The following is a 48,444-nucleotide window of genomic DNA, read 5'->3' on the forward strand; positions in this document are numbered from 1 at the left end:
TGGCGGGCGCAAATTTGTGGCTGCTCAATCCGCAAGGTGTGCTGATGGGCGCGGGTTCCAGCGTCAATGTCAGTGGTTCTTTGCATATTGCCAGTGCTGATTATATTTTGCTGCCGGGTGGTATGCAGTATTCCGCCGATACGTCCAAAGTGTTTATCGCCGTGTCAGGCAATCCGTTGGCTGTAGGCGTTGATCCTGCGCACACTGCAGGTGGTGAAGTGAATTTGCTTGGAGCGCGCATGGATGTCGGTGCAGCGGAAAATTTGTCGCTGGTCGGTGGTCGGGTGCAAGTGGATGGCAGTTATTTGCAGGCATCGTCAGGTAAGGTGCAATTGTTGAGCATCGGCGAGTCTGGCGAAGTGCGTTACAGCGATAATGTATATCAGTCGATTGTCGCTGCGCCTGGAGTGGTGTCGGTGAGCGCGTCGGTGCTGGATGGTCAGGTGGTGACGGTGGCCGATCAGGCTCAACACCTGGCGTTGGCAGAATATCAATTTTCACCGACGCCACTGAGTCTGGCATCGGCAGCAACAGAATTAGCTGTGGGTTCGTGTCAGCCGCGTGGTTTTAGTGGAACACCGGTGGAATTTGAAGTGCGCGAGAAAGAAGACGATACGCACTACTTTATTCGTTACCCCACTCGTGGTGGTAAGGCCAGTGCCGATCGCTCACAGGAATGTGTTCAGCCATGAAAAAATTGATTTGTGGTTTGTTGCTGGTGTTGGCTGGCAGTTGGTGCACATTGGCGCAGTCAGCAGCCTTGGGTGTTTTCAGTGAAAAAAGTTACGCGACCGATAAACTGGAAGTGAAATTTATCGATGTGCAGGGCGGGCATATTTTCCCGCAAGCCTGGTTAAAAAAAGTAGTGTCCCAATACACCGGGCGTAAATTAACCGCCAAGGATATTGCCGAGTTGCAGTCGCGACTGACGCGGTATTATGTCGAGCAAGGTTATGCCACATCCGGGGTGATAGTGCCCGAGCAGGAAGTGACCGACGGGGTTTTGGTGTTGCAGGTGGTGCATGGTCGCATTACCCAGGTTGCGCAGAATCGTACCGAGCAATTGTCCTCATCCTATGTGCAGGAATATTTTCGTCCAGCGATGACTGTGCCGGTGAATGTGCAGGCGTTGAATGAATCGCTGGCGCTGTTGCAAGAACATGAATTGGTCGAACAGGCCAGCGCGAAACTAAAGCCAGGGTCGCGCCTGGGCGAGTCAACATTGCTGGTGGATGTGATTGAGCGCGACGGCGATTTTTACGGCGTGAATCTGGATAATTATCAGTCGCCCAGTATTGGTGCAGCGCACTTGGCGCTGACGGCAGGTCATCGCAATTTGTTGGGCGCGCGCGATCGATTGCAGGCTTCGGTCGGCGCGACTCAGGGCTTGAAAGATTTTTCGCTGAGCTATCGTTTGCCGGTGAGTTTGAGTGATGTCAGTCTGCAAGGCAGTGCACAGGGCAGTGAATATTCGCTGGTGGAAGAGCCTTTCGACGTGGTTGATTTGCAGAGTCGTAGTGCGCGCGCTCAGTTTGGTCTGTATTGGCCGCTCAAACGGGAATTGGCGCAACGCGGCGAGACTTTTTTAAATCTGGAATACACGCGGACCCAACAGCGTTGGTTTGATGTTTACACCGAAAACACCAATAGCAAATCGGCACAATGGGGCGTGAACTGGCAATGGCGATCGTCTGCCGATCGTGCGGCGTTGCAGTTGAAACTTGAGGGCGGCGTGGCAGCGGGCGATGCCGGTGGTGTTGCCACGGAGACGCAAAATTTCCGTTTGGCACAAGTTCAGGGCGTGTATTGGCATTCATTGACTGCTGCGCAGGCGCTGCAATGGCGGGTTAACACCCAGTTGGCTGATGAGTTTGTGCCATCCATCAAACGCTTTTCGTTAGGCGGCGCGACCAGTGTGCGCGGCTATCGGCAGAATCGGTTTGTGCGCGATTCCGGTGTCACCACTAATCTTGAATGGCATTGGTATCCCGGTGCAGGATGGACCTTGTATCCGTTTTTTGATTACGCCCTGGGAATGGAAAGTGACAATGGGCAGATGTCGTTGCCGAATCAGCAACTGTACAGCGCCGGTGTGGGCGTGCGTTGGCAGAAGGCTGGCTTTGACGCCAACCTGATGTGGGGCCAGGCCTTGCAGGATGTTGAATCCGTGGGTAGTGATCCTCAGGACAAAGGCATTTATCTGAGCCTGGGTTACCGCACGCCCTAGTTTGCGCGAGGACTGCCCGCCGATGGGGCTCCAATCATGACTCCCCTCCCGTTATTTGAACGCTGCTATCGCGCCGCCTTGGCGGCGGTCAATGGTCACGCTGCCGTGGCCGCCTATCTGCAAACACACCCGTTACCCCCTGTCCGAGTCGTGGCGCTGGGCAAGGCTGCGCAATCGATGATGTCGGGCGCAGCGGCGGTGCTGGGCGAAAATTTACGCGCGGGTCTGGTGATTACCGGTAGGGAATACTGGGACGAGGCGTTGAGTTTGCCCGAGCAGGTTGTGCGCGTTTGGGGGAATCATCCGGTGCCAGGAGAGGATTCGTTGGCGGCAGGCAGCGCATTAATTGAATTTGTTGCTCAGCCATCCGATATACCGCTGCTGTTTTTGTTGTCTGGCGGCACGTCCAGTCTGGCGGAAGTGTTGGTGGCAGGAGCCGATTTGGCGCTGCTTGCTGACTTGAATCGCTATTTGCTGGGGGCGGGTCTGGACATTGCGACCATGAACGCGGTGCGCCAGCATGTGTCGCAGATCAAAAATGGCCGGTTGCGTCAGCACTTGGCGGCACCCTCGTTTGCCGCGCTGTATATCTCGGATGTGCCGGGTGATGATCTGCGGGTGATTGGCTCGGGGCCGTTGCTGGGCGAGGGCGTGAGTCGATTGGACGACGTGCCGCTGGATGCGGTCTGGAAGCAGCGGCTGCAACGTCTCTCTGTGTCTGCGGTATCGCCTTGGCGTGGTGCGGAGCAGCATGTGCTGGTCGCCAGTCTGGGCACAGCGATTGCCGCCGTGAAAAAACAAGCGCAGGCACTGGGCGTTGATGTGCATGTCCACGAAGAGTTCATCCAGGGCGAAGTTGGGGCGTTGGCGAAGCGCTTGGCGAATACTGCGCAGCAGTTGTCGCAGGGGTTGCATGTCTGGGGCGGCGAACCGCAGGTGATTTTGCCGGCGAACCCTGGTCGAGGCGGCAGAAATCAGCAGTTGGTGTTGAGCACAGCGCGGGAATTGGCAGGGCGTGAACAGGTGTGGCTGTTTTGTGCAGCGACCGATGGTCGGGATGGGCATAGCGAAACGGCAGCAGCCTGGTGCAGTGGTGACACCTGGGCAGAGGCACTGCGCCGGGGATTGCGGCCCGAGGAGGCACTGGCTGGTGCCAACGCGGAGGCGTGTTTGCAACCGCTGGGATGCACTTTACCGGCGGTGGCTTCAGCGACCAATGTGATGGATTTAATCCTGTTCTATAAGGGCAACTTAAACATAGCCCTTTAGACTACAGGCATTCGGCATGGCCCGAGATACGCATTTTGGGAGAGGTCCTGTGGGAGACGAACGTCGCGTTTATGATCGCCAGTTGATCAACAGACAGTTGATTCTTGGTGCATTTGTGCTTGCGCACGCTGGGCGTCAAATCAAGTTTGAAGCGCTGGAAGATGTTTCAATTTCAGGGGTGGGAATCATTATCTCCGAGCGTTTAAACAATGGGGATGGTGTTGAATTGGGTTATCAGCACGAAGAAAAAACCATTACCGTGCGAGGTAAGGTCGTGTGGGTGGTAGATGATAGTCTAGGCTTTCGTACAGGAATCTATTTTGATCCAATCAACGTTCAGGACAATGTCACTTTTTTTATGAATATGCGGGAGTATGTAGAAGATTTCGCCAGATAGATTTTGCTCGCCAAAAGACTGCTCATCCCCCTTTTTTACCTTTCTCTCTCCAAGCTCTCTGCTTGAGTCAACGCTTGTCACCGTAGTGAACGGTAACGGTCCACTTAAAACTACACAAATAGAGTCATTCTAATTTGCTCGGCGTTGTTAAATACACGCTAAAGACTGGGTTTTTGCCACCGATAGAGGTTCAGTATTTTTGGGGTTTATTGTCCAGTGAACCGCTATTCGAGCCAGGATGGGGTAAAAATGACAGCCAAGCGGATGTCTATTTTGTCAGTGTTTGTGATATCGACTGCCGGATCGATATCACTGCTGTTTCCCGTCATCGCCGATAACCTTGCCCTGTTACTGGTAACCAATACGCTGGCAATTACGGCTGCCATGGTGGTGTATGCAAAAATCGGCAACGTGGGACAGGGTTCGTCAACGGTTCCCGTTGTAATGGCAGAGGCGGCAGACAGCAGTGCAGAAAAAAGTCAGGAAGTGGTCAAGGAATTCCTTGACCAGGTATTGCCCATACTGTGTCGCAATATTGAATCCGCACGCGATCTCACTGAAACATCTGTCAAGGATCTGTCTGAGTGCTTTTCAGTGATCCTGATGCGTATCAACCAGACGATGAGCGAATCCAGTGTTAAAAATTCGGGAGCAGATACGTTAACGGCGCTGCTGACATCCAGTCAGGACAGATTGGGAGTGGTGGTTGCTAATCTGGAAATGTTAACCAAAGCCAATGAACCCATTCTGGAAAAAGTAAGAACGTTGGTGGAGTACACCGATGAATTAAAAACAATGGCTGCCGAAGTGGGAGCTATTGCATCACAGACAAATTTGCTGGCGTTGAATGCCTCTATTGAGGCCGCCAGAGCAGGACAAGCGGGGCGTGGCTTTGCAGTGGTTGCCGGGGAAGTGCGTGAGTTGTCAATCATGTCCGGAAAAACCGGAAAACAGATTGGCGAGAAAGTTGAACGAATCAGTGAGTCAATTTCGTCAACGCTGGAAGTGGCGGAAAATTCAAACAGGGAAAAAGATAAGTTGGTTATTGGATCTGAAGGCGCTATTGAAATGGTTCTTGAGGAAATAAAAGAATCGTTTGATGCCATGAGTCAAACCAATGCCTTGCTGAAAGAGGAAAGCAAGGCAATGGCTAAAGATATATCAAATATTCTGGTTGATCTGCAGTTTCAGGATAGAACAAGTCAGGTTTTACGCCAGGTCATGGAAAGTATGGATTATGTTCGCGAAAGAGTTGTCAATAATGCTGACGCTATGAATAGCATCAGTGAAGAAGTGGAAAAAATTGCGAAAGGCTACACGACAGAAGAGCAGCGCAGAAATCACCATAGTTCGGTGGCAGTAAAGGCAGATTCTTCGAGTGATGGTGATATGGTGTTTTTTTAAAGAGAGGAAATGATATGGCAAAGATAATGGTTGTTGATGATTCGGATACTCTAAGGAAAGTAGTTAGTATGGCGCTAGTGTCGGCAGGTTATGAGGTTATCGAGGCATGCGATGGCAAGGATGCGTTGAGCAAGTTAACTGGTGAAAAAATTAATTTAATAATCAGTGATGTCAATATGCCTAACATGGATGGGATTACTTTTGTCAAGGAAGTGAAGAAGCTGGCTAACTACAAGTTTACCCCTATTATCATGCTGACTACCGAATCTGAGGAAGGTAAAAAACAGGAAGGTAAGGATGCGGGAGCAAAGGCTTGGGTGGTTAAACCATTCAAGCCAGATCAGATGTTGGACGCAGTGCAAAAACTAGTTTCTCCATAATCTCAGAGAATATTATGGCAATTATCATAGATCAAGAAATGACGATATATCATGCGGCGGATATATGGAAAATGATTATTGAGAGCATACGTCAGGTTAATAGTGGCGCTGTAAAAATGGATTTGTCGGCTGTGGGAGAAATGGATACCGCAGGGGCGCAATTGTTGTTGATGACAAAAAAGGTGTGCGAAGAAAATAGTTATAAATTTAGCATTGATGATGCCAGTGACCAGGTGTTGTCTAGTCTTATTTTGTTGGGATTAGAAGATTTGGTTAGTGACAGGTGAAGATCGTCAGTGCTGTATACGAGGTGAATTGAAATGAACATGGATGAAGCCAAAGAAGCATTTTCTGTTGAGTGTAGTGAATTGCTGGAAGAAATGGAGTCGGCACTGCTGTGTTTGGAGGCAAGTCCGGATGACGATAGTCAGATTAATGCCATATTTCGGGCGGCACATACCATTAAGGGAACGTCAGGGCTATTTGGTTATGATGATGTAGTTAAATTTACCCATGTTGTAGAAACATTTCTCGACAAGGTGCGCGACAAAAGAGTGGCTATTACCGATGATATTGTAGCTGTTCTGCTGAAGTGTCAGGATCATATGCGTCTGCTGGTTGATCATGTGGTTGCCAATGATAATGCCAGTCTGAGTAGTGAAAATCAGCAGTCAGGTGATGAGCTGAGTCAGCAGTTAACTATGCTGGGTAAGGGTTGTGCTGTTGACGAAAAAGAAAAAGAGGATGAAGTTGTTTTGCCGGTAAATTTGATAGAAATCAATGAAGGCGAAAAGGTGTCTTCGCTTTGCTGGCATATATCAATTCGCTTTGGAAGTAGTGTTTTGGTGAATGGAATGGATCCAATTTCATTCCTAAGATACTTGTCTCGTCTTGGTAAGGTGGTAAGCATATTTTCGGTGACGGATGCTATGCCGAAAACTGAGGAATTTAATCCAGAAAATTGCTGTTTGGGATTTGAAATTCTTCTGAAAGGTGAAACGAGTAAAAAAGAAATTGAGTCTGTATTTGAATTTGTAGTTGACGATTGTCAATTGCACATTGTTCCGCCGCAGGCTGTGTTGGCTCAATATGCTGATCTGATTAGGTCAATGCCAGAATCAGACTTGCGCATTGGAGAAATTCTGGTTGCCAGTGGTGCCTTGACAGAAAAAGAGCTGGAAAGAGCGCTGACGATGCAAAAAGAAAAGTCAGATATTGGTAGTCAGTCACCTAAAATTGGTGACGTTTTGTTGGATAACCAGGATATAGATCCGGTGATTCTGGATGCGGCAATAGAAAAACAAAAAAGTGCGAAAGAGAAAGCCAGTGTTGCAAATCGATCTATTAGGGTTGATGCCGGGAAGCTTGGTGAACAGATAAATTTGGTTGGTGAGTTAGTTATTGCCGGTGCCAGGGCAAGGCTGTTGGCGCGTGGAACCGGTGATGAAGCTTTGATTGAATCAATTTTAGTGATGGAACGATTGGTTGAGCAAATTAGGGATAGCGCTCTTAGGTTGAGGATGGTTCAGATTGGCGAGAGCTTTAAAAAGTTCCAGCGTATTGTCAGGGATGTTAGCAGTGAGTTGCACAAGGATATTCGTTTGGAAATTAGCGGTGAAGAAACCGAACTGGATAAAACTCTGGTAGAGAAAATAGGCGATCCTCTGATGCATCTTGTCAGGAACTCCATGGATCATGGGTTGGAAACGCCTGAGCAGCGTATTGCTGAGGGCAAGGATAAGCAAGGTGTTGTGTCGCTGAATGCTTACCATGACTCGGGAAGTATTGTTATCGAAGTGAAGGATGATGGGCGAGGGCTTTCAAAGGAAAAGATTGTAGCCAAGGCATTGGAAAAGGGCTTGATTACAACGGCAGATGGATTGAGTGAAAGTGATATTTATCAGTTGATATTCGCGCCAGGGTTCTCCACTGCCGAACAGGTGACAAATTTGTCGGGACGTGGCGTTGGAATGGATGTCGTCAAGAAAAATATCCAGGCGGTTAGAGGCACCGTGGACATTGATAGTATTCCAGGGAAAGGGACAACGGTATCAATCAGGTTGCCGCTGACGTTGGCGATCATTGATGGGTTTCTGGTTGATGTGGCTGGAACCTCGTACGTTATTCCGCTGGATACTGTGGTGGAGTGTATTGAATTAACCCAACAGCATGATGATGCGTTTGTTGATCATCAATTCATAAAACTCAGAGGAAGTTTGCTGCCTTATATTCGCTTGAGAGAAACGCTTGGCGGTAATAGGGATAGAAGCCGGAGAGAGAATATTGTTGTTGTTCAGTGTGGTGATCTCAGAGCCGGACTGGTTGTGGATGATCTGATGGGTGAGTTTCAGACTGTTATCAAGCCCATGGGTAAGGTATTTGAAAAATTGCGTGGCGTAAGCGGGGCGACAATATTGGGAAGTGGTGAGGTGGCGATGATTTTAGATGTTACCTCCATCATTAGTCGCGTAAAAGGAATTACGGATAGCTATATTGCGCCAGGTCTGGTTGCTTGATGTGAGCATTGTAATTACTAAGAGGTGCGACGGAATGCGGTTAAGGAACTGTTTTTATATTGGTTTGTTTATGATGTTTTTTCCAGTGATTTTGCTCGCGCAAACTGCGTCTCATGGCGGCAAAGGTAATAAAGCGCATTGGTCATATGATGGTCAAGAGCGGCCAGAAAACTGGGGTAGTTTGTCGGACGACTATCATTTGTGTGCCAAGGGTGAGAATCAGTCACCTGTCAATATTGTTGATGCTGCAGAGCATGAGCTAGATGAATTAAAGATGACGTACGATGACGGCGCATCATCGGTTGTCAATAACGGTCATACCATTCAGGTGAATGCATCTGGCGGTTCGTTAATGGTTGCGGGTAAAAAGTATCAGTTGTTGCAGTACCACTTCCATACTCCAAGCGAGCACAAGATAGACAGTAAATCCGCGCCGATGGAAGTTCACTTTGTACACAAATCCGAAGACGGCCAGTTGGCTGTTGTTGGTGTGATGATGCGCGAAGGACGAGATAGCAGTGGTTTGGATAGAGTTTGGCGAAATATTCCCCGTTCAGAAGGGAAAAGTGTAGGTGTTGAGGGGGATGGAATAATGCCGTCTCATTTGATGCCAAAAAATAAGGAATATTTTTTTTACAACGGATCGTTGACAACGCCTCCATGCAGTGAAGGAGTCAGATGGTTTGTTTTGAAAGATGGTATTGAAGTGTCAGCGTCACAAATTGATCGTTTTAAACAGTTGTTTGCCAAGAATTCTCGGCCAATACAGCCAGTCAATGAACGTCATGTACGTATGATGCAGTAAATTGAGGAATATATAATGAATACGTTTAGAAATTTCAAAGTCGCGACAAAAATGTTCATTGCTCTGGGAATACCATTGACTATGTTGATTTTGGTGGCAGCAGTGTCGGTGGTTAAGGTTTCGTCAATCGAGGATGAAATTCGGGCAGTTGCCGAAACTGATATGCCATTGATCAGCATGATCACCATGCTGAGTGAGAAGCAGTTGGAGGTGAATCTTAATCTTGCCAATGCACTTCGGCATGGTGAATTGATGGGTTCAAGTGAGCGCTCAGCCAGAGGGTTTGCTGAGGCCGAGAAAGCTCTCGAAGAAACCATGGATTCTATTGTTGATGACATGAAGAAGTTGGATGGTTTTATCGCTGATCGATCTTCATTAACACACTCCGATTCGATTGCTGCTGAGTTGAATCGCTTGAAGATTGAGCTTGGGAAAATTGAAAAAGACTTTGAAGAGGTTCATGTCGAGATTAATGGTGTTATTTCCTCCTTTCACAAGGGTGATATTGCCGGTGCGATGTCCAAAGCTGAGCGCGTAGAAAAAATGGATGCTGACATTGATGAGGCGATGAAGGCGATGCTCGCCGAGGTGGAAAAATTCACCGCTGAAGCGGTTGAAACGGCAGACAGGGATGCTGTGGCTGCGGTTAAGTCATCGATTATTTTGTCGCTGATTGCTGTGATTGTTTCTGTGACATTTGGCTGGTTTTTTGTTCAGGGAATCACAAAGCCAATGCGTGAAATGCAGCACCTGGCTGATCGTATGGCGCATGGCGATATCAGTGGTGATTTGCCAGACTTTGGCGGTGATGAAGTAGGAAAGACCGCTGCCTCCATTAATCAGTTTGTTGGCAAGCTACGCTCGACCCTGGAAGAAGTTATCGTGGCGGTGGGTAATATTGCCTCGGCGTCTGAGCAGTTGAGCTCGTCATCACAAACATTGGCCGAGGGTGCCAGTGAGCAGGCTGCCAGCGTTGAAGAAACCAGTGCATCACTGGAGCAAATGACTGCAACGATTGGCCAAAATACGGATAACGCCAAGGCTACGGAAGATATGGCCACCAAGGCGGCAAGACAGGCCGAAGAAGGCGGTGGTGCCGTTCGTGATACGGTCAAGGCAATGCATCAAGTTGCAGAGAAAATCGGCTTCATTGAAGACATTGCTTACAAAACCAATTTGCTGGCACTTAATGCCGCCATTGAAGCTGCTCGTGCCGGTGAGCATGGTAAAGGTTTTGCGGTTGTTGCCGACGAAGTGCGTAAACTGGCTGAACGCAGTCAGGTTTCTGCACAAGAAATCAGTGAGCTGGCGGGTGACAGCGTGAAAGTTGCCGAACGTGCCGGTGGCTTGCTGGAAGAGATTGTTCCCGGAATCAAGAAGACCGCAGATCTGGTGCAGGAAATTTCTGCTTCATCGGCGGAACAGGAAGCCGGCGTCAGTCAAGTAGCTACGGCTATGGAACAGCTTGATAAAGTGTCGCAACAAAGTGCCTCATCGTCTGAGGAGTTATCGGCGACAGCAGAAGAGTTAAGTGCGCAGGCTGAACAGTTGCGTGCTGCGGTGGACTTCTTCAAGTTGGGTGACCGCCAGCCTAAAGTAAAAACCAGAACTTCCTCCGGTGGCGGTGAGCGCAGTAAACCCCGTAATAACACAACGACCAAAGTAATTGAGGATGACTTTGAGCCTATCAAAGGAGTGGGCTGATGGTTCGCATGACGGTCAATGCCTCTGCTGAAGAAGATCGCGGTAAGTATTTGTCGTTCAGCATAGGCAAGGAAAACTTTGCGGTCGATATTTTAGGGGTTCGCGAGATCATTGAATTTTCCGAAGCGGTGGTGACGTCTGTTCCTTTGATGCCCACCGCCATTTTGGGAGTGATGAATCTGCGTGGCAAGGCAGTGCCGGTGGTTGATTTGGGGGCCCGTCTGACGGGTAATTCAGCCACCATATCTCGACGCAGTTGTATCGTGATTACCGAAGCGAGCAATGACCAGTTCAGCATGGAACTAGGGTTGTTGGTTGATTCGGTACGCGAGGTGATGGAAATTCATTCGAATCAATTGGAACCCACCCCCTCCTTTGGTGAAGGCATCAGCACGGAGTTTATTTCCGGCATGGGGCGGGTCGGTGAACGGTTTGTCATGTTGCTGAATATTGGGCGCGTGGTGAGCATGAAGGATTTGATGCAGCTTCGAGGCGAACATCTTAGTCCGGAAAAGGGGGTAGCATGACAGCCGTAGAACAGTTTGGGAATGTTTCGGATTCGTTGGCAGAGTCAGGCTCAGAGAAATATTTATCATTTGTTGCTGATCGTAAAAACTATGGCGTGGCGATTTGCCGCATCAAAGAAATCATTGAGCAGTGCTCAGTGACTCGAGTCCCCTTGTCGCCAGATTATATTCGCGGAGTGATTAATTTGCGTGGTCGCGTGGTTCCTGTGGTGGATTTGTCCGCTAGATTGGGCGGGCCAGTGACGCAGGTTGGAAAGCGAAGCTGCATAGTTATCGTTGAAGTTCTGGCCGAAGAAGAATCCGTAGAAATTGGTTTTATGGTGGACGGTGTGACTGAGGTTGTGTCACTGAATGATGATCTTGTTGAGACTGCGCCATCTTTCGGACTGAATTTGCGACCGGACTTTGTGAGCGGCATGGGAAAAACCGACAGTGGCGTGATGGTGTTACTGAATGTAGAAACTGTTTTGTCGGTAAATGAGTTGGCTGATGCGTGTGAGCAGCACTCTACGCAAATCGTACGTGGTGCAGCTTGACGTTGACTGAGGCAGGATGAAGTGTGGTAACAGAAACGATCAGTGACGCAGAGTTTAGTCGAATACAGCAAGTGATGTTTGAGCGAGTGGGTGTGACTATTGGCTCAGCCAAGCGTGCGCTGGTGGTTGGGCGTTTGTCGCGTCGTCTACGGCATTTCAATTTGAAATCATATACTGAATATTTGAAGTTAGTAGAGCGCCAGGGATCGGAAGGCGAATGGCAAGTTATGATGGATTTGCTGACTACTCACGAGACCTATTTTTTTCGCGAGCCCAAGCATTTTGAATTCCTGAATAGAGTTATCAAAGAACGCTCTAGCCGACGCGAGACTTTTCGTGTGTGGAGTGCCGCGTGTTCCAGTGGGGAGGAAGCGTATAGTATTGCCATGACGCTGGCTGATTCGGCAGTTTCCCTGGATTGGCAGGTGTTTGCCAGCGATGTTAGTCGTCGCATGGTCGATGAATCTCGTCAGGGGGTCTATCCTCAAAGTCGGGTAGCCAAGGTCTCACCAAGTGTTCTTGAGCGTCATTTCTTACGCGGAGTGCGTAGTCAGGCAGGAAATTATTTGGTGTCTGCCGATTTGCGCAAGCGCATGGAATTTCACCAGATGAATTTGAACGAAAATATCGATAGTGAAGTAGGCCATTTTGATTTTATTTTTTTACGCAACGTATTGATCTATTTTAATGCGGAACAGAAAAAACAAATTGTGAAACGACTGGTGGCGCATCTTAAATATAACGGGTACTTGTTGGTGGGCCATTCCGAAACGCTGAACGGTGTCTCTGATGCAGTTGTGGCGACGGCTCCGTCCATTTATCAACGGCGCAGTGTGGCTAGTTCGCAGCAAGTTGCGGGCATGAATGGTTGATGTTTTCAGGAAAGATGGCATGACGAAAACCAAAGTGTTGATCGTGGATGATTCTGCGGTAGTTAGACAAGTGCTCAGTTCCATTTTGAACAAAGATCCTTCGCTGGAAGTGATAGGTGCGGTTGTTGACCCGATTTTGGCGATGAAGCGCATGGAAATGGATTGGCCCGATGTGATCGTATTGGACATCGAAATGCCGCGCATGGATGGAATTACGTTTTTAACGCAGATTATGCAGCAGCGGCCAACGCCGGTGGTTATTTGTTCGACCCTGACTGAAAAAGGCACGGAAACGGCCATGCAGGCCATGGCGGCTGGTGCGGTTGATATTGTCACCAAGCCCAAAATCGGGTTGAAAGATTTTTTTGAGGAAGAAGCATCCATGCTGGTCCAAGCTGTCAAAGGGGCGGCCAAAGGGCGCTTGATGGCCATGCGCCAATTGGCGGCTAAGCGTGCTGGAACGATGCGTCCAGCACCCGTGTTGAAAACAGCCCCGTCGCGCGAAGGTGCAATGGCCCGAACTACCCAGGGCGTGGTTGCGATTGGAACCTCGACGGGGGGGACGCAGGCGCTGGAGTTGGTGCTGAGTTCGTTGCCATTGGGGGCGCCAGGAATTGTGGTGGTGCAGCACATGCCGGAAAAGTTTACCGCCGCATTTGCTCAGCGGTTGGATAGTTTGTGTGAGCTGGAAGTGATGGAGGCCAAGGACGGCGATCATGTGATTCCCGGTCGGGTGTTGATCGCACCCGGTGGTCGACACATGCGCCTGCAGCGCAGCGGCGCCCGCTATTGCGTCGAGGTTTTCGATGGTCCGCAGGTGAACCGTCATCGGCCTTCGGTGGATGTGTTATTTCGTTCGGTGACCAAGGTGGCTGGGCAAAATGCCCTGGGGGTGATCATGACCGGCATGGGTGATGATGGTGCACACGCCATGAAGGAAATGCATGATAGAGGTATACATACCATTGCCCAAAACGAGGAGACCTGCGTGGTTTACGGCATGCCAGCTGAAGCCGTCAAATTACAGGCGGTGGACGATATTGTGCCATTGGACGATATTTCCAGTCACATCATGCGCTTTGGTTCCAGGCACGGCGTTTTATGATCGAAAATCATGGTCGGGGCCGGGGCCCTGGCCGCATTTTGTTTGCAACAGCTATTGCGACTGTTTGATATAATCGCCGGGTTTGTCACTTTCAAACTTAAGGTGAATTATGGCTGTTGCCTATCCTGGATTACCTGTGTTGTTGCCTGTTGCGGGGGTGCGTGTAGCTACCGTTGCGGCGGGAATCAAGTACGCCGATCGCCGTGATCTGGTGCTGTTCGAATTGTGCGAAGGTTCGACCGTCGCAGGCGTGTTTACCCGTAACGCGTTTTGCGCGGCACCGGTGGTTCGCAGCCGGGATCATCTGGCCGAAGCCACGCCCCGTTATTGGCTGATCAATACCGGCAACGCCAACGCCGGCACCGGCGAAAAAGGCGCGCAGGACGCGCTGCACACCTGCGAGCAGTTGGCCAAGGTTGCCGGCTGTGCGACCAATCAAGTCTTGCCATTTTCAACCGGCGTCATCGGGGAACCCCTGCCAGTGGCTAAAATCGTCGCCGCCATGCCCAAACTGCTGGGCGCGTTGACGGCGGACGGCTGGAAGGACGCAGCCCATGGCATTATGACCACCGATACCGTGCCCAAAGGTGCCACCCGGGAAGTTGTCATCGGTGGCAAAACCGTGCGTTTTACCGGTATCTCCAAAGGGGCGGGCATGATTCGCCCCAACATGGCGACCATGCTGGGTTTTGTTGCCTGTGACGCCGCGGTCGAAGCCTCAACGCTGCAGTTGGCCCTGAGCCGTGCCGCCGACAAATCATTTAACTGCATCACCATCGACGGTGACACCTCGACCAATGATTCCTGCATGCTGGTGGCAACCGGCCGTGCGGGTAATGCGCTGATTGATGACCACAACAGTGACGACTACGCCATTTTTGAGGAAACCCTGATCAGCATTTGCGAAGAATTGGCCAAGCTGATCGTGCGTGATGGCGAAGGTGCGACCAAGTTTATTACCGTCAACGTCAACCAGGGCATTAACGAAGTAGAGTGCGAAGAAATCGCCTACGCCATCGCCCATTCTCCGTTAGTCAAAACGGCATTTTTTGCCTCTGATCCCAATTGGGGACGAATTTTGGCGGCGATTGGTCGCGCCAATGTGCCGGCATTGGATCTGGACACGATCGATGTGTACCTTGATGATGTTTGCATCGTCCGCAACGGTGGTCGTGCGGCGGACTATACCGAGCAGGCGGGACAGACGGTCATGAAGCGCCAGGAAATTACCATTCGTGTTGAGCTGGGGCGGGGAAGTATGTCGGCGACGGTTTGGACCTGTGACTTCTCATACGACTACGTGCGAATCAACGCCGAATATCGCAGTTGATCTTGGGGTCAATGGCTCAGCGTCCCTTGCCAAACGGCTGGGGCGCTGAGGCGCAAACTGGACGAGACACGTCCAAACAATCAATAAGATAGAGGCAGCCATGCAAGTGATGTTAGCCAATCCCCGAGGATTCTGTGCCGGGGTTGATCGGGCCATTGAAATCGTTGAACGTGCCTTGGAACTGTTCGGTGCGCCCATTTATGTGCGTCACGAGGTGGTGCATAACAAATTTGTAGTCGACGGATTGCGCGCCAAGGGCGCGGTGTTTGTTGATGAACTGGATGAAGTGCCTGACGACCAAACGGTGATTTTCAGCGCCCATGGTGTGTCGCAGGCGGTGCGTGCCGAGGCGGATCGCCGCGGGCTGAGAGTGTTTGATGCCACCTGTCCTCTGGTGACTAAAGTGCACCTGGAAGTGGCTCGCCACCAACGGTCGGACAAGGAAATTATCCTGATCGGTCATGCCGGACATCCAGAAGTGGAAGGGACGCTGGGCCAGTTCAACGAGCATCTGCGCAAGGGGGCCATTTATCTGGTAGAGACTCCCGAGGATGTAGCGACCCTGCAGGTCAATGACCCGGACAATTTGTGCTATGTCAGTCAGACGACCTTGTCGATGGATGATACTGCCGAAGTCATCGCCGCGTTGCGCGCGCGTTTTCCCAGCATCGAAGGGCCGAAAAAAGATGACATTTGTTATGCCACGCAAAATCGACAGGAAGCGGTCAAAGAACTTGCGCAGCGTTGCCAGGTGATTCTGGTAGTGGGTTCGCCCAATAGCTCAAACTCCAATCGCCTGCGTGAAGTGGCCGAGCGGGCCGGAGCACGCGCCTACCTGATTGATAACTCTCAGGCGATTGATCTGGCCTGGTTTGGGGCATCTGATACGGTGGGCGTGACTGCTGGTGCTTCTGCGCCGGAGGTGTTGGTCAAGCAGGTCATTGAGCGGCTGAAATCTGCCGGTGTGGTTGGCGTGGAGGAGCTTAAAGGCCGCGAGGAAAACGTGGTTTTTGCCTTACCCAGAGAGTTAAAACCACAGCAGGCATAATCCTTTCTGAACACCTATTTGGCCGGGTGATTTGCCCGGCAGTCCTTTGAAAAGCCGCAATTGCGGCTTTTTCTCGTTTTAGCCTTAAGAAAAAAAATAGCTGTGTCGATACGCGCCCTAGGGAAGTCAAAACTGTGCGGTTTGATTTTTTGCATGGCACGCTTTTTTCATTCAAAGAAAAAGGCGACAGATGTGACAAAGGTCGAATGCGGAGGTCCGTATGGACGAGCAACACGAGCCTGAACAGGTCGAGTCAAAGCAAGTTAAAAAAATGGTCATCACCTGCGAGTCCAACGTGGACATCAGCGTAGCCAAAGATTTTTACGAATTGCTAATGCAGGCATTAGCAGAAAGACAGCTGGTAGAAATTGACGCATCACAAGTGGAGCGAGTGGATGGCTCCATTCTGCAACTGTTATATGCCTTTTGGAAAGAGGCGGGCCAAATTGGACTGCCCGTTAGTTTCAAGGCGGCATCAACATCGTTTGTAACTTCAGCCAGATTATTGGGTATGGATAAGTCGATGAACTTATCCTGAAGAAGTGTGCGTTTTATTTGCAGGATGCAACTGCCGATAGGTCTAAAAGCAAAGTGTTAGGAGATGGAGAATGGCAAAGATTCTTGCTGTAGATGACTCAGCTTCCATGAGACAAATGGTGGCTTTCACCCTCAAAGGAGCTGGGCATGAAGTGGTCGAAGCAGGCGATGGTGTGCAGGCGTTGGCCGTGGCCAAAAATGGAAAAGTTGATCTGGTGCTAACCGACGTCAATATGCCCAACATGGATGGCATCACCCTGATCAAAGAATTGCGTGCGTTGCCCGCATACAAATTTGTACCGATCTTGACGCTGACCACGGAATCCGGCCAGGACAAAAAAATGGAAGGAAAAACGGCAGGTGCGACCGGATGGATAGTTAAGCCGTTCAGTCCAGACCAATTATTGGCGACGATAAAAAAAGTGCTGGGGTAATCGGCCATGACGGTGGATATGTCACAGTTCTACCAGACCTTCTTCGAAGAGAGCTTCGAAGGTCTGGATAACATGGAAGCAAGTTTGCTTACGCTGCAGGACGGCGAAGCCGATCTTGAAACCGTCAACACCATATTCCGTGCGGCACATTCCATCAAGGGTGGAGCTGCAACGTTTGGATTTGATGCGGTGTCTTCATTCACTCACGTGATGGAAACGCTGCTTGATCAGGTGCGCGGCGGCGAGCGTATGGTAACGCAGCCCATGATTGACCTGCTTTTAAAATCAGGTGATGCACTACGCGATATGTTGGCAGCGACGCGTGATGGAACTGAGTATGACGTTGCCAACGTCAAAGGCATAAAATCTCAACTCGAAGCCATGCTGCATGGCGGTCATGAAGCGGCGAATACTACGCCGGCAAGTGCGTTGGTTGCGGCACCCGAAGCAGCAGAAGCGCCATCTATGATAGAGGGCTGGCATATCAAATGTCATCCCCATGAACACATGATGCGTACCGGTAATGATCCGGTTCGCTTGTTTCGCGAAATTTCCGTGCTTGGTGAATTGACTGTTGAACTGGATGACAGCGGTTTGCCTCCGCTGGCAGAAATTGATCCGGAAAATTCCTATCTAAGCTGGAATTTGACCCTGATGGGCGATGTTGATCGCTCGCAGATCAATGAAGTGTTCGAATGGGTTGATGATGATTGTGACATTGGTTTGACTGTTATTGGCTCGGAAGAAAAATCCGCACCGATGACACCTGTAGCTGAAGTTGCATCGGTAGCTGAGGTTGTGTCAGAAGAAGCGCCGAATACGGTTGCTCCAGCGCCGGTTGCATCGGCACCCCCCGCGCCTGTGGTTTCACCCTCGGCACCGGTTGTAGCACCAGCTGTGGCTGCCGCAGTAGACAGTGCTGCAGCCAAAGTTGCTGAAAAGCGCAAAGTAGCTGCTGCCTCCGGCGATACCGGCTCCATTCGCGTTAGCACCGATAAAATTGATGCATTGATCAATATGGTGGGTGAGCTGGTTATCACTCAGTCGATGTTGAGTCAGTGGGGTGATGCGGATAATGATCAAATCAAAGACACAGAAAAATTACGCGATGGCCTGGCCCAATTAGAAAGAAATACGCGGGAGCTGCAGGAAAGCGTGATGCGTATCCGGATGCTGCCGATCAGCTTTGTTTTCCAGCGTTTTCCCCGCATGGTGCGTGATCTTGCGCAAAAACTGGGCAAGGAAGTCGAACTTAAATTATCCGGTGAGCAAACTGAATTGGATAAAACCGTCATGGAGAAAATCGGTGATCCGATGGTGCACCTAGTGCGCAATTCCATGGATCACGGTATTGAGCGGCCTGACGTACGCAAGGCGGCTGGTAAAGATCCGGTCGGTACTGTGCACCTCGATGCCTATCATCAGGGCGGTAATATCGTGATCGAAATTACCGATGATGGTGCGGGTTTAAATCGGCAACGAATCAAACAGAAAGCAATTGAGCGTGGAGTGATCGCTGAAACCGATGAATTGAGCGATGAACGAATTCATGAGCTGATTTTTGAACCAGGATTTTCAACTGCCGCCGAAGTCAGTGATGTCTCAGGGCGCGGCGTGGGCATGGATGTGGTCCGACGCAATATTCGTGAACTGGGCGGAAGCATCGAAATCCATTCCAAAGATGGTGAAGGAAGCAAATTCACGATTCGCTTGCCATTGACGTTGGCTATTCTGGACGGGCAGTTGGTTCGTGTTGGTAACGATACCTACATTATTCCACTAGTGTCGATTATCGAATCTCTGCAAGTTAGTCGAGATCGGGTGAATGCAATTGCTGCCAAATCAGAATTGTACAAATTGCGTGATGAATATATCCCGGTGGTGAGATTGTACGAAGTGTTTGGGCGGAAATCTGAGCACACGGATTTATCCAAAGGCTTGTTAGTTGTTGTTGAAGGTGATGGTCAACGAGTTGGCGTGTTTGTTGATGATCTGTTGGGGCAACAACAGGTGGTTATTAAGAGTTTGGAAACCAATTTTAGGCGTGTTGATGGCATCTCCGGGGCAACCATTCTGGGTGATGGAACGGTTGCGCTGATTCTGGATGTGGGAGGACTGATCAGTCTTTCCAAGGATAAAAATGTCAGTAAGCGTCGTGCCGATGGTGGCAATGCCAATAATCAAGACGCGCAACAGGCTGTGGCGTAACGTGGGAGAGCATCAATGAATGCGGTATCACAGGATATAGAGTTAGAACTGCAAGGTGACTCCAATGGGGAGCAATATCTAACCTTCATTATGGCCAATGAAGAATACGGCGTAGATATTTTGCGGGTTCAGGAAATTCGTGGTTGGGATCATGTGACACCTATTCCGAATACACCATCATACATCAAGGGTGTAATAAATTTGCGCGGTTCTATCGTTCCCATTATCGAACTGCGCTCTCGCTTTGGTATTGGCAGTCAGGAATATGGTCCAACTACGGTTGTTATCGTGCTTCGTGTAATCACGGATGCTGGTGAGCGAATTATGGGAATAGTGGTTGATGCTGTTTCCGATGTGTACAACATTTCAGCCGAAGACATGAAGGATCCACCTGACTTTGGATCGATGGTCAGTATTGATTATGTGAAAGGGTTGACTTCAGTGGATGAGAAAATGGTCATTATCCTGGATATTGATCGCTTGATGAATTGCACAGGCTAAACGCGTTGGTGTTGGGGCGAAAAACATGAGCAGAGTGATCGCAGTTATGAATCAAAAGGGCGGGGTTGGTAAGACAACCACCTCGTTGAATCTTGCTCATGGTTTGGCAAAGCTTGGCAAACGTGTACTGCTGCTGGATATTGATCCTCAAGCACATTTGAGTGCCAGCTTTGGTATGCATGGTCTGGGTATGAGCGGCATGGATGCAGTCATGCTGGATGATGAAAAACTCGATGATGTGTGCATGAATGTTCGCGACGGATTGAGTTTGGTGCCTGCTGGCGATCGTCTTGGAGAATTGGAGTTCGTCAGTGCCGGTGGAGCTTCACGCGGATATCGTCTTGGTCGTGCGATTATGGCCAGTGAACAATCCTGGGATTTTATTATTATAGACTGTCCACCTTCGACCGGGCTGTTGGGAATGAATTGTTTGTTGGCCGCTGAGGAATTGCTGATTCCGGTATCCAGTGATTATCTAGCGCTGCATGGTTTGTCTCGACTGGTCAGTATTATAAATAACATTGAAGAGCGCTTGAATCGGAATACGCGCAAATGGCTGGTGGTGACGCGCTTCCAGCAGCGCCGTCGATTGGCTCGCAATGTTCTTGAAAAATTATTGGAGTATTTCCCTGGTCAAGTATTGAAAACTGTCATTCGTGAAAGTGTTTCGTTGGCGGAAAGCCCAGGGTTTGGAAAAACAATATTCGATTATCGAAAATCAAGTCACGGGGCAGAGGATTATTTGTCTCTGGCAAGAAATATCATTGATGAGCAGGTGATGCATGATCACAAAGTCGAACACGAAACGGCATGAAGTGACTGCAGCGCCGACAAACAAAGAGCTGTTGCTGGATGCTCGCATAAAGGGATCGAAAAAGAAACGATCAATGGAAATATTGCAGCGAGTTTTTGCAGATATGGCCTGGTTTGGCTAGGGCGGGAGGATAACTGGATATGACAAAAAAATCAAACTCGGCAATTGGCTATGACCCGTTGGCGTGGATGGCGGGCGACGATGCAGAGCCGGCAAGCAAGCCAAAAAAATCTGCATCCGGTAAAGGAAAAGGTAACAGTATGAATATTGATATTTTGCGCAGTAGCTTTGCAGCACTGGCCCCTCAGGGGGAGGAATTGACAAGGCGGTTTTATGCGGAATTATTTGAGCGTTTTCCCCAGGTTCGTCCAATGTTTACGGGGGACGTCAAAGACCAGGAGCGTAAATTACTGGCTGCGCTGCAGACAGTTATTGCGTCATTGGATAAGCCGGCGGCACTAAAGAAAACGTTGGCAGAACTTGGTCGGCGGCACCAGAACTATGGTGCAGTTGCCGGGCATTATCAAGCAGTAGCTGAGACCCTACTTGATGTGATGGCTGATTTGGCAGGGTCACTTTGGACAAATGAAGTGGCGTCAGCCTGGAAGCAAGCGCTGACCGTCGTCGCACAAGCGATGCTAGATGCGTATGAGGAGCAAGAGGACAAGAGTATGGTGGCTAACAGAAAATCGATGGAAAGTGAATTGAGTAATGATATGCACGATGAACTGGTGAGAATGAAGTCGGCGGTCAATGGTGCCATGACGGCGATCATGATGGTGGATCGTGACTTCAATATCACTTATGTGAATCAATCCACGGTTGAGTTGTTGAAGCCGCATGAGGATATATTGCGTAAAGCCTTTCCAGGATTTAGTGCCGAGAATTTGATGGGGAAAAACATTGATGTTTTCCACAAAAATCCCCGTCGCCAGCGTCAGTTGCTTTCTAATCCAGCGTCATTGCCTTACTCGACAGATATTGAAATTGGACCGCTGAAGTTCCGTCTCAACGTCACAGCCATCATGGATAATAGTGGAAATTACATTGGAAACACGCTGGAGTGGTCTGATGTTACCTCTGTGCGTCAAAAAGAAGTTGAAGTCGCGCGTTTGCAGTCTGCGGTAGACAGTGCTACTACAAACCTGATGATGTGTGATTCCAATCTGAATATCACCTACGCCAATCCTGCGGTAGTGGCGATGTTACGCGCACGTCAAACCGAGTTGCGCAAAGTATGGCCAAGTTTGAATGTGGATAATCTGATTGGCCAAAATATTGACCAGTTCCACAAAAATCCCGCGCATCAGCGCTCATTGTTGTCCGATAAAAATCGTTTGCCTGCCAGAGCTGAAATCAAGGTGGGTGATTTGGAATTTGAAGTCAACGCCACCTTTATTGCCGGGCCAAACGGTGAGTACATGGGCAACATGGTGGAATGGAAAGACTTAACCGATTCCAATAAGCAAAAACGCGAAGTTGCGCGCTTGCAATCTGCTGTTGATGGCGCTGCATCCAATCTGATGATTTGTGATGCCGATCTGAGAATAACCTATGTTAATCCCTCAGTGGTAAAAATGCTGTCCAAACGTGAAACAGAATTGCGTAAGGTCTGGCCATCGCTAGATACACGTAATTTGATCGGTCAGAACATTGACCAGTTCCACAGAAATCCAGCGCATCAGCGCAGTCTATTGGCAGACAGATCGCGTTTGCCTGCCAAAGCAGAAATTACCGTGGGCGATCTTGAGTTTGAAGTCAATGCAACCATGATCACCGGCCCCAATGGTGAGTACATGGGGAACATGGTGGAATGGAAAGATATCACCGAGCAGAAAGATGCCGAGCGTCAGATTGAACGTCTGATCGAAGCTGCATCTGCCGGTAATCTGGATCAACGTATTAACTCGGATAATTACAGCGGGTTTATCCGTAACCTGGGTGAAGGTGTTAACCAGTTGATTGATGCGGTGGTCAAGCCGATTCGCGAAGGAACCCGAGTTGTTAAAGCGATGTCTGAGGGTGATCTGCGTGAAAACATGACCGGTGAGTTTGAAGGTGAATTTGCCGTGTTACGCGATGCAATCAATCTGACTGTCGATAATCTGCGTCGCATGGTTGGTCAGATCAAGAGTTCAACGGTCAATATTTCAACCGCATCATCTGAGATTGCTCAGGGTAACGCGGATTTGAGTCAGCGTACCGAAGAACAGGCATCGTCGCTGGAAGAAACTGCTTCAAGTATGGAAGAGTTGACAGCCACCGTACGGCAGAATGCTGACAATGCTCGCCAAGCCAATCAGTTGGCGTCCGGTGCGAGTGAGCAGGCGCAGAAAGGTGGCGATGTCGTGCAGCGTGCTGTGACTGCAATGAGTGAGATCAATACCAGTAGCAAGAAGATTGCTGACATTATCGGTGTAATCGACGAGATCGCTTTCCAAACCAACTTGCTGGCTTTGAACGCTGCGGTAGAAGCTGCGCGTGCCGGTGAGCAAGGTCGTGGTTTTGCGGTTGTAGCGGGCGAAGTTCGTAATCTGGCACAACGAAGCGCTGCGGCTGCCAAAGAAATCAAGACACTGATTCAGGACAGCGTGGAAAAAGTAGAGGATGGAACCAAACTGGTGGATCAGTCCGGGGCAACGCTACAGGAAATCGTGTCTGCGGTTAAACGCGTCAGTGACATTATTGCCGAAATTGCGTCTGCCAGCCAGGAACAGTCTGCCGGTATTGAACAGGTCAATAAAGCCGTAACTCAAATGGACGAAGTTACCCAGCAGAACGCGGCGTTGGTTGAAGAAGCTGCAGCGGCGAGCGAATCCATGGATGAGCAAGCCAGATCACTGACCGACATGATGTCCTTCTTCAAGATAGACGAGGATGGCGAGATTAGTATGGCGCCAGTGGCACCTCGTGCGGCAAGCAAGCCCGTAGCAGCAGCAAGACCTGCGACCAAGGCAGCAGCGCCCGCATCAGCTCGTCCAGCAGCCAGACCTGCGGCTGCAGCAGCGAAGCCTGCGACACGTCGCGCACCGCCAGCCTCGGCCGGTGGTGATGAAGAGTGGGAAGAGTTTTAATTGACAGGAAATGATATGAGCGACGTTCAGGAGAGGGATTTCGTGTTTGATGACAAAGACTTCGAAGAAATTCGGGTCTTTGTCAAGCAACACACCGGTATTTCTCTGAGTGATGCAAAGCGCAACATGGTATACGGCCGCCTTTCGAGGCGGCTTCGTCATTTAAACATTAAGAGTTTTGCGGATTATATGGATCTGGTCAAACAGCCAGGTTCACCTGAGGTCGGCGACTTTATAAATGCAATGACGACGAACCTCACATCGTTTTTTCGTGAGAATCATCATTTTGAATACGTACGAAAAACAGTTATTCCTGAAGTCATGAAGGCCAATATGGCGACGCGTAAAATTCGCATATGGTCTGCGGGTTGTTCAACCGGTGAGGAGCCGTATTCGCTAGCGATGACACTGGCGTCTTCGATTCCGTCAATCGACACCTGGGATGTGAAGATTCTGGCGACGGATTTGGATACCAATGTTTTGGCTCATGCAGAACGTGGAGTTTACGACATTGATCGGGTTGAAAGCGTGCCTGATGAGTATCGTCGACGCTGGTTGATGAAGGGGAAAGGATCAAATAGCGGTAGCGTTTGTATGTCGAGAAAAATTAAAGACATGATTACGTTTCGCAAGCTGAATCTGATGATGGATTGGCCAATGAGGGGCCCGTTTGATTTTATCTTTTGCCGGAATGTTGTGATCTATTTTGACAAGGAAACACAGAAAAAGCTTTTTGATCGTTACGCAGATATCTTGATTCCACATGGTCATGTTTTTCTTGGGCATTCAGAATCTCTTTTTAAAGTGTCAACTCGCTTTGAGCTGGTGGGCAATACCATTTACCGCAAAAAGGATTAATCATGACCATTGTGCCGCCAAGCATGTATCCACCCTTGAAGGGATTCGAACACATTAATCGCTATTGGGACAAGGCGAGAGGAATATATGGAGCTAAGATATTGCCTGGTCAATATTATGTGACCTTGCACGATGAATTAATCACTACCGTGCTTGGCTCATGTATTTCGGCATGTATTCGGGATAGAAAACTGGGTATTGGCGGGATGAATCATTTTATGTTGCCGTCCACGGATGATCAGGGAATGTTGGGGGCTGCCAGTGCGGCTGAGCGTTATGGCAATTTTGCGATGGAACATTTGATTAACCATATTTTGAAAAACGGGGGTAGGCGCGAGAATTTGGAAGTTAAAATTTTTGGTGGAGGAAAGATCCTGGCCTCCATGACCGACGTTGGTCGGAAAAATATTAACTTTGTGAAAACGTACATTCAGGCTGAGGGTATGTCGTTGGTTTCGGAGGATGTTGGTGACATTTTTCCGCGAAAAGTTGTTTTTTTTCCATCGACTGGGAAAGCATTGGTTAAACGGTTGAGATCATTGCACAACGATACGGTATACGCACGCGAACGCGAATACCTCGATGGCATAGAGAAAACCGGAACTTCTGGTGATGTTGAGTTGTTTTGATTATGAGCAAAATACGCGTGTTGATAGTTGATGATTCTGCGTTGGTGCGGCAAGTATTGACGCAGGTATTGCAATCCGATTCCGATATCGAAGTGGTTGGGACTGCTTCGGATCCTTTTATTGCTCGGGATAAAATCAAGCAATTGAAGCCCGATGTGTTGACGCTGGACGTGGAAATGCCGCGCATGGATGGCATCACGTTTTTGCGTAACTTAATGCGCTTGCATCCGATGCCGGTGGTGATGATTTCCTCGTTGACCGAAAAAGGTGCCCAGATCACGCTGGATGCACTGGAAATTGGCGCGGTGGATTTCATGGCCAAGCCCAAAGAGGATTTGAAGTCCCAAATGCAGGAGTATTCGGCCACCATTATCGAGAAAGTGAAAATGGCGGCGAAGGCCAAGGTTCGTGTGCGGGTGGATGAGGCCGGGACGGCGAAACCGGCGGGAACGGCAGTGCCGCCCAAATTGGAATCGGATGCTATTTTGGCTAAAACTGCACCTCCACCCAGATCGATTGATTTGGGTGAACTGATTGCGATTGGTGCGTCGACGGGGGGTACGGAGGCCGTCCGCGATGTGCTGACACTGCTGCCGCCGGATTTGCCGGGTATTGTGATTACCCAGCATATTCCTGAAGCGTTCAGCGGGCCGTTTGCGGCGCGCCTGGATCGTTCTTGTGCACTGAGGGTAAAAGAAGCCCAGCACGGTGATGAAATTCTGCCGGGGCACGCGTACGTCGCGCCGGGCAGTCATCACTTGTTGGTGGAGCGCAAGGGCAAGCGTTATTTCTGTGTGCTCAACGATGGGCCTCGGGTGAATCGTCACAAACCCTCGGTGGATGTACTGTTCCGCTCGGTGTGTCAGGCGGCGGGCGCCAAGGCCGTGGGCGTGATTTTGACCGGTATGGGTGACGATGGCGCACGTGGTCTGAAAGAAATGCGTGACGCGGGTTCATTCACCATTGCGCAGGATGAAAACACCAGCGTGGTTTGGGGTATGCCTGGTGAGGCGGTTAAATTGGGCGCGGCAGAAGTGGTTAAACCGTTGCGAGCTGTGTCAACGGAACTGATTCGTTATTTCAAAAAATCAGGGTAAACTGCTGTACAGGGACGAATGGGTGTTTTATGAGTGAAGTGATCAATCAAGATACCATTGCGATGCTCAAGGATGTGCTGGGCAGTGGTTTTGGCGAAGTGGTGGATGCGTTTCTTGGCGATACACCTGTGCGCCTGCAAAAGGCACAGGTGTGTGCCGCCAATGGTGACTTGGCCGGGCTTGAGCGTGAGATTCACGCGGTCAAAGGCAGCAGTGGCAATGTCGGAGCTACGCTGGTCTGCCAGTTGGCAACGGCTATTGTGGATGGCTGTCGACAGCGAAGCTTAACCGCCCCCAACGAGGCCGTGATTCAACTGATTGCGGCGTTTGAACAGACTGCCCCCCTCCTTGACGCATTAAAATCACCGTAGTACTGGCCCCTGATGGGTGTTTTCCTTTAAAATTTGCCTTTATTTCACCGGCAAAAGAGGAAACACAATCCGCGTGCAAATTATTCCCCGCAACGAGCACAATATTTCCCGTAGTCAGATTAGCGATGCTGCATTGAAGGTGCTGTATCGATTGAGAAAAGCCGGTTATGAAGGGTATCTGGTCGGTGGTGGGGTGCGTGACCTGTTGCTGCAAGGTAATCCCAAGGATTTCGACGTGGCGACCGATGCCACCCCTGAGGATGTTCGCCGCCTGTTTCGCAATTGTCGCCTGATTGGCCGTCGTTTTCGTCTGGCGCATGTGCATTTTGGTGACGAAATCATCGAAGTGGCCACCTTTCGGGGCCAGCACCAGGGTGATCAGGGCGATGCCGGTCAAATCGTCAACGGCATGATTGTGCGTGACAACGTCTATGGCACGCTGGAAGAAGATGCCTGGCGTCGTGATTTCACCGTCAATTCGCTGTACTACAACATCGCAGACTTTTCCCTGGTGGACCACGTGGGCGGCATGGAGGACATCCAGGCACGCCGTCTGCGCATGATTGGTGATCCCGAGGTGCGCTACAACGAAGACCCGGTGCGCATGCTGCGCGCGGTGCGTTTTGCCGCCAAGCTGGGGTTTAGCATCGAACAGCACACGGAAGAACCGATGGTGCGTTTGGCGCATTTGCTGGTGGATGTGCCACCTGCGCGCCTGTTTGAAGAAGTGCTCAAGCTGTTTCTTAGTGGCTATGCGCAGCGCACGTTCGAGCTGTTGGACAAATACCATTTGTTTGCCCAGTTGTTTCCGCAGGCGCAGGACGGCGTAGATCATCAGCAGCGTTTCCGTAATTTTATCGGCGCGGCGCTGGCCAATTGCGATCAGCGGATTGCGGAAGGCAAGAGCGTGACGCCGGCGTTTGTGTTTGCCGTACTGCTCTGGTACCCGGTGCAGCATTTGCGCGAGCATTTTATGGAGCGCGGCGAAACCGAATCACAGGCTATGTCTGAAGCCGCCAATGCGGTGCTGGGTGGTCAATCGCAACGCGTTTCGATTCCGCGCCGCTTTCATGTGATGATCAAAGAAATTTGGCATTTGCAGGATCGCTTGGGTAAACGAGCCCCCAAGCGTTCTGCGCGTTTGCTGTCACATCCGCGTTTCCGTGCGGGCTATGATTTCTTGCTGTTGCGCGCGCAGGTCGGTGAGGTAGAGGCCGAACTGGCGCAGTGGTGGACGGAATTTGCTCAGGCCGGCGATGCACATCAGGAAAAAATGGTGCGGAATTTCCGCCATCATGGTGCCGGCGCTGGTGCGGCAGCGGGCGCAGATGCGCCGGTCAAAAAGCGCCGTCGTCGTCGCAGCAATGCCCGTCGCAGTGCTGGTCCGATCAATCAAAATGAAGACTAGTTACATCGGCCTCGGCGCCAACCTGGGGGATGCAGTGGCTACCCTGCAGTGGGCGTTGCAGCGACTGGATGCTTCGGCGGAGTGTCAGCTGCGGGCCTGTTCGTCGTTTTATCGCAGTCGCCCGTTGGCGGACATGGATCAGCCGGATTATGTGAATGCGGTGGCTGAGTTGGTCACCGACTTGTCTCCCCCGGCATTACTGGCCTTGCTGCACCGCATCGAAGACGAACAGGGACGAGAGCGTTTGCAGCGTTGGGGCGCGCGGACGCTGGATTTGGATATTTTGCTGTATGCTGATGTCCAATGGCAGACAGCGTCGTTGACGATTCCACATATCGGATTAACGCAACGGGAGTTCGTGGTTTTCCCGCTGTTGGAAATTGCTCCCCAATTGGTGTTGCCAGACGGACGGCAGCTTGCCGAGGTAGCGCAGGGATTGGATTGGCGCGGAATGGAAAAAATGACGAGTGGTGAACATGCCTAAACCCAGTGTGACTGACTTGCTGAACATGAAGCAGGAAGGCAAGAAAATAGTTTGTTTGACCGCCTACGATGCGTCGTTCGCGGCGCAAGCGGTGGAAAATGGCGTTGATATTTTGCTGGTAGGCGATTCTCTGGGAATGGTGGTGCAGGGTAAGGAAAGCACCGTGCCTGTGACGCTGGACGAAATGATTTATCACACCGCCGCAGTTCGGCGCGGTTCGGCGCAGACGATGGTGATCGCCGACATGCCGTTCATGAGTTTTAGCGACGTGCAGCAGACGCTGCATAATGCCGGTCGCCTGATGAAAGAAGGCGGTGCGCACATGGTGAAGCTGGAAGGTGCGCATCCACAGATTCTCGACAGCGTGCGTGCGCTGAGTTCGTACGGCATTCCGGTGTGCGGCCATCTGGGGCTGTTGCCGCAGTCTGTTTACAAGCTGGGTGGCTACAAGGTACAGGGGCGCGAGGAAGATGAGGGCAAACTGATCCTCAAACAGGCGCTGGAACTGCAGGCGGCCGGGGCCGATTTGCTGGTGCTGGAGTGCCTGCCGGCGCGCTTGGCCGAGCGGATTTCATCGGCGCTGACTATTCCTACCATCGGTATTGGTGCCGGTGTTGATACTGACGGCCAGGTGCTGGTGTTGTACGACATGCTGGGCGTGACGCTGGGCAAGCGTCCCAAGTTTTCCAAAAATTTCATGCAGGGCCGCGACAGCATCGGTGCGGCGATTGCCGCTTACGTGGCCGAAGTTCGCTCCAGTCAGTTTCCTGCGCCTGAGCACGGCTTCTAACCGATGAAAACAGTCTCAACGGTAGAAGCATTGCGCGCCGAGATTGCCGATTGGCGCCGTCAGGGTCTGACGGTGGCATTTGTGCCGACCATGGGGAATTTGCACCAAGGCCATCTGGATTTGTGCCGGCACGGTGCAGAGCTGGCGGATCGGGTGGTGGTCAGTATTTTTGTCAACCCGCTGCAATTTGGCGCCAACGAAGATCTGGACAGTTATCCGCGCACCCTGGCAGCGGACCAGCAAAAGCTGCAGGCCCAAGGGGTGCAGTTATTGTTTGCGCCAACCGAGGATCAACTTTACCCGTTTGGCCGCGAGGCTTCCTGTCGAGTCACTGTGCCCACCCTGACTGAGCAACTTTGCGGTGCCCATCGTCCGGGCCATTTCGATGGCGTGGCAACGGTGGTGACCAAGCTGCTAAACCTGGTTCAGGCCGATGTGGCAGTGTTTGGTGAAAAGGATTTTCAGCAATTGGCGGTGATCCGCCGGCTGGTGGCGGATCTATATATCCCTACCCGAATCATTGGTCATCCCACAACCCGTGAGGCTAGTGGTCTGGCGATGAGCTCGCGCAATGGCTATCTGAGCGATGAACAGCGCCAGCAGGCCGCGCAGATTTATGCCACGTTGGGGTGGGCAGGTCGCGAACTACAGCAGGGTAGAATGTGTCTAACGATTGAGCACGAGGCGCGTCAGGCACTGGAGCAGGCCGGGTTTGCGGTGGAATATTTTAGTATTTGTGACGTGGTTAAATTGCAGCCACTGAAGCAGCTCGCTGATGAGGCCGTTATACTGGTGGCGGTGCGCCTGGGACGGACCCGCTTGATTGATAACCTACGGGTGGATTTGCGAAAATAGGCTCGAAAAGGCATAATTGCGCGCCTAACCTCGATAGTAGAGTCTAAGACTCGGAAACAGGAATAGAGATAGATGTATTTAACCTTACTCAAAGCCAAGCTTCACCGTGCCTGCGTGACTCATTCGGAGCTGGAATATGAGGGCTCCTGTGCCATCGACGCGGATTTGCTGGATGCTGCCGGCATTCGTGAGTACGAACAAATCCATATTTACAATGTGGCCAATGGTCATCGCTTTGTTACCTACGCTATTCGTGCTGAGGCGGGTTCCAAAATCATTTCGGTTAACGGCGCGGCGGCGCATCTGGCCAATCCAGGTGATCGCATTATCATTTGCGCCTATGCCGGAATGGACAAAGCCGAAGCCGACCGTTTTGAACCCAGCATGGTGTATCTGAACGAACGCAATGAAATCACCGGTCAGCGCAATTTTATCCCGATGCAGCTGGCTGAAGTGGCCAACAACTAATTCTCAAGCCCGCCTGGCGCGGGCTTTTTTCTGCCTGCCTTTTCCTATTCCCGAGTACTCCAATAAGACAAATTTAATTTGCCGGCGCTAACTTTGCAGGATGCGTGTACGAGCAAACTTGCCGTGTGGCGGCAAATGCCGGTGCGCAAAAAAGGGGATGGAAGCATGAGTAAAATAATAACGCTTTGTTTGTTAACTGTATTTTCTGCGTCGACCTGGGCGGCGGAAACCCGGATGCTGAGCAAGCACGATGTGAAGGCAACCGCTGAACGGGCGGTAGCGGTGTTGCAGCGGGCACAATTGCCCGAGGTGGCCGAGCGCGAAACGCCAAACGGGATGGAAATCGAATTTACCAATCCTTTGTACGGCAGTGCGATCGGCGCTTGTGCCAAGGGGCTGCGCAAAGACAAGCCACTGCAAATGCGTATTTACGAAGACATGAACGGCAATGTCTGGCTGGCCTATGAAGAGCCTCGGACCATCGTCAACGATTTTGGCGTGATTGAGTGCGGCAACGAAACCGCGCACATCAAGCAGACCTTGCAGGGATTTGCCTCGGCGGTGATTGGCGACGAGTGATATTGTTCGCCACGTGATGAATAAAAAAGCCCGCAAATTGCGGGCTTTTTTGTTGGGCAGTGCCTGGATGGCTAGCCTGTGTTGCGAATGCCGGTGGCCACGGCGTTGATGCTACGAAGCAGCGGCACCAGCCAGGCTTGCTTGGCCGGGTCATTGTCTGCCAGCGCACGGTAGCGCTTGAGCAAAATCACCTGGATGTGGTTGAGCGGGTCCAGGTAAGGATTGCGGCGTGACAGTGACAGCGCCAGACTGGGATTTTCTTCCAGCAGGCGCGAATGGTCGCCGGCGTTCAAGGTCTGCTTCAGTGTGCGCTTGAATTCCTTGCGGATCATTTCGTACACCTCGCGCGTGGCTTCCTGATCCACACACAGGCTCTGGTATTCCTCGGCGATGTCCATGTCGGCCTTGGTCAGCGCCATTTCGGTATTGCTCATCAGCGCGCGGAAGAATGGCCAGTGCTTGTTCATGGACTGCAAGGTGGCCAAATGCTGGGGGTTACTGTCACGCCATTTTTCCAGGGCAGCGCCAATACCATACCAGGCAGGCAAGGTGTGACGCGCCTGTGCCCAGCCAAATACCCACGAAATCGCACGGACTGAACCTTTGGTGCGGTCGCCTTTTTTGCGATGGGATGGGCGTGAGCCGATGTTCATCAGGCCGATTTCGCTGACGGGCGTGGCTTCGTAGAAATAATCCAGGAAGGCCGGCACGTTCTCGGTGAGGTGGCGATACTGATGCTCGCCTTCTGCGGCCAGTTCGCTCATGATCTGCAGGAAGTCTTCACGATCATCTTCCGTTTTTTCGATCAGGCAGCGGCTGGCTTTCATCAGGCCACTGGCACCCATGGTAAGTTCGTACACCGCCGTTTCGATGTTGCTGTATTTGAAGGACAGCACTTCGCCTTGTTCGGTGAATTTGATCTGGCCATGAACAGTGCCGGCGGGTTGCGACAGAATCGCTTCGTGAGTGGGGCCACCACCGCGACCGACGGTGCCGCCACGGCCATGGAACAGACGAATGTCCAGACCTTTGCTCTTGGCCAGGGCAGTGATTTGTTTTTGCGCCTTGTACAGATTCCACACGGAAGCCAGAATGCCGCCATCTTTGCACGAATCGGAATAGCCCAGCATGACTTCCTGCAAATTGCCGGAGGCCTTGAGCAGGTGAGAATAGCAGGCGTTGTCGAACAGACGGGTCATGACCGGCTGAATGTGGGCCAAGTCTTCCACTGTCTCGAACAGCGGGCTGACGCGCACATGGCAGTGCCATTGGTCGTCTTTGAAACCGGCCAGCCCCGCCAAGCGTGCCAGGAACATGACTTCCATCACGTGCGAGGCTTCGTGCGTCATCGAGATGACGTATTCGCCGAAGGTGTTGGGGCTGAGGGTATTGCGCAGGCGACGCATGACCGAGAACACTTCAACCACGTCGCGGTTTTCTTCACTGAGCGCGGCAACATTGACTTCGGGCGCGTCCGGGCTCTGGATCAGCTCGGCGAGCAGGGCCAGCCGGCTTTCCTCGGACTTTTCCAGATAATCGGCTTTGCCGTAGTAGTCGGCAAGAATCTGCGCAACTGCCAGAGTATGGCGGGTGGATTCCTGGCGAATGTCCAGCTTGTACAGATAAAAACCAAAGCTTTCCACCAGACGGATCAGGTCGAGCAACTCGCCGTTGGCCGAGAAATGGTCGCCCAGTTCGATCAACGAGTCGCGAATGACGTACAGGTCATCAAGGAATTCCTGCTCGTTTTTATAGGCGATGTTGTTGTCCTTGACGGGCTTGTCCTGCAGTTTGCTCTTGATCGCGACCAGGTTGTCTTCCAGGCGGGTGCGAACAATGCGCAGCAGGCGACGATAGGGCTCGTGGGTAAATTGCTGCGGCTTATCGCCAAAAGCGCGGTCGCTGTAGTGCTCATATTGCGCCATGAGGCCGGTGATGGCGCTGCTGGACGGACACAGCTGGGCCGAGTGCGTCAGGTATTTCGCCAGCTTGCGCAGGCGGGTGACGTACTCGATCAATACGGTTTGCGCCTGCAGGTATAGAGCTAGTTCGGTAACTTCGGGTTTGACGTTGGGGTTGCCGTCGCGGTCGCCGCCAATCCAGGAGCCGAAATGAATAAAGCTGGGAGTGGTTACCCGTTGCCGACCTTTGGCATCGTAACCGTAATGCTTGATCAGCGATTTATCCAGTTGGCGATAGACCTGGGGAATGGCTTCGAACAGGGTTTCGCGAGCGTAGTATAAACCCAGGCGGATTTCGTCGGACACGATGGGGCGCTGGCTGCGCACTTCGTCGGTGTGCCACAACACCCGGATCTGGCTTTCGAGTTTGTTCACCAGTTCGGCGTGCTCGTCCTTGGTCAGGCGGCTGTCGTCGAGCTCGGTGTTGATGTTGTAAATACGGCGCAGGTTTTCCATGATGCTGCGGCGTTTGGATTCGGTGGGGTGCGCAGTAATGACCGGAACATAGGCCAGGGACGACAGCAGCTTTTGTGCTTGGTCGGCGCTTATGCCTTGTTTTGTAAAGGATTTAACAATGCTGTCAAATGAGCCAGGGTAGGACTGGCCGCGGCGCAGGCCGGCACGACGCTGTTGCTGCTGGAAATCTTCCTCGGCGATATTCACCAGGCTGAAATAAATGCTGAACGCACGAATAACGTGAGTCAGGGTTTCCGGATCCAGATTGTCGATAATGCGCGCAAGGCGGCGGTGAGTGGTGGCATTGTATTGTTTGCGAAGGGTGATATAACCCGTGCGTAGCGCTTCTACAGCGGAAAACACGCCATCGCCTGCCTGCGTTTTCAGGACATTGCCCAAAAGTGTACCCAGCAGTTTTACCCGGTTGCGTAAAACTTTGTCACCTGCTTGTTTCATTGAAAACACTTCTTTGTTGATGTTCCGGAAGGAAAACTGTGTCTGCAGCGTTGCTATCTGCAGACACTCAAAAGGCCGGTATTATACCCCTAAAATGTCCTGTTTGTATTTAGCGAGTTTGCAGCGCTTGCTGATATAGGGCTTGATAGCGTACCGCGCTTTGTTTCCAGCCAAAATCGATTTTCATGCCATTTAGCTGCAATTTATGCCAGATTTCCTTGGCATTGCGGTAGATATCGATGGCCGTCAAGGTGGTTTGGGTCATGGCCTGGGCCGAGCCGGTGTAAAAATGGAAGCCGGTAGCGGTGCCTTCGCGCAAAGTTTGTTCATTGGTATCGATCACCGAGTCGATCAAACCGCCGACATGGTGAACAATCGGCACGGTGCCGTAGCGCTGGCTGTAGATCTGGTTCAGCCCGCAAGGCTCAAATCGCGAAGGCATGAGGAACATGTCCGAGCCTGCTTCCAGCAAATGGGCGAGCGGTTCGCTGTAGCCAATGCGAACGCTGAATTGCTGCGGATGTTGTTGGGCGAGATTCTGCAGTGCCGTTTGCAATGTCTTGTCGCCGGAGCCAAGCATCACCACCTGCACGTCCTGCGCAAGCAGTGCCGGCAGGGCGGCCAGCACCCAGTCATAGCCTTTTTGCTCCACCATGCGACCCACCATGCCGATCAATGGCGCATCAGGGCGGACGGGCAAGCCGAACGCCTGTTGCAGTGCCGCTTTGTTGGCCGCCTTGGCATCCAGTTGGCGAACTGAATAGTTGGCCGCCAGATGCGGGTCTTTGGCCGGATTCCATTCGCCGTCGTCGATGCCGTTGAGGATGCCCGACAGGCTGGCCTGACGATAACGCAGCAAATCTTGCAGGCCGCAGCCAAATTCGGCGCGGGTAATTTCTTGCGCATAACTGGGGCTGACGGTGTTGATCCGATCGGCGAAAACCAGGCCGCCTTTCATGAACGACAGTTGGTTGTAAAACTCCAGGCCATTCATACTCCACAGTTGCGCAGGTAAATTCAGCCGGGCAAAGGTGCTGGCCGGAAACAGTCCCTGATAGGCCATGTTGTGGATGGTGAATACCGTGGCGGGGCGTGTGGTTTGCTGGGCGAGGAGTGCCGGTACCAGTGCTGTTTGCCAGTCATTGCAGTGCACGACATCGGCAGCCCAGTCCAGTCCCAGTTGGTTGTTGGCCAGTTGGCAGACAACGTTGCAGAAGGCGGCGAAGCGTTGCGCATTGTCCGACCAGTCGTCACCACTGGCGGTGCTGTAGGGGCCGCCGACACGCTCGAAGTATTCGGGAATATCGATAAACCAAACCGGAACTTTGGTTTTGGGCAATTTGCCTTGCAGTACGCGGCCAGGAAAATCGGTCTGAAATTCGGCGACCACCGTGGTACGTCCGGCATTTTTCAACGCACTAGGGTATGCTGGCATAACGATGCGAATGTCTTCGCCCAACTTTTGTAACGCGATGGGCAAGCCGCTGGACACATCTGCCAATCCGCCGGTTTTGATTAGTGGAAAAACTTCGCTGCTCGCAAAAAGAATTCGCATTCGTGGTGTATTCCTGGCCCAATGATTGAAGTGCTTAGGCAATAAAGTAATCGCCCGTGAATGACGTTATTGTCGTCAGTTTGCGTTAATTTGCTGATTTTTACACAAAACAGGACTCGTATTAAAGGATCACGCTATGCAAAAAGCCGATATCGGTCTCATTGGTCTCGCAGTAATGGGACAAAATCTGGTGCTCAACATGCTCGACCATGGCTTTCGCGTGGCGGTTTTTAATCGCACCACCAGCAAGGTCGATGAATTTTTGGCGGGACCCGGCAAGGCGTACGACAACGTACACGGTTGTCACAGTGTGGAGCAGTTTGTGGCGAGCCTGAAAAGTCCGCGCAAGATTATGCTGATGGTCAAGGCCGGTGCGGTGGTGGATGAGTTCATCGATTTGGTTCTGCCGCATTTGGACAAGGGCGACATCATCATTGACGGCGGCAATTCGCTGTACGTCGATACTGAGCGTCGTGTCAAACGCTGTCAGCAACAAGGTATGCGCTATTTGGGTGTCGGTGTGTCTGGCGGTGAGGAAGGTGCGCGGTTTGGGCCATCGTTAATGCCGGGTGGCGACAAGTCTGCCTGGCCAGAAGTGAAAAATATTTTTCAAGCCATCGCTGCCAAAGTGGATGGCGAGCCTTGCTGCCAATGGGTGGGTGAAGGTGGGGCCGGTCACTATGTGAAAATGGTGCACAACGGCATCGAATATGGCGACATGCAGCTGATTTGCGAGGCGTATCAACTGTTGCGCGAGGGCGCGGGGTTGAGTGTGGATCAGTTGGCGCAAACCTTTGATGAGTGGAACAAGGGCCTGCTGGATTCCTACCTGATCGAAATTACCCGTGACATTTTTAAAGTCAAAGACAGCGATGGCCAGCCATTGCTGGACAAAATTCTCGATACCGCAGGTCAAAAAGGCACTGGCACCTGGACAGGCATTAACGCACTGGAAATGGGCGTGCCGCTGACGCTGATTGGCGAAGCGGTGTTTGCCCGTTGTCTGTCGGCGATCAAGGATTCACGCGTCAAGGCAGCCAAAACAATTTCACTGGACTTGCCCGCTGGCAAGGTTGATCAGCAGCAAATTAGCGCAGCGGTACACGACGCGCTGTACGCATCAAAAATTATTTCTTACGCGCAGGGCTTTATGTTGATGCGGCGTGCCGCCAAGGAATACGGCTGGCAATTAAATTACGGTGACATTGCGCTAATGTGGCGCGGAGGCTGTATCATTCGCAGCCGCTTCCTGGGCGAAATCAAACAGGCCTACAGCAAAAATCCTGAACTGGAAAATTTGCTGTTGGATGATTTTTTCAAAAAGGCGATTTTGCAGTCGCAGCAGGGTTGGCGTCGGGCGTTGAGCTTTGCCATTGAACGTGGCATTCCTGCACCTGCATTTTCATCGGCGCTGGCATTTTTTGATGGTTATCGCAGCGCAACCCTGCCAGCCAATTTACTGCAGGCGCAGCGCGATTATTTCGGTGCGCACACCTACGAGCGTATCGACCGGCCGCGCGGCGAATTTTTTCACACTGACTGGATCAGTCTGGCGAAACACTGATAGAGAGCATGATCATGCACAACAAAGCCATTGTCGAACCTTGCACCTATGTGATTTTTGGCGCTACCGGCAACCTGTCGCGCCGCAAATTGATGCCCGCCCTCTATCATCTGGAAGTGGCCAATCGCCTGCCGGAAGGTACGGTCATTATGGCGTTATCCCGTCGTGACTGGACCAGCGAACAGTGGATAGCGGAAGTGCGCGAAATGCTGGTTGCCCAAGCGCGCGGTGGTTTGGATGAGGTCGTTTTTACTCGCTTTGCCAAACGTCTTGAATACATGAGTTTTGATCTCAACGAAGAATGCTGCTACGGCGACATGAAAACCTTGCTGGATGATGACAGTCGTTTTCCCAGCAACGCGGCGTTTTACATGGCATTGCGTCCTGCCGAATTTGGCGTGGTGATTGAGCGTCTGGCAGCGCATGGTTTGACCCGTGAAGATCACGGCTGGCGTCGCGTAGTTATCGAAAAACCGTTTGGCTATGACCTGGAAAGCGCGCAGATGCTGCAAAAGCGGCTGCATCACTGCTTGGATGAGCATCAGGTGTATCGTATCGATCATTACCTGGGCAAAGGCACAGTGCAAAACATTTTGGTGTTCCGTTTTGCCAACGTGTTGATGGAGCCACTGTGGAATCGCAACTATATCGATCACGTTCAAATCACACATTCCGAGACTATGGGAATTGGTGGTCGTGCGGATTATTACGATGGTGCCGGTGCATTGCGTGACATGATTCAGTCGCATTTGATGCAGTTGTTGACACTGGTGGCGATGGAACCACCGCCCACCATGGATGCAGAATCGCTGCGTGACGAAAAAGTGAAAGTGCTGAAGTCCATTCGACCCATTGCCCCCAGTGCAGTGCACGCGCAATCATTCCGTGCGCAATATGCCAGCGGCGTGGTCGATGGTGCTAAAGTGAAAAGTTATCTGGAAGAGGATGGAGTGCCGCATGACAGCACCACCGAAACCTATGCGGCGCTGAAGCTCTACATCGACAATTGGCGTTGGCGCGGAGTGCCGTTTTATATTCGCACCGGTAAACGCATGGCAGAAGGCAAATCAGCTGTCAGCATTCGCTTCAAAGTGCCGCCGCAGCATTTGTTCCGCAACACCCAAGTGGATAAACTCAACCCTGACTGGGTGTTGCTGGGGATTCAACCCTACGAATGCGTGCGCATGGAAATGCAGGTCAAAGAACCTGGTCTGGAAATGAAAACGCGCACAACCAGTTTGGACGCGAGTTTCCGCAATGACAACGAAGTGGCGCACGATGCCTACGAGGATTTGCTGCTGGATGTGATCGAAGGCGACCGAACTTTGTTCTTGCGTTACGACGAAGTGGAATGGGCATGGAGGGTTGTGGATCCGATTTTGCGGGTGTGGTCGACCGAGCGTGATTTTATTCATACCTATCCAGCGGGCACCTGGGGGCCGCAGGAAACACGTCGTTTGTTTGATAAGGATGGGCAGTACTGGCGTCATTCCCTTAGACCGAATGAGGACTAAAGTCTGAGTGTCAGTGCTCGATATGGGAATAAGCGTTGTAAACCTGTGACATAGTTGGCGTATCGTGAAGCATAACAATTTAATCCGAATCTTGGTGGTGGGCTTGCTTGCCATCGGTGGCTTGTCGGCACCGGTGTTTGCTGATGAATTTGATAAACGCTTGCTTCCGGTTGATGACACGTACCGGGATGCGACGTTGCAGGAATTTCTCGATCGCCTGCGCCAAGTGGTGAAATTCCGCGAGCATGAATCGCTGGTGCCCTTTATCGCGCCCAAAATTGTTAACAACAAAGGAGTGCCCGACGGTGCCCAGGCATTTGCCAACTACTGGCGGATGGATTCACAGGACTCTGAACTCTGGACCGAACTGAGTCGGATTTTGAGCCTTGGGGGAACGTTTTTGCGCTCCAACCGAGGCGTAACATTTTGTGGACCGTATATTTTTACGGAATTCCCCGATAATTTAGATATTTTTGGCCACGGTGTGGTGATTGAGGAAAACGTGCTGCTGAAGTCCGAGCCGGATTTCGGTAGCCGGACGCTACGTACCCTCTCGTACCATCTGGTGCAGGTGAAGGACTGGCGCAGCAAGGCAGATTCCAGTGGTGGCGCGTGGGTGAAAGTTACCGTGCTGGATAAAGGTGAGACTGGATATCTGCCCAAGGACAAAATCCGCAGCCCGTCGGATTACCACATGTGTGTGTCACAGTTTGATAAAGGCTGGCTGATTATCTCATTGTCCACCGGCAGCTAATGCAGGGTGGACACGTCTGGCGCCGAAAAACGCCAGACGGTTTTGATTTCTCAAATCGATTTTTTCACGTACTGGGTCAGTATCACAATCTGCTGACCATTAACCCGTCCTTCAATGTGTTCCGCGTTATCCCGCACTAGAGTAATTCCCCGTACTGCGGTGCCACGTTTGGCGGTAAAGCCGCCACCTTTGACGTTCAAATCCTTGATCAAGGTCACTGTGTCGCCGGCCTCCAGAATGGCGCCGTTGCAGTCGCGGTGAATGATTTTGTCTTCCTCTGCATCAGCCTCGCCCGTGGCGCGAGCCCAGCTCAGTGTGGCGTCGTCCAGGTACAGCATGTCTAGCAGCTCTTGTGGCCAACCTTCACCACGCAGACGATGCAGCATGCGCCAGGCGACAACCTGAACGGCGGGCGTTTGGCTCCACATGCTGTCGTTGAGGCAGCGCCAGTGGTTGGGGTCCATGCTCTCGGGATTATTGATCTGTTCCAGACAGGTGCCGCAGGTCAGGATGCTTTCGTCCAGTCCGCCAGTGGTGGTGGGCGGAACCTGGTATACCGCCAGATTATCGGTGGCGCCACAAAGTTCACATTTGGATTCGCTGCGTGCGTGAAGGGCTTGTTCTGTACTCATTATGCTGTATTCCGGGATCAAAAAACGCTCATTATAGCAAAAACCACCTAGCTCCGGTGTTGGCGGAGTGCGCGCCTATTGGCTTTGTTACTGTCCCAAAGGCGAGAATGAAGGTCGGTTGCTAAATAAAATATATTATTAATCAAATGGTTATGGCTTTATGAGAAAAGAAAGTAATCAATTACTCACAAACTTCCCAGCCGGGCCGATAAGCTGATTAAGGCGGTGAGCAGATGGGCAAAAGTCACGAAATTCGTAAGCAGGAGATGGTGCAGGCGGTGTTGGCGCTGGCGGCGGAACATGGTCTGTCGGGGGTGACTACCCAGCGGGTGGCCGATTTCGTGGGGGTGGCTCAGCCTACAGTGTTTCGTCACTTCAAAACCCGCGAAGACTTATTGCGCGCGACTTTCGATGCTGTGGTGAACGGCCTGGGGCAGCAAACGTCACCTATATTTACCGCATCGGGTGATCCATTGGTTCGTTTGCAGCAGATTGTGTTTACCCATTTGGTGTATGTTAGCGAAGTGCGTGGTTTGCCCCGATTTTTGTTTTCTGACGATTTGCATTTGCAGTCGCCAGAATTGAAGGCTCGTGTTCAGCAGGTGATGAATGTGTACGCGGATAATTTGGCATCCTTGATGGACGAAGCCAAAGCGCAGGGGCAGGTGAGAGATAATTTGCCATCAAGGCAAACAGCTTCCCTGCTGATTGCCACCATTCAGGGCTTGTTAATGCGTTGGTCGTTGGCGGATTTTTCGTTCTCGCTGAACGAACAAAAAGAGACAGTTTGGGAATTGTTTTTGACAGCGATGTTGCCGGTATCAAAACGTGAAAACTGATGAGGTGATGTATGACTAAGTTATTGCTAACGATGTTGACTCTGTTGATGGTGTCGCCAGCCATGGCGGCAGATGCAGAGGGAAAGCCAGAGAGTTTACAGGAAACCATGCAGATGATTTCGGCAGATATGCAGTCGATCGTCAAGGGCATAGGCGAAGCTGATTATGCGCTGATTGCCGACAAGGCAAAATCGGTGGCGTATCACAAAGAGCCCCCAATCAAACAGCGCCAGGCACTGTTGCTTGAGCTGGGATTCGAATTGCCCAAATTCAAAGGCCACGATAACGATGTGCACGCAGCGGCGATGGCGATGAAAGCGGCTGCGGAGAAAAAAGACATGGGCGGAGTGATCGAAAATTATGGCAAGGCGCTGAATGCGTGCGTTGCCTGCCATGACGGTTATCGCGAACGCATCAAGGCAGTGAAGTGGTAATTTAGCTGTGCGGATATTCCAGGCCGGGCTTGCCCGGCCTTTTTTATTGGGGATAGGCGGCGAGGGGCTGGCTGGGTATACTGGGGCCGGTTTTGACTCGGTACATGGGATGAGCGGATGCGAATAGTTACACTGGTGGCGGCGTATGCCTTGATTGCGTTGTTTTTTGGCCTGTTGCTGATGTTCCCCAATCATCCAGCGTCATTGGCGGGGTTTGTGGCGCTGACCTGCGCGATGATTCCACTGGTGGCGGTGTTTGATTTGTTAGCACAAAAAATCATTGATGCCAGCGCGTTGGGCAGTTTGCGTTCGGTGATTGCGATAATTACGTTTGCGGTGTTCTTGTTTGCAGGTTATCAGTTGGTGGTTTTCTTGGATTTGCCAGCAAGTTCGTGGTGAGGCGCAAAATGACCGCCCCTGTTTGCAGGGGCGGAAGGTCTTTAGGGGGTTAAGCGTTATTCTCGGTAATATGCTGGCTTAACATCTGGTCAACCTGGCGTTCGGCTTCCAGCCAGTTTTGCTGATCGCGCCCAGGCTCAAATCCGTGTTGTTCAGCGATATAATAGGCTGTTTCTGCGATCATTTGCTGACGCTCTTCCTGGGTTAGGGTGTTGATGTTGAGCTCAGTCATGACGCTTGCTTTCTTGCTGCGCGGTTTTTTGGTGGAAGTGGTCGCGGTGGCTGTAGTCATAAACTCTCCTGTTGTCGTTATTGTGTGTGCATGTTGATACGGGAAATCGTTTCAGCATGTTGCAGTGCATTCGCAAAAGGACCAGCTTGAGCTGGCTTTGCTTGATTGCGTTGCGGGCGTAAGTTTGTACAGACATTGCCGAGGCGTATGTTACGCTCTTTTGCACCGGAAGCTAGCAGTAAACATAGGATAGATTGTGGGGCAAATCCAGAAAGCCCAGTTCTTTTTGTGGTAAGGTTTGCCAAACAGTGCACCACTGCGTTACTGCTGTCTTCAGATTCCTGATTTGACATCGTTATAATCTATGTTGATTTTCTTTCGGGTTGAAAAGTATGAGTTCACTGCGTGCCTTGACGATAGTCCTGCTGCAATTACTGTCAACCCAGGCGCTGGCAAATCATTTACCGCTGTGGGAATTGGGCATCGGCTTTGGCGGTCTGGCAGCACCGGACTATCGAGGCGCAAAAAATTATAGTTTTTTTGCTGCGCCCTTCCCGTATGGTCGCTATCGTGGCGAGAGCTTTCAGATTGATGATGGCGGCGTGCGCCAAAAGCTGTTTTCGACCAGCAGAGTTAAACTCGATCTAAGTCTGGCAGGAAATATTCCAGTCAGAAACCATCATAACCCCCGGGTTGATATGCCCAAGCTGGACCCATTGGGCGAAATCGGGCCCTCGCTGCATTTCCGCATGTGGCCAGAGCAGGCGGGATCGACACAGTCGCTGTGGCTGGTTAATCCCGTTCGAGCGGTGTTCTCATCAGATTTCAAGTCGCTGCAGAGTCGCGGCTGGACGTATTCCCCCTATGTGGAATATTACCAGCGCTGGAATCCGGTTCGCCGCGCCTATACGCTGTCGGTGGTCGGTGGGCCCATCTGGGGTAGTGGTGAATATCATCGCTATTTTTATGAAGTTGCGCCGCAGTATGCGACACCTGACCGCCCCCAATATCGGGCAACAGAAGGTTATAGTGGTAGTCATGTCAGTATTAATTTTGCTGGCATCAGCCGCAAAGCCTGGGCGGGTTTGTTTGTTCGCTACGATACATTGAATGCGGCAGTTTTTGCCGACAGTCCGTTGGTGGAAACACAAAATTATTTGGTCGGTGGTGTTGTGGTGGGGTATTTGTTTTTTGGCTCCGACGCACGGGCCACCCATCATCGTTAGTTTTTTTGAGTGATTGGCAAAAAGTATTAAGTACGATCGGTAAGGCTGAATATATGAAAATTTGGGTAGACGCGGATGCGTGTCCCGTGGTCATTAAGGAAATATTGTTTCGCGCGGCGGAACGAACGCAAACGGAAATGGTGCTGGTGGCCAATCGTTCCCTGCGGGTGCCGCCGTCAAAGGTGATTCGCTCCATGGTGGTGATGGGCGGCTTTGATGTGGCGGACAATGAAATTGTACAGCGTTTGTCGGCGGGAGATTTGGTGATCACCGCCGACATTCCATTGGCGGCAGAAGTGCTGGCCAAAGGTGGCAATGCGCTCAATCCGCGTGGTGAGCTGTATTCCACCCAAACCATTAAAGCCAAATTGAACATGCGCGATTTTATGGATACCTTGCGTGCCAGCGGTATTCAGAGTGGCGGACCGCCGCCGCTAAATCAGGCGGACCGACAGGCATTCGCCAATAACCTTGATCGATTGTTGATGCAAGCCTCCAAGCAGTAACGATTTGGGATTTGTCGGGTTTCTCAACGGCCTGGCTTTTGCCTGATAGAGCTTTGGTCGGTTTCAGATTGTAGGAAGTATTGGTTGAGCCTGGATGGATGGAAAATGCTCCAGTGCCATTGATTGGGATTCCGAGGTTGTCAGCATGTCGAAAAAAATGTTGTCGGATCAGGATGCTGCTAGGCTTGACGAGCTGAGGCAGCGTTTTCAGCAACAAATCGAACATTTTGTGGGCTATCCCTGTAATCAGGTGTTTGATTATTCACCCTTGTACGATTTTCTGTCCTTGTCGCTGAACAATGTGGGCGATCCATACGCGGATTCCACGTTTCGTCTCAATACCCATGACATTGAAGTTGAAGTGCTGAATTTTTTTGGCGAGCTTTGTCATGCCAAACCGGAAGAGTTGTGGGGATATGTCACCAACGGTGGCACCGAAGGCAACATGTACGGCATCTACCTCGCCAGGGAAATTTTCCCCGAGGGCATGGTGTATTACTCGGAAGATACCCATTACAGCGTCTCCAAAATCATGCGCGTAGTGCATGCGCGCAATATCATGATTCGCAGCCTGCCCAATGGCGAAATTGATTACGAAGATTTGAAGGCGACCATTCGCATGCATCGCGATGTGCCGCCGATTATTTTTGCCAATATTGGTACCACGATGAAAGGTGCGATTGACAATATCGCCACCATTCGGGAGATACTCAAAGAGTTGGCCGTTACGCGCTATTACATTCATGCCGATTGTGCATTGAGTGGTATGATCCTGCCCTTTATGAACAATCCCCCGCCGTTTGACTTTGCTGATGGTGTGCATAGTTTATCGATTTCTGGCCACAAAATGATTGGTTCACCGTTGCCCTGTGGCGTGGTGCTGGCGACCAAGAAAAATGTTGAGCGGGTTGCTCGATCAGTGGAGTACGTGGGATCGTTGGACACGACATTGGCAGGTTCACGCAGTGCCATCACACCGCTGTTTCTGTGGTACGCCATCAAGTCATATGGAATGGAAGGATTTCGCGATATGGTGGCGGGATGTCTGGATACTGCCAAATATGCGGTGAAGGTGTTTAATGAAAATGGCATCGCCGCCTGGCGTAATCTGAACTCAGTGACGGTGGTTTTTCCTCGGCCAAGCAGTGCGGTTATTCGAAAATGGCAGTTGGCGGTGCAAAATGACATCGCACATATCATCACCATGCCGCATGTAAAACAACGCCACATTGATGAATTATTGGTGGATATTTTGCGAAAAGATCAGGAGCCGACATGAAGCAAATCAGCATAGTCTCGGATAATCGTGCAGGCGTTATGGCAGAGATTACCGACTGCCTGGCCAAGGAAAATATCAACATAGATTCCATTGATGCAGAAACCTTTGGCGATTATGCGGTCACGATTCTTACCGTCAATAAATACGATCTGGCGCTACAGAATCTGCGGCAAATCCCCGGCATTAAATGCATTACCGAAGATGCAATCTTGATTCGATTAAAGGATGAGCCGGGCGCGCTGGCGAAAATTGCCATGCGTTTCAAAGATGCTAATATCAATATCCGCAGTTTGCGTTTCATAAAACGCGATGACACTAATGGCCTGGTGGCTATTTCCACAGATCGGACTCAAGAAGCCCTGGATTTGGTGAAGGATGTACTGGTTTCCTGAGGCAGGCAAATACCATTATCGGTACTTGTTTGTATTAACGCTATCTAGCTGCCAAAGAGTGTTCTGAATAAAGCTTGGAACAGGGATGATCAATGCTCGTGGTTGACTGACGTGACAGTCCAGTTGCTGCTGTTTATATCTGCAAGGTTATTATCTTGGAGTCGCGGACTGAGCCCTACTTCGGCGTAGGTGAGTGCGTAGAACAGCAAGGTAACAATGACTAACATTCTCATACGCCTTCCTCCAGGTTAACCTCAAACGCCAAAAAACATACCTGTTATGTTTGTTAGCGACGGCTGACGGAATACATTTAGAAAAAAGTCGTCAGGCTGGATAGTTCGATGAATTTATAGACATTTTTCGGTAGCCATCCGCAGGGATGACTACCGAACGTGGGAATTAAACGGAAGTTAACAAATTTGGCGGGGCTCAGGGGCGTTAGAGCACCCATTTGAACATTGCCTGGGTAACATTCTCATCCGTATCAGCAACGCCAAATTTGTTGCGCCAGATTTGCTGCTCAATACCAATGAATATCTTTCCTGGATGATCTCGTAGCGCGCCAGCGTCCAACAACAGACGTGGTGCGGTCATGATGTTGTCGCGCTTGGGATGGCTGTTATTGTTTTCACCCCAGGCATAATCCAGGAAGCCTTCAAACAGCCATTGGGTGGAAGCAATCGCGATGGGTAATTGCCAGGTGGCGGTGATTTGTCCGCCGATGTCGGTGTCAGTCGTTGCCCAATCGCGGTGCGATTTTCGCGCGTAAAAATTAAGATTGGCAAAACGGAAGCCTGGCAAGTTCAACGCCACGCCAGGGCCCAGCAGTTGGGCGTTGAGGTTGTTGCCCATCTCCAGCGTGGATGCAATAAAATACTCTTTGATCAAACCATCACTGACCGGGGCATCAAAAATTTTATTCAAACTGGCACGTGGCGAAAACTCCACGTATTGACCGGTTTTGTGTCCCCATGGATTAGTAATGTCGACAAAGAAAAAACTGTCGCCGTATTCCCAGCCAGCCGCATTTTCGATGGTGAGTATCGTGCGCTTGGCGGGACCAAGTTCATAACTGTCACCGCTGAGCACTTGGACATTGGTCGAACTCCAACTGGCCGCGTGAGCAGCGTTTGCCAGCATCAGCATACAGGGTAAGAGCCAAAGTGTTTTTTTACGCATGGAAACCTCGAAGAGAGATGTTTACTTTGACGGTAACGTCAATAACCGCTGGCAATTTAGCTGCAGATGGTGATGCAATAGAACCAAATGAGTAGGGTTTAAAGAGGAAAATTTTATGGAATGGCGGTGTGAGGCACATGGGTTCATGGCGTGTAGTCTGGACGGATTTATTGCCGGGCCAGAAGGCGACTTGGAATGGTTGCAGTGCGTTGCACAACCGGATGAGGATTATGGTTTTGGCCGATTTATGTCAGGTATGGATGCGTTGCTGATGGGGCGAAACACTTTTGAAAAAGTATTGGGTTTTTCCCCTTGGCCGTACACGATCCCGGTTTATGTGGCAACCCATCGCCCATTGCCGATGGCAGAAAATGTTGCCGGGGCAATCAGCGGCTCGCCATCCCACATGCTGCAACAGTTGCAGGCACAAGGAGTGAGGTCGCTGTATGTGGATGGTGGTCAATTGCTGTCGCAGTTTTTGCGTGCAGGGTTGCTGTCACGCTTGACCATCAGCCGGGTGCCGGTCATGTTGGGCTCGGGCATTCCGTTGTTTGATGGCCAACAGGGCGCGAGTCAATGGCATCTGGAGCAGTCGCAGAGCTTTGCCAGTGGTTTGGTGCAGGATACATATCGTTTGCGTGGTGCATCAGCGGGCTAAGGATTGTCATGGTCGGCTAATACTCAGCGTCATGATGCCCAGGCCAAATTTCTGTTCAGCCTGTGTCATTTGCGATACCTGGGTGATGTCCGCAATGTTGTGCGCTGTGCGCAGGCGGATGTCGGTCGATAATTTCCATTCCAATAACTTGTCCAGATAGCGACTGGTGAACGCATCAAAATCATTGGTTTTAACCAATGGGTCGTTGTAGACAGTGAATGATGGCAACAATACTTTTTTGCTGATCAAAACCTTGTTGCCGGCCGCGATGCGATACCAGCCATTTTCTGCAGTCAATGTTTGGCCGGTGTTTAAGTTTTTGGCAATAAAACTGTGGAGCTTTCCGCTGCCTGTTGATGTGTTTATTTTTCGCTGATTGAGCGGATAGCCGGTAACGGATTCATACCTGATACGATTGATCTGATACAGGGTGTGGATTTCACTGCAGGTTTGATTGATGAAGGTGTTGCTGCCGGCATCGTAAACATTGGCAGTGCGACTGCTGATGTAGGCGGCGGTGTCTGCCCATGGATTGGTCATGTAGTCGTAATGAAAATTATCGGTAGAATTGTAGGCGTGATTGCTGTCCAAGTGCAGTGGCGTTGGCGTGTCATCAATGTTGGCAGGCAGTGCTGCGCTGTTGATGTTGATTGTCTGTTCAATGATGCCTTGCGGTTTGTTAACTCGAATAAAACCATTGTTGGTAGTCGCGCCGTTGTATTTGAACAGATAATCGACCTCTTGAGATTTTACGTCGCTGGTGGATGGGCACTGGCTGCCGTCGAATGCATGATCGGGCAAGGTGATTTGCCAAACCTTGTCGAGAATTTTATTGACTTTGTGTTCGCTGGTTTTTTGTTCGTAACTTTGTGTCAATGAATAACTGCCTGCATCATCAAGGTACAGCAAAAAGTCTTTGCTGCTGGTGTTGCTGATTTCTTGATTGATGACGGAAAACGTTGCACCGGAATAGGCTTGGCGATTGCTGAATGTGTCGATTTGCAGCGGCGGCGAAATGTTCGATAGCGTCAATGCGGGCGGAAGGACATTGAGCTGAAAGGAAAAGTTTTTGCTGGCGGTTTGATTGGCTGCATCGGTAACGGTTACTTCCAGGCGATGTTTGTCCAGCGGAGTGACCTGGTGCCATTGATTGTCCAGGGTTTCGCTGGCCAGCGAAACCC

48 protein-coding genes and 2 pseudogenes are annotated in these 48,444 nt (G+C 51.1%); 44 read left to right on the forward strand and 6 right to left on the reverse strand.

The window, feature by feature from the left end; translation table 11 throughout:
- The 33 genes and pseudogenes from OEW58_06235 to OEW58_06395 form a co-directional block, all read left to right on the forward strand.
- A partial coding sequence (locus OEW58_06235) for a hypothetical protein (GenBank protein MDH5300945.1) occupies nt 1–692 on the forward strand: 692 nt, incomplete at its 5' end.
- The gene (locus OEW58_06240) at nt 689–2,227 is read left to right on the forward strand and encodes a BamA/TamA family outer membrane protein (protein MDH5300946.1); all 1,539 of its coding nucleotides are present in this window, start codon (nt 689–691) and stop codon (nt 2,225–2,227) included. The genes OEW58_06235 and OEW58_06240, both read left to right, overlap by 4 nt.
- Nucleotides 2,228–2,263: 36 nt before the next feature.
- Nucleotides 2,264–3,496, forward strand: coding sequence for a DUF4147 domain-containing protein (locus OEW58_06245; GenBank protein ID MDH5300947.1), 1,233 nt, complete (start codon nt 2,264–2,266; stop codon nt 3,494–3,496).
- Between the two features lie 49 nt (nt 3,497–3,545).
- On the forward strand, nt 3,546–3,893 hold the full coding sequence (locus tag OEW58_06250) for a PilZ domain-containing protein (GenBank protein ID MDH5300948.1): 348 nt from the start codon (nt 3,546–3,548) through the stop codon (nt 3,891–3,893).
- A gap of 249 nt (nt 3,894–4,142) precedes the next feature.
- Nucleotides 4,143–5,297, forward strand: a complete 1,155-nt coding sequence (locus OEW58_06255) for a methyl-accepting chemotaxis protein (GenBank protein MDH5300949.1) — start codon at nt 4,143–4,145, stop codon at nt 5,295–5,297.
- A gap of 14 nt (nt 5,298–5,311) precedes the next feature.
- Nucleotides 5,312–5,677, forward strand: a complete 366-nt coding sequence (locus OEW58_06260) for a response regulator (GenBank protein ID MDH5300950.1) — start codon at nt 5,312–5,314, stop codon at nt 5,675–5,677.
- Nucleotides 5,678–5,691: 14 nt separating this feature from the next.
- Entirely contained in the window at nt 5,692–5,964 is a 273-nt protein-coding gene (locus OEW58_06265) for an STAS domain-containing protein (protein ID MDH5300951.1), read from the forward strand.
- A gap of 33 nt (nt 5,965–5,997) precedes the next feature.
- Nucleotides 5,998–8,193 (forward strand): chemotaxis protein CheA, encoded by a 2,196-nt coding sequence (locus tag OEW58_06270; protein MDH5300952.1) that lies wholly within the window; start codon nt 5,998–6,000, stop codon nt 8,191–8,193.
- Nucleotide 8,194: 1 nt separating this feature from the next.
- Nucleotides 8,195–8,998 (forward strand): carbonic anhydrase family protein, encoded by an 804-nt coding sequence (locus tag OEW58_06275; GenBank protein ID MDH5300953.1) that lies wholly within the window; start codon nt 8,195–8,197, stop codon nt 8,996–8,998.
- A 15-nt stretch (nt 8,999–9,013) separates the two neighbouring features.
- Nucleotides 9,014–10,702, forward strand: coding sequence for a methyl-accepting chemotaxis protein (locus tag OEW58_06280; protein MDH5300954.1), 1,689 nt, complete (start codon nt 9,014–9,016; stop codon nt 10,700–10,702).
- On the forward strand, nt 10,702–11,229 hold the full coding sequence (locus tag OEW58_06285) for a chemotaxis protein CheW (GenBank protein MDH5300955.1): 528 nt from the start codon (nt 10,702–10,704) through the stop codon (nt 11,227–11,229). The genes OEW58_06280 and OEW58_06285 overlap by 1 nt, the downstream gene beginning before the upstream one ends.
- Nucleotides 11,226–11,765, forward strand: coding sequence for a chemotaxis protein CheW (locus OEW58_06290; GenBank protein MDH5300956.1), 540 nt, complete (start codon nt 11,226–11,228; stop codon nt 11,763–11,765). Before OEW58_06285 ends, OEW58_06290 begins: the two co-directional genes overlap by 4 nt.
- Before the next feature lie 23 nt (nt 11,766–11,788).
- Nucleotides 11,789–12,637, forward strand: a complete 849-nt coding sequence (locus OEW58_06295) for a protein-glutamate O-methyltransferase CheR (protein ID MDH5300957.1) — start codon at nt 11,789–11,791, stop codon at nt 12,635–12,637.
- A 19-nt stretch (nt 12,638–12,656) separates the two neighbouring features.
- A complete protein-coding gene (locus OEW58_06300; GenBank protein MDH5300958.1) occupies nt 12,657–13,742 on the forward strand; it encodes a chemotaxis response regulator protein-glutamate methylesterase in 1,086 nt (361 codons plus the stop codon).
- Nucleotides 13,743–13,851: 109 nt separating this feature from the next.
- Entirely contained in the window at nt 13,852–15,072 is a 1,221-nt protein-coding gene (argJ, locus tag OEW58_06305) for a bifunctional glutamate N-acetyltransferase/amino-acid acetyltransferase ArgJ (protein ID MDH5300959.1), read from the forward strand.
- 88 nt (nt 15,073–15,160) lie between these two features.
- Nucleotides 15,161–16,120 carry a 4-hydroxy-3-methylbut-2-enyl diphosphate reductase gene (ispH, locus tag OEW58_06310; protein ID MDH5300960.1) on the forward strand — a complete coding sequence of 320 codons (960 nt, stop codon included), beginning with the start codon at nt 15,161–15,163 and terminating at the stop codon, nt 16,118–16,120.
- A gap of 220 nt (nt 16,121–16,340) precedes the next feature.
- Nucleotides 16,341–16,658, forward strand: coding sequence for an STAS domain-containing protein (locus tag OEW58_06315; GenBank protein MDH5300961.1), 318 nt, complete (start codon nt 16,341–16,343; stop codon nt 16,656–16,658).
- A 70-nt stretch (nt 16,659–16,728) separates the two neighbouring features.
- Nucleotides 16,729–17,091: a response regulator gene (locus OEW58_06320; protein MDH5300962.1), complete on the forward strand. Its 363-nt coding sequence runs from the start codon at nt 16,729–16,731 to the stop codon at nt 17,089–17,091.
- 6 nt (nt 17,092–17,097) lie between these two features.
- Nucleotides 17,098–19,299: a chemotaxis protein CheA gene (locus OEW58_06325; protein MDH5300963.1), complete on the forward strand. Its 2,202-nt coding sequence runs from the start codon at nt 17,098–17,100 to the stop codon at nt 19,297–19,299.
- Between the two features lie 15 nt (nt 19,300–19,314).
- Nucleotides 19,315–19,800, forward strand: coding sequence for a chemotaxis protein CheW (locus tag OEW58_06330; protein ID MDH5300964.1), 486 nt, complete (start codon nt 19,315–19,317; stop codon nt 19,798–19,800).
- A 25-nt stretch (nt 19,801–19,825) separates the two neighbouring features.
- Nucleotides 19,826–20,614, forward strand: a complete 789-nt coding sequence (locus OEW58_06335; GenBank protein MDH5300965.1) for a ParA family protein — start codon at nt 19,826–19,828, stop codon at nt 20,612–20,614.
- A 260-nt stretch (nt 20,615–20,874) separates the two neighbouring features.
- Nucleotides 20,875–22,713, forward strand: a pseudogene (locus OEW58_06340) (PAS domain-containing protein).
- A 3-nt stretch (nt 22,714–22,716) separates the two neighbouring features.
- A pseudogene (locus OEW58_06345) lies at nt 22,717–23,490 on the forward strand (methyl-accepting chemotaxis protein).
- 213 nt (nt 23,491–23,703) lie between these two features.
- Nucleotides 23,704–24,546, forward strand: a complete 843-nt coding sequence (locus OEW58_06350) for a protein-glutamate O-methyltransferase CheR (GenBank protein MDH5300966.1) — start codon at nt 23,704–23,706, stop codon at nt 24,544–24,546.
- A gap of 2 nt (nt 24,547–24,548) precedes the next feature.
- Nucleotides 24,549–25,175: a chemoreceptor glutamine deamidase CheD gene (gene cheD / locus OEW58_06355; protein MDH5300967.1), complete on the forward strand. Its 627-nt coding sequence runs from the start codon at nt 24,549–24,551 to the stop codon at nt 25,173–25,175.
- Between the two features lie 2 nt (nt 25,176–25,177).
- On the forward strand, nt 25,178–26,272 hold the full coding sequence (locus tag OEW58_06360; protein MDH5300968.1) for a chemotaxis response regulator protein-glutamate methylesterase: 1,095 nt from the start codon (nt 25,178–25,180) through the stop codon (nt 26,270–26,272).
- Nucleotides 26,273–26,301: 29 nt separating this feature from the next.
- Complete coding sequence (locus tag OEW58_06365; protein MDH5300969.1) at nt 26,302–26,643, forward strand: Hpt domain-containing protein; 342 nt, start codon at nt 26,302–26,304, stop codon at nt 26,641–26,643.
- Nucleotides 26,644–26,716: 73 nt separating this feature from the next.
- On the forward strand, nt 26,717–28,051 hold the full coding sequence (gene pcnB / locus OEW58_06370; protein ID MDH5300970.1) for a polynucleotide adenylyltransferase PcnB: 1,335 nt from the start codon (nt 26,717–26,719) through the stop codon (nt 28,049–28,051).
- Nucleotides 28,041–28,535, forward strand: a complete 495-nt coding sequence (gene folK / locus OEW58_06375; GenBank protein ID MDH5300971.1) for a 2-amino-4-hydroxy-6-hydroxymethyldihydropteridine diphosphokinase — start codon at nt 28,041–28,043, stop codon at nt 28,533–28,535. Before pcnB ends, folK begins: the two co-directional genes overlap by 11 nt.
- Entirely contained in the window at nt 28,528–29,325 is a 798-nt protein-coding gene (panB, locus tag OEW58_06380; protein ID MDH5300972.1) for a 3-methyl-2-oxobutanoate hydroxymethyltransferase, read from the forward strand. The genes folK and panB overlap by 8 nt, the downstream gene beginning before the upstream one ends.
- 3 nt (nt 29,326–29,328) lie before the next feature.
- Nucleotides 29,329–30,180 (forward strand): pantoate--beta-alanine ligase, encoded by an 852-nt coding sequence (panC, locus tag OEW58_06385; GenBank protein MDH5300973.1) that lies wholly within the window; start codon nt 29,329–29,331, stop codon nt 30,178–30,180.
- Nucleotides 30,181–30,252: 72 nt separating this feature from the next.
- Nucleotides 30,253–30,648 carry an aspartate 1-decarboxylase gene (locus OEW58_06390; protein MDH5300974.1) on the forward strand — a complete coding sequence of 132 codons (396 nt, stop codon included), beginning with the start codon at nt 30,253–30,255 and terminating at the stop codon, nt 30,646–30,648.
- Nucleotides 30,649–30,813: 165 nt separating this feature from the next.
- Complete coding sequence (locus OEW58_06395; GenBank protein ID MDH5300975.1) at nt 30,814–31,227, forward strand: hypothetical protein; 414 nt, start codon at nt 30,814–30,816, stop codon at nt 31,225–31,227.
- A gap of 71 nt (nt 31,228–31,298) precedes the next feature.
- On the opposite strand, the gene ppc is transcribed toward OEW58_06395, so the two are convergent.
- Together ppc and glgA are read right to left on the reverse strand one after the other, a co-directional pair.
- Nucleotides 31,299–34,100: a phosphoenolpyruvate carboxylase gene (gene ppc, locus OEW58_06400; GenBank protein ID MDH5300976.1), complete on the reverse strand. Its 2,802-nt coding sequence runs from the start codon at nt 34,098–34,100 to the stop codon at nt 31,299–31,301.
- A gap of 109 nt (nt 34,101–34,209) precedes the next feature.
- Nucleotides 34,210–35,655, reverse strand: coding sequence for a glycogen synthase GlgA (gene glgA, locus OEW58_06405; protein ID MDH5300977.1), 1,446 nt, complete (start codon nt 35,653–35,655; stop codon nt 34,210–34,212).
- 136 nt (nt 35,656–35,791) lie between these two features.
- Here glgA and gnd point away from each other — a divergent pair, with 136 nt between their 5' ends.
- From gnd to OEW58_06420, 3 genes are all read left to right on the forward strand, one after another.
- Entirely contained in the window at nt 35,792–37,219 is a 1,428-nt protein-coding gene (gnd, locus tag OEW58_06410) for a decarboxylating NADP(+)-dependent phosphogluconate dehydrogenase (protein ID MDH5300978.1), read from the forward strand.
- A 14-nt stretch (nt 37,220–37,233) separates the two neighbouring features.
- Nucleotides 37,234–38,733, forward strand: a complete 1,500-nt coding sequence (gene zwf, locus OEW58_06415; protein MDH5300979.1) for a glucose-6-phosphate dehydrogenase — start codon at nt 37,234–37,236, stop codon at nt 38,731–38,733.
- A gap of 64 nt (nt 38,734–38,797) precedes the next feature.
- Nucleotides 38,798–39,487 (forward strand): hypothetical protein, encoded by a 690-nt coding sequence (locus OEW58_06420; GenBank protein ID MDH5300980.1) that lies wholly within the window; start codon nt 38,798–38,800, stop codon nt 39,485–39,487.
- 50 nt (nt 39,488–39,537) lie between these two features.
- On the opposite strand, the gene OEW58_06425 is transcribed toward OEW58_06420, so the two are convergent.
- A complete protein-coding gene (locus tag OEW58_06425; GenBank protein ID MDH5300981.1) occupies nt 39,538–40,119 on the reverse strand; it encodes a PhnA domain-containing protein in 582 nt (193 codons plus the stop codon).
- 233 nt (nt 40,120–40,352) lie between these two features.
- Between OEW58_06425 and OEW58_06430 the strand changes: the two genes are divergently transcribed.
- The 3 genes from OEW58_06430 to OEW58_06440 all read left to right on the forward strand — a co-directional run bounded on the left by OEW58_06430 (nt 40,353) and on the right by OEW58_06440 (nt 41,791).
- Complete coding sequence (locus OEW58_06430; GenBank protein MDH5300982.1) at nt 40,353–40,958, forward strand: TetR/AcrR family transcriptional regulator; 606 nt, start codon at nt 40,353–40,355, stop codon at nt 40,956–40,958.
- A gap of 11 nt (nt 40,959–40,969) precedes the next feature.
- The gene (locus OEW58_06435) at nt 40,970–41,392 is read left to right on the forward strand and encodes a hypothetical protein (protein MDH5300983.1); all 423 of its coding nucleotides are present in this window, start codon (nt 40,970–40,972) and stop codon (nt 41,390–41,392) included.
- A gap of 117 nt (nt 41,393–41,509) precedes the next feature.
- Nucleotides 41,510–41,791, forward strand: coding sequence for a hypothetical protein (locus OEW58_06440; GenBank protein MDH5300984.1), 282 nt, complete (start codon nt 41,510–41,512; stop codon nt 41,789–41,791).
- A 49-nt stretch (nt 41,792–41,840) separates the two neighbouring features.
- Here OEW58_06440 and OEW58_06445 read toward each other — a convergent pair whose 3' ends face one another.
- Nucleotides 41,841–42,083: a DUF2934 domain-containing protein gene (locus OEW58_06445; GenBank protein ID MDH5300985.1), complete on the reverse strand. Its 243-nt coding sequence runs from the start codon at nt 42,081–42,083 to the stop codon at nt 41,841–41,843.
- A gap of 332 nt (nt 42,084–42,415) precedes the next feature.
- Here OEW58_06445 and OEW58_06450 point away from each other — a divergent pair, with 332 nt between their 5' ends.
- From OEW58_06450 to OEW58_06465, 4 genes are all read left to right on the forward strand, one after another.
- On the forward strand, nt 42,416–43,249 hold the full coding sequence (locus tag OEW58_06450; GenBank protein ID MDH5300986.1) for a MipA/OmpV family protein: 834 nt from the start codon (nt 42,416–42,418) through the stop codon (nt 43,247–43,249).
- A gap of 53 nt (nt 43,250–43,302) precedes the next feature.
- Nucleotides 43,303–43,755: a YaiI/YqxD family protein gene (locus OEW58_06455; protein ID MDH5300987.1), complete on the forward strand. Its 453-nt coding sequence runs from the start codon at nt 43,303–43,305 to the stop codon at nt 43,753–43,755.
- Between the two features lie 145 nt (nt 43,756–43,900).
- The gene (locus tag OEW58_06460; GenBank protein MDH5300988.1) at nt 43,901–45,034 is read left to right on the forward strand and encodes a histidine decarboxylase; all 1,134 of its coding nucleotides are present in this window, start codon (nt 43,901–43,903) and stop codon (nt 45,032–45,034) included.
- Nucleotides 45,031–45,426, forward strand: coding sequence for an ACT domain-containing protein (locus OEW58_06465; GenBank protein ID MDH5300989.1), 396 nt, complete (start codon nt 45,031–45,033; stop codon nt 45,424–45,426). Before OEW58_06460 ends, OEW58_06465 begins: the two co-directional genes overlap by 4 nt.
- 438 nt (nt 45,427–45,864) lie before the next feature.
- On the opposite strand, the gene OEW58_06470 is transcribed toward OEW58_06465, so the two are convergent.
- Nucleotides 45,865–46,605: a DUF5020 domain-containing protein gene (locus OEW58_06470; protein MDH5300990.1), complete on the reverse strand. Its 741-nt coding sequence runs from the start codon at nt 46,603–46,605 to the stop codon at nt 45,865–45,867.
- Nucleotides 46,606–46,720: 115 nt separating this feature from the next.
- On the opposite strand from OEW58_06470, the gene OEW58_06475 reads away from it, so the two are divergent.
- Nucleotides 46,721–47,263 (forward strand): dihydrofolate reductase family protein, encoded by a 543-nt coding sequence (locus tag OEW58_06475; GenBank protein MDH5300991.1) that lies wholly within the window; start codon nt 46,721–46,723, stop codon nt 47,261–47,263.
- Nucleotides 47,264–47,269: 6 nt separating this feature from the next.
- On the opposite strand, the gene OEW58_06480 is transcribed toward OEW58_06475, so the two are convergent.
- Nucleotides 47,270–48,444, reverse strand: a 1,175-nt coding sequence (locus OEW58_06480; GenBank protein ID MDH5300992.1) for a hypothetical protein, incomplete at its 5' end; no start/stop codon positions are given.

This window comes from Gammaproteobacteria bacterium (assembly GCA_029884425.1).
In the GTDB taxonomy this organism is placed as follows: domain Bacteria; phylum Pseudomonadota; class Gammaproteobacteria; order S012-40; family S012-40; genus JAOUHV01.

Bases quoted from the DNA above. Each gene is read 5' to 3' on its own strand.
- OEW58_06240 (MDH5300946.1), top strand. From the start codon at position 689: ATGAAAAAATTGATTTGTGGTTTGTTGCTGGTGTTGGCTGGCAGTTGG.
- OEW58_06245 (MDH5300947.1), top strand. From the start codon at position 2,264: ATGACTCCCCTCCCGTTATTTGAACGCTGCTATCGCGCCGCCTTGGCG.
- OEW58_06255 (MDH5300949.1), top strand. From the start codon at position 4,143: ATGACAGCCAAGCGGATGTCTATTTTGTCAGTGTTTGTGATATCGACT.
- OEW58_06260 (MDH5300950.1), top strand. From the start codon at position 5,312: ATGGCAAAGATAATGGTTGTTGATGATTCGGATACTCTAAGGAAAGTA.
- OEW58_06265 (MDH5300951.1), top strand. From the start codon at position 5,692: ATGGCAATTATCATAGATCAAGAAATGACGATATATCATGCGGCGGAT.
- OEW58_06270 (MDH5300952.1), top strand. From the start codon at position 5,998: ATGAACATGGATGAAGCCAAAGAAGCATTTTCTGTTGAGTGTAGTGAA.
- OEW58_06280 (MDH5300954.1), top strand. From the start codon at position 9,014: ATGAATACGTTTAGAAATTTCAAAGTCGCGACAAAAATGTTCATTGCT.
- OEW58_06285 (MDH5300955.1), top strand. From the start codon at position 10,702: ATGGTTCGCATGACGGTCAATGCCTCTGCTGAAGAAGATCGCGGTAAG.
- OEW58_06290 (MDH5300956.1), top strand. From the start codon at position 11,226: ATGACAGCCGTAGAACAGTTTGGGAATGTTTCGGATTCGTTGGCAGAG.
- OEW58_06300 (MDH5300958.1), top strand. From the start codon at position 12,657: ATGACGAAAACCAAAGTGTTGATCGTGGATGATTCTGCGGTAGTTAGA.
- argJ (MDH5300959.1), top strand. From the start codon at position 13,852: ATGGCTGTTGCCTATCCTGGATTACCTGTGTTGTTGCCTGTTGCGGGG.
- OEW58_06315 (MDH5300961.1), top strand. From the start codon at position 16,341: ATGGACGAGCAACACGAGCCTGAACAGGTCGAGTCAAAGCAAGTTAAA.
- OEW58_06320 (MDH5300962.1), top strand. From the start codon at position 16,729: ATGGCAAAGATTCTTGCTGTAGATGACTCAGCTTCCATGAGACAAATG.
- OEW58_06325 (MDH5300963.1), top strand. From the start codon at position 17,098: ATGACGGTGGATATGTCACAGTTCTACCAGACCTTCTTCGAAGAGAGC.
- OEW58_06330 (MDH5300964.1), top strand. From the start codon at position 19,315: ATGAATGCGGTATCACAGGATATAGAGTTAGAACTGCAAGGTGACTCC.
- OEW58_06335 (MDH5300965.1), top strand. From the start codon at position 19,826: ATGAGCAGAGTGATCGCAGTTATGAATCAAAAGGGCGGGGTTGGTAAG.
- OEW58_06350 (MDH5300966.1), top strand. From the start codon at position 23,704: ATGAGCGACGTTCAGGAGAGGGATTTCGTGTTTGATGACAAAGACTTC.
- cheD (MDH5300967.1), top strand. From the start codon at position 24,549: ATGACCATTGTGCCGCCAAGCATGTATCCACCCTTGAAGGGATTCGAA.
- OEW58_06360 (MDH5300968.1), top strand. From the start codon at position 25,178: ATGAGCAAAATACGCGTGTTGATAGTTGATGATTCTGCGTTGGTGCGG.
- OEW58_06365 (MDH5300969.1), top strand. From the start codon at position 26,302: ATGAGTGAAGTGATCAATCAAGATACCATTGCGATGCTCAAGGATGTG.
- folK (MDH5300971.1), top strand. From the start codon at position 28,041: ATGAAGACTAGTTACATCGGCCTCGGCGCCAACCTGGGGGATGCAGTG.
- panB (MDH5300972.1), top strand. From the start codon at position 28,528: ATGCCTAAACCCAGTGTGACTGACTTGCTGAACATGAAGCAGGAAGGC.
- panC (MDH5300973.1), top strand. From the start codon at position 29,329: ATGAAAACAGTCTCAACGGTAGAAGCATTGCGCGCCGAGATTGCCGAT.
- OEW58_06390 (MDH5300974.1), top strand. From the start codon at position 30,253: ATGTATTTAACCTTACTCAAAGCCAAGCTTCACCGTGCCTGCGTGACT.
- OEW58_06395 (MDH5300975.1), top strand. From the start codon at position 30,814: ATGAGTAAAATAATAACGCTTTGTTTGTTAACTGTATTTTCTGCGTCG.
- ppc (MDH5300976.1), bottom strand. From the start codon at position 34,100: ATGAAACAAGCAGGTGACAAAGTTTTACGCAACCGGGTAAAACTGCTG.
- glgA (MDH5300977.1), bottom strand. From the start codon at position 35,655: ATGCGAATTCTTTTTGCGAGCAGCGAAGTTTTTCCACTAATCAAAACC.
- gnd (MDH5300978.1), top strand. From the start codon at position 35,792: ATGCAAAAAGCCGATATCGGTCTCATTGGTCTCGCAGTAATGGGACAA.
- zwf (MDH5300979.1), top strand. From the start codon at position 37,234: ATGCACAACAAAGCCATTGTCGAACCTTGCACCTATGTGATTTTTGGC.
- OEW58_06425 (MDH5300981.1), bottom strand. From the start codon at position 40,119: ATGAGTACAGAACAAGCCCTTCACGCACGCAGCGAATCCAAATGTGAA.
- OEW58_06430 (MDH5300982.1), top strand. From the start codon at position 40,353: ATGGGCAAAAGTCACGAAATTCGTAAGCAGGAGATGGTGCAGGCGGTG.
- OEW58_06435 (MDH5300983.1), top strand. From the start codon at position 40,970: ATGACTAAGTTATTGCTAACGATGTTGACTCTGTTGATGGTGTCGCCA.
- OEW58_06440 (MDH5300984.1), top strand. From the start codon at position 41,510: ATGCGAATAGTTACACTGGTGGCGGCGTATGCCTTGATTGCGTTGTTT.
- OEW58_06445 (MDH5300985.1), bottom strand. From the start codon at position 42,083: ATGACTACAGCCACCGCGACCACTTCCACCAAAAAACCGCGCAGCAAG.
- OEW58_06450 (MDH5300986.1), top strand. From the start codon at position 42,416: ATGAGTTCACTGCGTGCCTTGACGATAGTCCTGCTGCAATTACTGTCA.
- OEW58_06455 (MDH5300987.1), top strand. From the start codon at position 43,303: ATGAAAATTTGGGTAGACGCGGATGCGTGTCCCGTGGTCATTAAGGAA.
- OEW58_06460 (MDH5300988.1), top strand. From the start codon at position 43,901: ATGTCGAAAAAAATGTTGTCGGATCAGGATGCTGCTAGGCTTGACGAG.
- OEW58_06465 (MDH5300989.1), top strand. From the start codon at position 45,031: ATGAAGCAAATCAGCATAGTCTCGGATAATCGTGCAGGCGTTATGGCA.
- OEW58_06470 (MDH5300990.1), bottom strand. From the start codon at position 46,605: ATGCGTAAAAAAACACTTTGGCTCTTACCCTGTATGCTGATGCTGGCA.
- OEW58_06475 (MDH5300991.1), top strand. From the start codon at position 46,721: ATGGAATGGCGGTGTGAGGCACATGGGTTCATGGCGTGTAGTCTGGAC.